Consider the following 55,761-nt stretch of genomic DNA (forward strand, 5'->3'; position numbering starts at 1 on the left):
CGCGATCAGGTTCAGTCGGCCTGGGTCGTTGTCGGGGTTGAGAATGTCGATCAGGCGGATCAGGTCGTCGGTGTTCATGCTCGGGCCGACTTTCACCCCGATCGGGTTCTTCACGCCGCGCAGGAATTCGACGTGGGCGCCGTCCAGCTGGCGGGTGCGGTCGCCGATCCACAGCATGTGCGCCGAGCAATCGTAGAAATCGTTGGTCAGGCTGTCGCGCCGCACGAAGGCTTCTTCGTAGTTGAGCAGCAAGGCTTCGTGGGCGGTGAAGAAGCTGGTCTCGCGCAGTTGCGGCGAGGTGTCCATGCCGCAGGCGCGCATGAATGCCAGGGTTTCATCGATGCGATCGGCCAGCTGGCTGTATTTGTCGGACAGCGCAGAGCCCGCAATGAAATCCAGGTTCCACTGATGCACCTGATGCAGGTCGGCAAAACCGCCTTGGGCGAAGGCGCGCAGCAGGTTCAGGGTCGCGGTGGACTGGTGATAGGCCTGCAGCAGGCGCTCGGGGTCCGGCACGCGGCTCTTCTCATCGAAGCCGATGCCGTTGACGATGTCGCCGCGGTAGGCGGGCAGGGTCACGCCATCGACGGTTTCGTCGTTGGCCGAGCGCGGCTTGGCGAACTGGCCGGCCATGCGCCCGACCTTCACCACCGGGCAGCCGGCAGCGAAGGTCATGACGATCGCCATCTGCAGCAGCACCTTGAAGGTGTCGCGGATTTTCGCGGCGGAGAATTCGAAGAAGCTCTCGGCGCAGTCGCCACCCTGCAGCAGGAACGCGCGGCCCTCGGTGACTTCGGCGAACTGGCGGCGCAACTCCCGGGCCTCGCCAGCAAACACCAGCGGCGGGAAGCTGGCCAGGGACTGCTCGACACGTTTGACGTGCTCGGCATCAGGGTATTGAGGTTGCTGCTGGATAGGCAGCGCCCGCCAGCTGTCGGGGCTCCAGGGTTGGCTCATCATGAACTCGAAGTCAGTGCGATCGGATGCCCATGGTAGCAGCAAGTCCCGAGAATTTGCGTGACCTGCCGGGGCCCGATCGCCGACAATCCGCGCGTCGAACGGGACTGATCAAGAGAGCTGTAATGACTGAGGAGCGTGAAGAGCGCGTACTGGCCGAAGTGCACGATGACTTCGGCATGATCCGCGTGCTGGAAGTCGAGGATTACCGCTTCCTGGAGTTCGGCGACGCCATCGAGCAGAGCTGCACCTTCACCGCTGATCCCGCGTGGCTGGAGTACGACTACACCCGCGCCATGCTGATCGGCGCGTTGTGCCACGAGGCGCCGGAAAGCGCGCTGTTCATGGGGCTGGGCGCGGGTACGCTGACTCAGGCCTGCCTGAAATTCCTGCCGCTGGACGACGTCGAGGCCATCGAACTGCGCCCGGACGTGCCACGCCTGGCGATGGAGTACATGGGCCTGGCGGACGATCCGCGCCTGTACATCCGCATCGGCGATGCGCTGGAGCTGCTACCAAGTGCCGAAAGCGCCGACCTGATTTTCGTCGACCTTTATACCGATACCGGCCCGGCAGCTGGCCATCTGGCGTGGCGCTTTCTCGAGCAATGCCAGCAGCGGCTCAATCCTGGCGGCTGGCTGATCATCAATCAGTGGGCCTCCGACGACGGCAAACCGCTGGGCGCGGCGCTGCTGCGCGGACTCTATCACCGGCATTATTGGGAGCTGCCGGTGAAGGAGGGCAACGTGATTCTCATGGTCCCGGCGGATCTGGAGCAAACCCTGGACCTCGACGCCGTGACTGCGCGCGCCGAGGCCCTGGCCCCGCAACTGGGCTACTCGCTGCTGTCGTTGATCCAGACCGTTCGCCCGGCGACCTGAGCCGATGCCTCAATGCCCGGTGAAGTGACCGGGCCTGCGCTCGATCAGGGCACGGAGGCCTTCTTTTGCATCGTCACTGGACATCACTTGCCTGATCTGGCCGAGCAATTGACCGGCGGCCGCTTCTTCGCCCTCACGAACCGCCTGCCGCGCCGAAGCCAGGGTGGCCCGCACGCCCAGCGGCGCGCGGTCGGCGATGCGCCCGGCCAGTTGCAGCGCGCAGGGCAGCAGGTCTTCCTGGACCATGATTTCCTGCACCAACCCCAGACGCAGCGCTTCATGGGCGTCGAACTCATCGCCCGTCAGCAGCCAGCGCATGGCGTTGCCCCAACCGGCCAGCCGATGCATGCGCAAGGTGGCGCCGCCAAAGGCGAACAGCCCGCGCTGCACTTCGATCTGGGAAAAGCGCGCATTGCTGGCGCACAGGTTGATGTCGGCGGCGAGCATCAGTTCGATGCCCAGCGTCAGGCAGTAGCCCTGAGCGGCAACGATCACCGGTTTTGTCACCCTGGGCCCGGCGAAAACGCCCCACGGGTCGTAGCCGCCTTCGGGCAGTTGCCAGCCGCCGGCCAACGTGGCGCCGGTCTCGGCCAGGTCCAGGCCGCCGGTGAAGTGGTCGCCATGAGCAAAGACCACCGCGACCCTTGCCAGCGGATTGCGCTCGAACTCGCCGTAGGCGAGGCTGAGCTGGTTGAGCATTTCCATGTCGAATGCATTGCGCTTGGCCACGCGATCCAGCCCGATGAGCATGATGGCGCCGCGCTGTTCCCGGGTGACCTGGCCTTTGATCGAAGCGGTCATGTGGCAAATTCCTGCTGAGTCGGAAAGGAGGGTGGGCTGCCTGACTGATGAAGGTGAATCGTTTAAGCCCCCGCCGCCAGTAATACCGGGCAATTGAAAAATAGACAGTGGCACAGGTTTGCGCAAAGCCTGTGACACTTGGACGCAAGGTCATATAGGGCCGAAAAAAATCCTCACATTTTTCGGCATTTCCGGTATGATGCGCGCCGGCCTTTCATAGGGCCCTCGTCATGGCACGCTTCGTGAACATCATTTGCGAGGCGGTTCGTATTTTGAGCCACCCCTGACGATCCATTCATCAATACGTTTTCGCAAATCCCCGCCGACAAAGCAGCCAGGGTGACCTTCGGGTCTTACACGGCACGCGCAGCTTTGAAGCATGGGTCTTTGCGGATGCACTCAGAGGCAGACCCATGACCCAGGAAACCGGCGGCTTCGCCGCTCTTGACCTTCATCCGAATATTGTTGCAGCCGTCATCGCGACCGGCTACGAAGAGCCTTCGGCGATTCAGCAACAATCGATCCCGATCATTCTCGCCGGTCACGACATGATCGGTCAGGCGCAGACAGGTACCGGTAAGACCGCGGCCTTCGCACTGCCTATCCTGAACCGCATCGACCCGAGCAAACGTGAGCCGCAAGCGCTGATCCTCGCGCCGACTCGCGAACTGGCCCTGCAAGTGGCCACCGCTTTCGAAACCTACGCCAAGCAGATGCCAAGCGTGAACGTCGTGGCTGTCTACGGCGGTGCGCCGATGGGCCCACAACTGAAAGCCATCCGCAACGGCGCGCAAATCGTCGTCGCCACTCCAGGCCGTCTGTGCGACCACCTGCGTCGCGACGAAAAAGTCTTGGCGACCGTGAACCACCTGGTTCTGGACGAAGCCGACGAAATGCTCAAGCTGGGCTTCATGGATGACCTGGAAGTCATCTTCAACGCCATGCCGGAAAGCCGCCAGACCGTACTGTTCTCGGCGACCCTGCCGCAGTCGATCCGTGCGATCGCCGAGCGTCACCTGAAAGACCCGAAACACGTCAAGATCCAGAGCAAGACCCAGACCGTCACCGCGATCGAGCAGGCTCACCTGCTGGTTCACGCTGACCAGAAGACCTCTGCCGTCCTGAGCCTGCTGGAAGTCGAAGACTTCGACGCCCTGATCATGTTCGTGCGCACCAAGCAGGCCACCCTGGACCTGGCCAGCGCCCTGGAAGCCAAAGGCTACAAGGCCGCTGCGCTGAACGGCGACATCGCCCAGAACCAGCGTGAGCGCGTCATCGACTCGCTGAAAGACGGCCGTCTGGACATCGTCGTCGCCACCGACGTCGCTGCCCGTGGTCTGGACGTTCCGCGCATCACCCACGTGTTCAACGTGGACATGCCGTACGATCCTGAGTCCTACGTTCACCGTATCGGCCGTACCGGCCGTGCCGGTCGCGAAGGCCGTGCACTGCTGCTGGTCACCCCGCGTGAGCGCCGCATGCTGCAAGTGATCGAGCGTGTGACCGGTCAGCGCGTTGCTGAGGTTCGCCTGCCTGACTCGCAAGCCGTTCTCGACGCCCGCATCAAGAAGCTGACCAACAGCCTGGCGCCGCTGGTTGCCGACGCTGAAGCAAGCCACGGCGAACTGCTGGATCGCCTGACTGCCGACATCGGCTGCTCGCCTCGTGCCCTGGCTGCCGCGCTGCTGCGCAAGGCCACCAACGGTCAGGCGCTGAACCTGGCGGCCATCGAGAAAGAACGTCCGCTGGTGCCGAACAGTGCGCCACGCGAGCGTTCCGGCGATCGTCCTGATCGTGGCGAGCGCGAGCGTCGCGCGCCAATGCCGCTGGCCGAAGGCCGTGCCCGTTGCCGTACCGCGCTGGGTGCCCGTGACGGTATCGCTGCCAAGAACCTGTTGGGCGCGATCCTCAACGAAGGTGGCCTGGCCCGCGAAGCCATCGGCCGCATCCAGGTGCGTGACAGCTTCAGCCTCGTCGAGCTGCCGGAAGAAGGCCTGGAGCGTCTGCTGGCCAAGCTCAAAGACACCCGTGTCGCTGGCAAGCAGCTGAAACTGCGTCGCTATCGCGAGGACTGATCGGCCAGGCGCTGATTCGTCCGAACAAAAAAATTCCCGGCATGTCCGGGGATTTTTTTGCCTGCATTTTGGCCGGGCGCCTATTTACCCAAACCTGTAAATATCCATCCCCAACGCGCCCATGGTGAACCCGGTGTGCGCCACGCTGAACTCACCGCCTGCACCTCGGGCGAAATACAGCGGCAGCAGGTGTTCGTCCGACGGATGGTTGCGCACGGCGTTGGGCGCCTGGCGGCGGTAGTCATGCAGCGCTTCTTCATCGTTGGCCGCCAGTTTTTCCACGATCCAGTCACGGAAATCCCTGGCCCAGGGCTCTACACTCTCCGGGCCTGCATGCCAGTCCAGTTCACGCAGGTTGTGGGTGATGCTGCCTGAGCCGATCACCAGCACTTCTTCTTCGCGCAGGCTGCTGAGCGCCTGGCCGACGCGGGTCTGCAGGGCTGGGCCCATGCGCGATGGCAGCGAAACCTGAACGATGGGAATGTCGGCCTGTGGATACATCAGCGACAGCGGCACCCAGACGCCATGGTCGAACGGGCGGCGGGTGTCCATCCGGGCAGGCAAATCGGCTTTGGCGAGCAAGCCCATGACGTGGTGAGTCATGTCCAGCTGGCCGCGCGCCGGGTATTGCACGGCGAACAGAGCGGCCGGAAAGCCGCCGAAGTCGTGCCAGGTTTCAGGCTGTGGATTACCGTTGACCACCAGTTCGTTGCTCTCCCAGTGGGCGGAGACGATCACGATGGCTTTGGGTTTCGGAAGCTCGGCCGCCAGACGCGCCAGCGCCGGGCCGCTTTCGCCGGGTTCCAGTGCAAGCATGGGGGAGCCGTGAGAAATGAACAGGCTGGGGAACATGTCATGGGTCCTGAGCGTATAAGATGGGCCCATGATCAGGCAGATCATTGATCTAAATCTAATATAAGTTTTAGGGCTTTTTGATCGAAGTATCGGGAGTATCTATGGAGCCGCAGTTTTGGCATGAACGCTGGGCGATCAATCAGATTGGCTTCAATCAGTCAGACGTGAATCCGTATCTGGTGAAATTGTGGCCCGAACTGAACGTGAACGAGGGTGAACGGGTTTTCGTGCCACTGTGCGGCAAAAGCATCGACATGACCTGGCTGGTGAACCAGAGCCTGTATGTCGTGGGCGCGGAGCTCTCGCAGACGGCCGTCGCTGCCTGGTTCAGTGAAAACGGCCTGGTGCCGGAAATTCGCGAGCAGGGCGCATTCCAGGTGTATCGCCATGAGCGGGGCGAGATCTGGTGCGGTGACTTCTTCTCCCTCAAGGCCAAGGATATCGGCAACTGCACGGCGTTCTACGATCGCGCGGCGTTGATTGCCCTGCCTTCGGAGATGCGCTGGCGCTACGTCGAGCAGCTCAACCGGCTGCTGTCCGAGGATGCCCGTGGCTTGCTCATCACCCTGGACTACGAACAGTCGCAGATCCCGGGGCCGCCTTTCTCGGTGGATGACGATGAAGTGCAGCAACTGATGACGCCGCAGTGGCGGGTCAAGCGAGTCGGCGAATGGGACGTGCTCGAGCAGAGTGCCAAGTTCAAGCAAGCCGGCGCGACCCGATTGATGGAGTATGCCTACCGGATGTTTCGGCGCTAGGAAGATCCACACAAAAAAAGGCGACCCGAAGGTCGCCTTTTTTGCATTGCCGTGTGAATCAACCGCGGCGGCGCAGGGCCTCAATGCGGTCTTCCAGCGGCGGGTGGCTCATGAACAGGCCGGCCAGGCCGTGCTTCAGGCCGCCGTTGATGCCGAAAGCCGTCAGGCTGTCAGGCATCTGCACCGGCACGCCCTGTTCCGAACGCAGGCGCTGCAGGGCGCTGATCATCGCGCCGGTACCAGCCAGGCGGGCACCGGCGTCGTCGGCACGGTATTCGCGTTTGCGCGAGAACCACATGACGATGGCGCTGGCCAGGAAGCCCAGCACGATTTCAGCGAAGATGGTCGCGATGTAGAACGCCATGCCACGGCCTTCTTCGTTCTTGAAGATCACCTTGTCGACGAAGTTGCCGATGATCCGCGCGAAGAACATGACGAAGGTGTTCACCACGCCCTGGACCAGCGCCAGGGTCACCATGTCGCCGTTGGCGACGTGGCCGATTTCGTGGGCCAGCACTGCCTTGACTTCTTCTGGCGAGAAGCGCTCAAGCAGGCCCTGGCTGACCGCAACCAGCGCGTCGTTCTTGTTCCAGCCGGTGGCGAAGGCGTTGGCCTCGTAGGCCGGGAAGATCCCGACTTCCGGCATCTTGATGCCAGCGTCGCGGGACAGTTGTTCAACGGTCTGCATCAGCCATTGTTCGTGGCGGGTGCGGGGTTGGGTGATGATCTGGGTGCCGGTGCTCATCTTCGCCATCCATTTGGAGATGAACAGCGAAAACAGCGAACCCGCGAAACCAAACACGGCGCAGAAAATCAGCAGCTGATTGAGGTTCAGGTCAACCCCGTTGGCCGCCATGAACCCGTTGAAGCCAAAAAGGCTCAGGGTGATGCTGGCAATCAGCACGACCGCAAGGTTAGTGGCCAAAAACAGCAAGATGCGCATCATGGTGTGGAGTGTCTCCTCGTGAAGAATGTGTAACGTGTTGCGGGGTATATAAGGTGATGTCGGTGGCTATTCAACCGGGCGACTATTTCAAACTGTGTCGTTTTGCGCCGCCATGGTCATTATGGACCACTGGCGAAAGGGCGGGGGTAGAGCGATTGTGCTATCAGGTCGCAGATCTGTGGGAGCCGGCTTGCTGGTGAACGCGATGGGTCAGACACTGCAACTGTGCATGACACACCGTATTCGCCAGCAAGCCGGCTCCCACAAGGTTGTGCTATTGGCGGTAAGACTTCAGGAAATTACCGATCCGCCCGATGGCCGCTTCCAGGTCATCGACGCGCGGCAGTGTCACCACGCGGAAGTGGTCCGGCCACGGCCAGTTGAACGCGGTGCCCTGAACGATCAGCAGTTTTTCCGAGAGCAGCAGATCCAGCGCGAACTTCTCGTCGTTGTGGATCGGGCAGACCTTCGGATCGATGCGCGGGAAGGCGTACAGCGCGCCCATGGGCTTCACGCAGCTCACGCCGGGAATGTCGTTGAGCAATTCCCAGGTGCGGTTGCGCTGTTCCAGCAGGCGGCCCGGCGGCAGGATCAGGTCGTTGATGCTCTGATACCCGCCCAGCGCGGTCTGGATCGCGTGCTGGCTCGGCACGTTGGCGCACAGGCGCATGTTGGCCAGGATGTCGATGCCCTCGATGTAGCTCTGGGCGTTGTGCTTGGGACCGGAAATGGCGATCCAGCCGGAGCGGAAACCGGCCACGCGGTAGGACTTGGACAGGCCGTTGAAGGTCAGGCACAGCAGGTCCGGCGCCAGGGAGGCGGTGCAGATGTGCACGGCATCGTCGTAGAGGATCTTGTCGTAGATCTCGTCGGAGAACACCACCAGATTGTGCTGGCGGGCGATTTCCAGCATGCCCAGCAGCACTTCCTTCGAGTAGACGGCGCCGGTGGGGTTGTTCGGGTTGATGATGACCATGGCCTTGGTGTTCGGCGTGATCTTGGCCTTGATGTCGTCCAGATCCGGCCACCAGTTGGCCTGCTCGTCGCACAGGTAATGCACCGGGTTGCCGCCGGACAGCGCGACTGCGGCGGTCCACAGCGGGTAGTCAGGCGCCGGGACCAGCACTTCGTCGCCATTGTTGAGCAGGGCCTGCATCGACATCACGATCAGCTCGGACACGCCGTTGCCCAGGTAGATGTCTTCGATGCCGACACCTTCGACCTGCTTCTGCTGGTAGTACTGCATCACCGCCTTGCGCGCGCTGAACAGGCCCTTGGAGTCGCTGTAGCCCTGGGCGGTCGGCAGGTTGCGGATCACGTCCTGGAGGATTTCGTCCGGCGCCTCGAAACCGAACGGCGCCGGGTTGCCGATGTTCAGCTTGAGGATGCGATGGCCTTCCTCTTCCAGGCGTTTGGCGTGCTTGAGCACGGGCCCGCGAATGTCGTAGCAGACGTTGGCGAGCTTGTTCGATTTGCTGAACTGCATGGTGATTGATCCCGAAGATGAAAGATCCGCTGGGCCAGGAAAACGGCGGACCATTGAGCACAACGCCATCAAAATGGATTTGTACGCGACTGGCGCGGGTGACAGACTGGCGTCAAACGAAGGCGCAATCATACGTGCCACCCGACCCGTGGAAAAGACACAGATCGGGCTTTTTCAGATGTGGAGGTGTACCCGTGGAGAAGCTGGTTAAAACCATCGAAGAATGGAAACAAATGCTCGACCCAGAGCAGTATCAGGTCTGCCGCCTGAAGGCCACCGAGCGGCCTTTTAGCGGCAAGTACAACATGACCAAGACCCCTGGTGTCTATCACTGCGTGTGCTGCAACGACCCGCTGTTCGACTCCTCCACCAAGTTCGATTCGGGCTGCGGCTGGCCGAGCTTCTACGCGCCGATCGAAGGCAGCGCGGTGGTGGAAGTGCGTGACGTCAGCCACGGCATGATTCGCACCGAAGTGGTCTGCGCCAAATGCGACGCGCACCTGGGCCACGTGTTCCCGGATGGCCCGCCGCCGACCGGCCTGCGTTACTGCATCAACTCGGTGTGCCTGGATCTCGTGGCTCGCTAGAGTACGGGGCGTCGGCCTGATGCGCTGATATCACCGTGGATAATTCAATAGCGCGCCAATCGGTGGCGCGCTAAGTTGGCGGTTTAACTTTCGAGGCATCGTCATGAGCGACAACTTGCTGAATATCCCGGTGCAGACGATCAAGGGCGAGCAGAAGACCCTCGCCGATTTCGCCGGCAAGGCGGTGCTGGTGGTCAATACAGCGAGCAAATGCGGCTTCACCCCGCAGTACAAGGGGCTTGAAGAGCTGTGGCAGCAGTACCGCGACCAGGGCCTGGTGGTGCTGGGCTTTCCGTGCAACCAGTTCGGCAAGCAGGAGCCGGGCAATGAAGGCGCGATTTCCGAGTTCTGCGAATTGAACTACGGCGTCAGCTTCCCGCTGTTCAAGAAGATCGATGTCAACGGCAGCGGCGCCCATCCTTTGTTCGTGCAATTGAAGAAACAGGCGCCGGGGCTGTTGGGGTCCGAGCGCATCAAGTGGAATTTCACCAAGTTTCTGATCGGCCGCAACGGCCAGTTGGTCAAACGCTACGCGCCGCTGACCAAACCCGAAGAGCTCAAGAGCGATATTGAAGCGTTGCTGAAGTAATTCCTTAGCGGCTCGGCTCGCCGATGGCGGCGGTCTTGAATCCGCCCCGCCGGCAAGCCGTGCTGCTACGTCGAGAATCGGTGCTCACAGGATGTCTGTTCGAACGCAAAACCGTAGCAGCCGGGCTTGCCCGCGGGTCGATCTTGAGCACGCTATCGCCAGCAAGCCAGACTGCTACGGAGGCGTTTATTGCTCCTGGCCCACCGGAATCCACTGGTCGAGGATCGCGATCAGCTCTTCCCGGTGAAACGGCTTGGCCAGGTAGTCGTTCATGCCCGCGCTCTTGCAGTGCTCGCGCTCTTCGGGCATGGCGTTGGCGGTCAGGGCGATGATCGGCAGGTCCCGCCATTTTTCGCTCTGGCGGATCTGTTTCGTGGCCTCGTAGCCATCCATCACCGGCATGTTGCAGTCCATCAGCACCAGATCGAACGTGCCGCGCTCCAGTTGCTGCAGCGCCTCGCCGCCGTGGCTGCTGACCACCACTTCGCAGCCCAGCTTGCTGAGCATGCCTCTGGCGACGAGCTGGTTCACCGGGTTGTCTTCGACCAGCAGGATCCGTGCGCGCCAGCAGGCGGGCTGGCTGGCGGACGACAACGTGCAGGTGCGCTGCCCCTGATCGACGAGCACCCGCCCCAGGGCGCGGTGCAGGACATTGCGCGACAGCGGTCGCGCCTGCTGTTCCAGAGGCGCCATGGCTGCCACTTGCTCGGCCGGCATGAAGTTGCCGTAGGCGGTCACCAGCAGAATCGGGATGCGGGTGGCGGGGCGGATGCCGATCAGGCATTCGGGGCAGTCGGTGATCAGCAGATCGGGCTGCACGTCCGGCTGCGGCGCGTTGGCCGAGAAGTGCCGGTATTCGATGCCCCATTCCGGCAACAGGCCGCTGAGCAGTTCCACCAGCCCGCTGCCTGGCTGGCTGACCACCACCACGTGGCCCTTCATCGCTGGCCAGTCGGGCGCTGCGGTGTGGGCGGGCAGCGGCAGGTCGACGGAGAAACGGCTGCCCACCCCGGGAGTGGAGTCGATGCGCAGCTGCCCGTTCATGGCTTCGCACAAGTTGTGGGTCAGGCTCAGGCCTAATCCGGTACCGCCGTACTGGCGGGTGATGGCCGCTTCGGCCTGGGTGAACGGCTGGAAAATCTTCGCCTGTGCGTCCTGGGCGATGCCGATGCCGGTGTCGCGCACCTCGATGCGCACCTTGTCCGCCTGCCGGCTCAGGCGCACGTCCACCCGGCCGACCTGGGTGAACTTGAGCGCGTTGGACAACAGGTTGCTGACGATCTGCCGCACGCGGGTCGGGTCGCCCAGCACCAGCGCCGGAAAGTGCGGGTCGATCAGGCAGGTCAGTTCGACCTTCGGCGCGGCGTTCTGCGACAGCAGGTTGGCGGTGTCCTCGATCAGCGTGCCGAGGTCGAAGGGAATCCGCTCCAGCTCCAGTTGGCCTGCGTCGAATTTCGACAGGTCGAGGATGTCGTTGAGCAACTCCACCAGCACCTTGCCCGAGTCATGGGCGATCGACAGCTGCTGGCGCTGCTCGGCGCTCAGCGGGCCGTCCAGCGACAGGGCGAGCATGCCCAGCAGGCCGTTGAGCGGGGTGCGGATCTCGTGGCTCATGTGGGCGAGAAATGCCGAACGGGCGTGGGCCATGTCCAAGGCGGTGCTGCGGGCGACCTCCAGCTCTTCGTTGGACTGGCTCAGGCGCGTGTTGCTGTTCTTCAGCTCCTGGGTGCGCGCGGCGACGATGTCTTCCAGCTCGTTTAGGTGATCGGTCAGGCGGTTCTCGGCCTCCAGGCGCCGGCCGAACTCGCTGGCGACGTTGTCGAACTGCTGGTTGGCGACGTGCACCAGCACGCCGATCTCGTCGTTCTCGTGGCCCTGAGGGCAGGGCAGGGGCGTCTGTTTGGGGCTGCGCGAGTCGCGGTTGGCCAGTGAGCGAATGACGCCGGTCAGCGGTTTGGTCAGCGTCAGGTAAAACAGGCCCATGAGAATGCAGGTCAGCACTAGGCTGCGCACGAAGCCGTTGAGCAGGGTGATTTCCGCACGTTGCAGGAAATGACTGCCGAAGGCGAAGGTGTCCACTTCCAGAAACAGCGTGCCGATGGCTTCTTTGGGCATGTGGTCCAGATGCAGCGTGTCTTCGAACTGCCGGCTCTTGCCGAACAGGGTGTCGCTGAGCATCCGGTAAGGGCTTTCGACCATGGGCCGCGACACCGCCGCCAGCAGCACATTGTTGTTGTCGGTCAGGCGCGCGCTGACCACGGCAGGCGAGTGCAGCAGGCCCAAGGTCAGTTCCTGGGCGAGTTCGGCGTCGATGTTGTAGGCGATGCGCGAGGCGGGGTTGTGACTGATTTGCAGCAGGGAGCGAATTTCACGATCGATCGAGGCGTCTTCGCTGGCATAATCGATGGCAATTTGCGCAAGGCTGAGCAATGTGCCCAGCAGAAAGCCGATCAGGACGGTCAGGCGGGCCTGCTTGAACGATAGCCGTTGGGTGATCGGAATTTCCATAAGGGTGCCGTGACTTCCTGGGTCCGTCGCGGGCCAAGCATAGCCGATCGCAGACCGGCTTTAACCAGTTAAATCAAGGAGACATCGTGGATTCTCGGTTGAACGCATTTCTGGAACGTGCCGAATCGGTTCTGGCGCGCCTCGAACCGCTGCTGCCTGCCGTGCGCGAGCCGGTGGACTGGAACAACGCACTGGCCGCGCGCTGGGTACGCGAGGGCCGGGCGGGCTACCTGATGCCGCTGGACGTGACGCTGGACATGCGCCTGTCGGACCTGATCGGCGTCGATCAACAGCGCGCGCAACTGGGCCGCAACACCCAGCAGTTCATCGACGGCCTGCCTGCCAACCACGCGCTGCTCTGGGGTTCGCGCGGCACCGGCAAATCGTCGCTGGTGCGGGCATTGCTGGCCGAGCACGCCAAGGCCGGGCTGCGCCTGATCGAAATCGAGCGCGATCATCTGGGCGATCTGCCGCGAGTGGTCGAGCAACTGCAAAAGCTGCCACAGCGCTTCGTGCTGTTCTGCGATGACCTGTCGTTCGAATCCGGAGAAGGTGATTATCGCGTGCTCAAGAGCGTGCTCGACGGCTCGCTGGAGCAGGCGCCGGACAACGTTCTTCTTTATGCCACCTCCAACCGCCGCCATCTGGTGCCGGAAAAGGAGAGCGACAACGCGCACTGGCAGCGTGGCGACGATGGCGAGATTCATCCAAGCGAGGCGGTCGAGGACAAGATCGCACTGTCCGACCGTTTCGGCTTGTGGCTGTCTTTTTATCCCTTCACCCAGGAGCATTACCTGGACGTGGTGGAACACTGGATTGGCGAACTGGCGGCCAAGGCCGGGCTTTCCTGGCAGCGCGACCATGAACTGGAAATCCTGGCCGTGCGCTGGGCCACCGGTCGCGGCAACCGCAACGGCCGCTGCGCCTATCAGTTCGCCCGTTATTGGGTTGGTTTGAAAATGCTGGAGCAACATCCATGATCGATTTGAGTGCCGCAGGGCAGGGGCTGGACGGCTACAAGCTGCTGGCCGCGCAACTGGAATCACTGTTGGCGGACGAGCGCGATTTCATCGCCAACGCCGCGCAGTTTTCCGCGTTTCTCTACACTCAGCTGGATGACCTGAACTGGGCCGGCTTCTACCTCAACCGCAACGAAGAGTTGGTGCTGGGGCCGTTTCAGGGGCAGATCGCCTGTGTGCGGATTCCGTTCGGCAAGGGCGTGTGCGGCGCGGCCGCGCAAAGCCGTGAAACCCAGCGCGTGCTGGACGTTCACGAGTTCCCCGGGCACATCGCCTGCGACAGCGCCTCCAACAGTGAGCTGGTGGTGCCGTTGATCAAGGAAGGGCGTCTGATTGGCGTGCTGGACCTGGACAGTCCGAGCCTGGCGCGTTTCAGTGAGGCGGATCAGGTGGGGATCGAGGCGTTGGCGCAGATTTTCCTGGCGGCCACTGATTGCTGATGTGACTGCGTTTCACTGTAAGAGCGAATTCATTCGCGAATGGATCAGGCGATGGAAGTGTATCGCCTGACCCATTTTCGCGAATAAATTCGCTCCTACAGGTCTTGCATCAATCGTAGAGCGCCTTCTTCTTCCACTCGGCTTCGGCGTCATCCGCCTTCAGGCCTTCGGTCAGCTCGTTGTGGTCGTCATCGGTCGGCGCGATGGTGTCCAGCACCATGGCATTGGCGCGCGCCAACTGACGCTCCATCGTCTGCAGATGGGTCTTCCATGGCGCAGGCTCGGCCTGGTTTTTCAAGTATTGAACGCCGCGTTCAAACGCCAGACGCGCCTGCCCGGGTTGGTCCTGATTCAGCGCCTGGTTCCCCAGGTTGTTGAAGAACTCGATATGCAGCAGCACCAGCATGTTGCGGATCTCGCGGATCCAGTGCTTGGCCTCGGCGGTCTGCAGAAAGCCGTCGTGGGCGGCGCGGGTCACCTGGCCATGCATGGCTTCCAGCAGAAAGCGCACGTCCTTGGCCTTGGCTTCGGTCTGGATCGGGCTGACCGGATTGTTCACCTTGATATTGTCGCCCTGGGCCACCAGTGCTTCGAGTTCGGTTTCCCGTTCCTGGATGCCGGGGTTGTTGCGTCGTTCCAGTGCGATCAGGCGTTTGACGACGTTCAGCTCAAGGCGCACCAGCAGCAACTTGAGCGCGGGGTTCATCAACTGGCCGGGGAAAGTCTCGGAAAGCTCGCAGCAGCGACGCAGGCGGTCGTTGAGTTCGACCAGTGTCCGTGTGCGTTCGACCTTCCTGGCTTCGTTCACATGGTTCAGATAGCCAACAGCGATCAGCAGTACGATGCCTGTTACAACCATCAGGGTGATAATGAGTGGAGTCACCGTACAAGCCTCGATCTAATTAATATGGGTAGCCGCGCGCCGAGTGTAGTGGCTACGCACTGGCACTGGAAGGGTGGTGGTCGGGATGTCTCTATAGAGGGACATCCTGCTGATCTCTGTATCGGCCACCCATTACCTAATTAGAGGGCGAAGTCATTGATTTGAATAAATTTTCATTGGGGGGTTGACGACCTCTCCAACCATCCATAGAATGCGCGCCACTTGCAGCGTAAAGCACACAGCGAAACGCGGCAGGGAGTGAATGTTGTAGCGTGTCCCCTTCGTCTAGTGGCCTAGGACACCGCCCTTTCACGGCGGTAACAGGGGTTCGAGTCCCCTAGGGGACGCCAATGCGGGAATAGCTCAGTTGGTAGAGCACGACCTTGCCAAGGTCGGGGTCGCGAGTTCGAGTCTCGTTTCCCGCTCCAATTTTAAGCAGCTTGGCTTTAGGGCATGCCCTGAAGTTGAGTTGAGTGAAACCAGGAAGCATCCAAGGATGTATTTCTGGAGCTGAAACACTACACCATGGTGTTTCAGGCAGTGTCCCCTTCGTCTAGTGGCCTAGGACACCGCCCTTTCACGGCGGTAACAGGGGTTCGAGTCCCCTAGGGGACGCCATATTGCGGGAATAGCTCAGTTGGTAGAGCACGACCTTGCCAAGGTCGGGGTCGCGAGTTCGAGTCTCGTTTCCCGCTCCAAATTCACAAAAACGCCGCTCATCAGAGCGGCGTTTTTGTTTGTGCGTGTTTTTTATTGCCTTCCTTTATATAGCTGCGGGTTTCCCGGTTCAGCGAGCTGCTTGCGCATCCTTCTTCAACGCCGCTTGTTCGGCCGCCAGCCGGATCGCATTGAAATCCGGATCGAATCCCTGCGACACGTCGACGTGTTTGTTGAGAATGCCCTCGCGCAGATAAATGTCGGCGGTGTTCTGCAAACCCTTGATCACGCCATCGTCGATGCTCACCCGTTCCATCACGGTCTCCTTCGCGGTGGCCAGGTGCACGTCTACCGGCAGCCCGGTGACCTTGGCCTGGGCGGCGGCGTACTCGGCCGGATGGCTGTTGGTCCAGCGATAGGCGCGGTCCAGTCGTACGACGAAGTCATCCAGCTGCGCGCGCTTCTCGGCGATGGCCTTGCTGGTGGCGGCGAGGTAGGAGTGGTTGGTCAACAGGTTCGGGCCGTTGGGCAGAATGCGCGCGCCATTTTGTGTGGCGACGGTGGTGTAGGGCGCCCAGGTGGCCCAGGCATCCGCTTCACCGTTGTCGAGGATCAGCCGCGATTCGCTGGGCAGCAGGTAGACGAACTTGACGTCGCTCGATTGCAGGCCGGCTTCGTTCAGGGCGCGGATCGCCAGATAGTGGCCGATCGATCCACGTCCGGTGACGATGCGTTTGCCCTTGAGGTCGGCCACCTGCTTGACGGGCGAGTCGTTGCGCACGATCAGCGCGGTGGTGTAGCGGCCGCTGACGTGGGTGATGCTGATCACTTTCAAGGAAGCGCCGGCGCCCAAGGCAAACACATAAGGCGCATCGCCCAGGGCGCCCACATCCACGGCGCCGGCGTTCAGGGCTTCACCCAGGGGTGAGGCGGACGGAAATTCGGAAAATTTGATCTCGTACGGCACATCTTTCAGCTCGCCCGAGGCTTCAAGCAGCACCTTGAGGGCCGATTTCTGGTTGGCGACGAGCAGGGGCTGCAAGGCTTCGGCGGCGTGGGCGGATGAAGCGAAGGCCAGCGTCAGCAGCGCGCCGGACAGCAGGCGTGTGATGCGTGGGGCGGGCGTGAGAGGGGATGGCATGCAAATGTCTCCAGGCTTGAAATGCGATAGCGGCCTCCGCCTGGAGAAGGGGTCGGCCGCACAGGTTGGACAGGTTTGAAATCAGATCACGTAAAAGCCATGGGTGCCGTCGCGAGCCAGTTGCTCGACCAGGCCGAATTCCCAGTCCAGGTAGGCCTGCATGGCTTCGCGAGGGGCCTCGGTGCCTTCATAAGGACGGCGATAACGGTCGATGCGCGGCGAGGCCAGGTGGCTTTCGCCGGCTTCCAGGGCAAAACCCGCCTCGATCCAGCTGGCGGTGCCGCCACCGAGCAGGAACACCGGCTTGCCGGTCAGGGCTTCCACCTCAGGCACCACCAGGCGCGCCAGTTTGCTGCTGCCGCAGGTCAGCACATAACGCTCGGCGGCGGGGATTTTCTGCAGCGCGCTCGACAGATTGGCGCGTAGCGTCCACCAGGCGCCGGGAATGTGCTGTTTGACGTAATTGGCGCTGGCGGTGAAGTCCAGCACCGCGACGCCGCCGTGCTGCTGCCACTGGCGCAGAGTCTCGGCGCTGATTTCCTCGACTTGCCATGGCGTCGGGATCGGCGCGTTCCAGGCGCCTTTCTCGGCGAAATCACGCGGCTTGAGGCCGTCGAGGACGAACACCTCCCAGCCCATCTGTGCCAGCCACGAGGCCGACATGTTGGCTCGCACGCCATCGTCGTCCACCAGCACGATCCGTGCGCCGCGCACGCTGGCGAAGTGGTCGGTTTCCTGCACCAGCTGGCCGCCCGGTGTCGAGCGCGCGCCCGGCAGATGCCCGGCCTCGAATTCTTCCGGGGTGCGCACATCGAACAGATAGGTGGTGCGCTTCAGGTCAGCTTGCCATGACTCCAGATCCGCCCGGGTGCCGCGTTTGACCTTCGCCGCATCTGCGACTTTTCGTGCATCGGCCTGGGCGGTTTTCTGCGTCTGCTCGCTGACGTTTCCGGCCCGTCGCGTCTGCCCGTGATCCAAGGTCTGCCCGGCCAGCAGCCAGCCGATGGTGCCGTTGCGCAGGGCGGAAATCGGATTCGGCAGGCCGGCATTCACCAGCGACTGAGTGCCGATGATGCTGCGGGTGCGCCCGGCGCAGTTGACGATGATCCGGGTCTTGGGATCGGGCGCCAGTTCCCGGGCGCGCAACACAAGCTCAGCTCCGGGCACGCTGACGCCGGTGGGGATGCTCATGGTCTGGTATTCATCGAAGCGGCGGGCATCGAGCACGACTACATCGGCCTTGCTGTCGAGCAGCGCCTTGACCTCTTCGGCCGCTAGCGATGGGGTGTGACGGTGATGCTCGACCAGTTCGCCGAATGATTTGCTCGGCACGTTGACGTCGATGAACAGCTCGCCGCCCGCGTCGCGCCAGCCCTGCAGGCCGCCTTCCAGGGCTTTGACGTCGGTGTAACCCAGCGCCGCGAGGCGGGCGAGGGCCGGCTGGACCAGACCTTCGCCGTTGTCATACAGGGTGATTTCGGTGTCGCGGCGCGGAATGCGCGAGAACACTTCCAGCTCCAGTTTCGACAGCGGGATGTTGGCCGCGAACAGCGGGTGCGCTTCGGCAAACGGAGCTTCTTCGCGTACGTCCACCAACGCCACTTCCTGATGGTTCAGCAGGGCATTTCGGATATCGCTGTAGGATCGAGTGCTTTGAGTCATCAGTTCGGGTTCTCTTTGGACAGGTCCCAAATGTTGGGCAGATAGGCATTGGAATAGCCGGAAATGAACAGTTTTTCGCTGCCGTCAGCGTGATAGACGGCCCGCTTGACCGCGCCGATGTTGGCGCCGTACACGTGAATGCTGATCGACACCTGATCGGCGAAGGCATTGCTGACCTGATGGATGTCGTTGCTGCGTGGCGACAGGGCCTCGACATGGCCGGGTTCCAGCCGAATCGCCGGCCCTTCCTTTTCAAGCCTGCCATCGACGCTGCGGGCGAAGCCCTGGGAGTATTCGGCGCCGCGCAGCATGCCGATCAATCCCCAGACCCGATGGTCGTGAATGGGCGTCGTCTGACCCGGCCCCCAGACAAAACTGACGATCGAGAAGCGCTGGCGGGAGTCGGCGTGCAGCAGAAATTGTTGGTAGCGATCGGGGTCGGGAATGGCGAACTCTTCGGGCAGCCAGTCATCGTGCCTGACCAGTTGCCCGAGCAGCTTGCCGCCGCGATGCAGCAGGTCGGTTTCGTGGGGCTGGCTGTCGACCAGCTCAGCCAGCGCGCCGATGAAGGCCCGGAGTCGTTCGGGGTGTCGAGAGGTAGGCATGGCGGCTCCGTATCAGGTGTATAGGCACAATATAAGCATAATGCTGACGTTTAATATGCTATTTATTAATGATTAGGTTATAACGAAAAAGCATTTGATAACCGCATCGAAGGTGGCCGGGCTATCCATCGGTCGCGATTGGAATTATGCTTTTTGCCTATCTCTTGCCTTTTTTATATGTGCCTTTCGAATGAAAATTGATGATATCGATGCCTTCGTGGCCGTCATTCGCTGCCAGTCCATCAGTCATGCCGCCGAATCCCTGGCCCTGACTCAGCCTGCGATCACCCGCCGGGTACAGAACTTCGAGCAGGCGCTGGGCGTCGAGCTGTTTGATCGCAACACCAAGCCGCTCAAGCCTACGCCCATCGGCCTGCAGGTGTATCAGAAGTGTCTGGCAATCCTGCGGGAAATGGACTCGTTGCGTGAACTGGTCGCCAACGACGCACCGCCCAGTGGCCTGTTGCGCCTGGGCGTGCCGCAGACCATCGGTGATGTGGTGCTGCTCGATGCGCTCAAGCAGTTGCGCGGCCAGTTCCCGGAGTTGCGGGCCCAGGTGGCCACCGGCTGGGGCAGCCATCTGGTGAGCAAGATCGAAAACGGCGAGCTCGATGCGGCGGCGGCGCTGTTTCCCGCCGGCAAGATTTTCCCCGAAGGCATCATCGGCGAGTCCATTGGCAAGATGGAACTGGTGGTGGTCTGCGCCACGGACCTGCTGCCGAAAAAGCCGGTCAAGCTGGCCGACTGTTATGAACAGGGTTTTGTGCTCAATCCCGATGGCTGCGGTTTTCGCGCAGGCTTGCAGCGCACCCTGGCCGATCAGGGCCTCGGCCTGAAGGTCAATCTGGAGACTTTCGGCACCGAGCTGCAACTGGGGCTGGTGGCCGACGGCATGGGGCTGGGGCTGGTCCCGCGTCCGTTGTTCGAACGCAGCGCGCACCGGGCATCGTTGGCGGTGATGCCGCTCAAGGATTTCAAGCCGGTGATGGACTTGTGGCTGATCTACCCGCGGTTTCTGGGGAATCTGCAGGCGCCGGTGGCGTCGTTCGGGCGTTTGGTGGCGGGGGCGTTGAAGCAAGGACAGGAAGCTGCATAAATCAGGCGTGCGCGGTCAAGCTGTAGGAGCGAATTCATTCGCGAAGGGCGTCTCAGGCGATACAACTACATCGCCTGTACGACCGCTTCGCGAATGAATTCGCCCCTACAGAGGAAAATGCATCCAGTCCCGTGAATCAGGCGACCTTCTCGCGCTTCTCCTGCTCGCGCCTGGCCACCAGTTCACGGGTCAGCGGGATGAGTTTTTTGCCGTAGTCGATGGCATCGTCCAGCGGGTCGAAGCCGCGAATCAGGAAGGTGGTAATCCCCAGATCGTAGTAATCAAGCAGCGCTTCGGCGACCTGTTCGGCGGTGCCCACCAGCGCGGTCGAGTTGCCCTTGGCCCCCAGCAGCCCCGCGATGCCGGTCCACAGGCGCTTGTCCAGACGCGCGCCCTGGGCTGCGGCTTGCAACAGGCGTTTGGAGCCCTCGTTGGCTGGCTCGCGGCGTTCGAAACCGCTGGCCTGGGCCAGCGCCTTGGCCCGCTCCAGGATACTGTCGGCGCGGGCCCAGGCCTTTTCCTCGGTCTCTGCCAGAATCGGCCTCAGCGACAGGCTGAAACGAATCGTGCGGCCGTGCTTCGCCGCTTCAGCGTGCACCTGTTTGACGATGTCCCTGACCTGCTCGTAAGTCTCGCCCCACAATGCGTAGACATCCGCATGCTTGCCCGCCACTTCGATGGCCGCCTGGGACGCGCCGCCGAAATATAACGGGATATGTGGCTGTTGGGGTGATTTGACCAGCGAATGAGCGCCCTCGAACTGGTAATAAGTGCCGTGATGGTCGAAGGGTTTTTCCTCGGTCCACTCCTGGCGCACCACGCTCAGGTATTCGTCGGTGCGGGCATAGCGCTCGTCCTTGCCGATAAAGCTGCCGTCGGCACGCAGTTCCTGATCGTCGCCCCCGGTAATGATGTGCACGGCCGTGCGCCCGCCATTGAACACGTCCAGCGTGGTGAATTGCCGGGCGGCGACGGTGGGGGAGATGAAGCCCGGGCGGTGGGCGACGAGGAATTTCAGTTTTGTCGTGACGCTGGCCGCATAAGAGGCGACGAAGGCGCTGTCCGGGCTGTTGGAGTGGTAGGCCACCAGGGCGCGATCGAAGCCTGCTTCTTCATGGGCGCGGGCGACTTTTTCCACGTAGTCGGGCTGAATCGTCTGACCGCTGCGAGGGTGGATTTCCGAGCCGGGTTGCGTGGCGATGTAGCCGATGAATTCGACGCTCATGACAATTCCTTGTGTGGATGAATGACCGGGCGCAGAGGTCCGCGCCAGCGCATGTCAGCAACATAAGGGCTTGTGGAAGGGCTGTGAAATTCGATTTGGCGCTAAGCTAATTATAAAAGTAATGCATTTAGCAGATGTTTTTATATTAAGCGTGCGCAGAATGCGGGTGCTGCCAACGGTATGCCTGCCCCTACGCACCGTAGCAGTCCGGCTTGCCGGCGACAGCGATTTCGAAACCGCTGTCGCCGGCAAGCCGGACTGCTACGGGAGTCAGCGCGGAGCCATCAGTGCTTCGGCGCATCCTGGGACAGGGCCAGCAGCTGCTTTTCCTGATTCCAGTCGAACGGCTCGTCGTTCTCTTCGGCTTCGAAGCGACGCTCTTCGAGCGCGGTGTACATGTCGATTTCTTCGTCGGGCATGAAGTGCAGGCAGTCGCCGCCGAAGAACCACAACAGGTCGCGTGGCACCAGATGGGCGATCTGTGGATAACGCTGGATCACCTGGCACAGCAGGTCCTGGCCCAGGTACTGGCTTTCGATCGGCTCCACCGGCAGCAGGGCGATCAGTTCGTCATAACGCTCTACGAACAGGTCATGACTTTCTTCGGGAACCTGTTCCGCTTCACCCAGCGCGACCAGGATGCCGCGCAGGTGCGTCAGCAGGTTCAGGGTGTGGTCGAGATTGGTGTTGGCCATGATGAGGTCCTCAGAGACAAAAACAGGCGCGGGAGTATAGATCCCCCCACAGCCCGCCGATAGCCCGCCAAGGACCTGCGGTCGTGTCCAATGCCCGGGCCTAGTGCCAGAGCCCGGCCAGGTAGCGATGCCCCGCTTCGGTCAGGGCCAGGTCTAAGAAGGTGTTGTCGTGGCTGGGTTGGCGGGTCACGAAGCCGATGAGTAACAGCGTTTGCAGGGTCTGGGTGGGTTTGCCGTGTTGCAGGTCCTCCCCCGAGGCGATTTCGGCAAGCAGGCAGCGATGAGTCATGCGTTGATCGATCATGATGCGTCCCCCTGGTGTTTTCTTGTTGTTACCGGGGAGTGTAGGACAAGGTTCGGGGATATGCAGGCTAGAGCGGTGGATTCTGTTTATAGACATTGGTCGAACGATGCAAATCCTCGTAGCAGCACGGCTTGCCGGCGGTTGCGATCTGTCTGTGACGAATGTACCGCCTGACACAACGCCCCGCCGGCAAGCCGTGCTGCTACGGGGCGTGGTGGCAGGGATGTCAGCGGATCTTGCCTTCGCTTGGCTTGAGCTGCTCCTTGTCGAAATCATCCACATCGATGACCTTGCGTCGCGCTGCTTCGGCAGCGCGCAGCTTCTCGGCCTCGGCCGCCTGCAACACGCCAGCGTTCAACGCCGCATCGATCAGATGCTCGCCGGCCGTGGGTCTGACCTGACCACTCTTGACCCCTTGATGCAGCTTGGCGTGCACGGCTTTGCCGTCGTTCAAACGGTCCGCCGCGTGCTGCAGCGCACCCACCGCGTCGTCTTCGGATGTGGGGCGGTAGCAACCGGCAAGCACCGACTCCAGCGCCGGGTCGCCTTTGCTGCGGCCGAGAATCTGCGCCACCTCGGCATCCAGCGCATCCGACGGCCCTTTGTGGCGGCGACCGAAGGGGAACACGATCACTCGCAGCAACCCACCCAGAATCCGGTTCGGGAAGTTGTCGAGCAAGGCATCCAGCGCGCGCTCCGACTGGCCCAGCGCTTCCTCCATCGACCAGCGAAACAGCGGCGCCAGCGTTTCGGGGTAGTCCAGGTCGTGATAACGCTTGAGCGCCGCCGAGGCCAAGTACATATGGCTCAGCACATCCCCCAGCCGTGCCGACAGACGTTCGCGACGTTTCAGCTCGCCGCCGAGCAGCATCATCGACAGGTCGGCGAGCATGGCGAAGGCCGCGGCCTGACGATCCAGGGCACGGAAATAGCCCTGGCTCAAACGGTCGCCCGGCTGCTGCTCGAAGTGGCCCAGGCCCAGATTCAACACCAGCGTGCTGGCGGCGTTGCGCACGGCAAAGCCGATGTGCTGTAGCAGCAGATCGTCGAACTCAATCACCGCCTGGTCGTGATCTTCACGCCCGGCCAGGGCCATTTCCTTGAGCACGAAGGGATGGCAGCGAATCGCGCCCTGGCCGAAGATCATCAGGTTGCGCGAGAGGATGTTTGCGCCTTCCACGGTGATGAAAATCGGCGCGCCTTGCCAGGCGCGGCCCAGGTAGTTGTTTGGACCCATGATGATGGCCTTGCCGCCGTGCACGTCCATGGCGTGGGTGATGCACTCGCGGCCCCGCTCGGTGAGGTGGTATTTGAGGATCGCCGACAGCACCGACGGTTTTTCCCCCAGGTCCACCGCATTGGCGGTCAGCATCCGCGCGCTGTCCATCAGCCAGGCGTTGCCGCCGATACGCGCCAGAGCTTCCTGAATGCCTTCGAAGGCGGCCAATGGTACGTTGAATTGTTCGCGAATCTGCGTGTACTGGCCGGTGACCAGGCTGGCGTGCTTGGCCGCACCAGTGCCGACTGCAGGCAGGGAAATCGAACGGCCCACCGACAGGCAATTCATCAGCATCATCCAGCCCTTGCCGAGCATGGCCTGGCCGCCGATCAGGTACTCCAGCGGAATGAACACGTCCTTGCCCGAGTTCGGTCCGTTCATGAAGGCGGCGCCCAGCGGCAGATGGCGACGGCCGATTTCCACGCCCGGGGTGTCGGTGGGAATCAGCGCCAAGCTGATGCCCAGATCCACTTCGTCGCCCAGCAGGTGCTCGGGGTCGTAGGCCTTGAAGGCCAGGCCCAGCAGGGTCGCGACCGGGCCCAGGGTGATGTAGCGTTTTTCCCAGTTCAGGCGCAGGCCGATCACTTCCTCACCTTGCCACTGGCCTTTGCAGATGATCCCGGTGTCGGGCATGGCGCCGGCGTCGGAGCCTGCCAGCGGGCCGGTCAGGGCAAAGCAGGGAATGTCGTCGCCGCGGGCCAGGCGCGGCAGGTAGTGATTGCGCTGCTCGTCGGTGCCGTAGTGCAACAGCAGTTCGGCCGGGCCCAGCGAGTTGGGCACCATGACGGTCGAGGCCAGATCGCCGCTGCGGGTCGCCAGCTTCATCGCCACCTGCGAGTGAGCGTAGGCCGAGAAGCCCTTGCCGCCGTACTCCTTGGGAATGATCAGGGCGAAAAAACCGTGTTCTTTTATATGGGTCCAGGCTTCGGCGGGCAGGTCCATCGCCTGGCCGATTTTCCAGTCGCTGACCATGGCGCACAGCGCTTCAGTCGGGCCGTCGATGAAGGCCTGTTCTTCCTCGGTCAGTTGGCTTTTGGGATAACCCAGCAGCGTGTTCCAGTCCGGGCGGCCGCTGAACAGTTCGCCGTCCCACCAGACCGTGCCGGCATCGATGGCATCGCGTTCGGTCTCGGACATCGGCGGCAACACTTTCTGGAACCAGGCGAACATCGGCGCGCTGAAATAGCGGCGGCGCAGGTCCGGCAGCGCCAGGGGCAGGGCCACCGCCAGCCACAGCAACCAGGGAATCACCATCCAGCCGTGGGCATGGCTGAACGCCCCCATCGCCAGCAGATAAACCGCGACAATCCCAAGGGCAGGGAAGGGCGCAACACGCCGATGAGCCAGCCAGGCCACACCGACCACCAGAACCACGATCCACAACAGCAGCATAGAAATCCCTCCGTAGAGACGGCGAAACAGACGCCGTCGAGCGCGCGGGCAAGCCTCTGGCCCGTGCATCGATAGTGACCCCGCCCTGTTATGGGAGTTCGAACGCTGGCCGATGCGCTTGACCCTGTGGCTCTAATACCCGCTTGATGGCGCTGTCAGGTAGACTGCGCTGCACAGGCATATGCCACTAATTCACCGTCACCACGGGCAGGAGAATAAAAAGATGCTGAAAATCTGGGGCCGCAAGAACTCCTCCAACGTTCGCAAGGCGTTGTGGATCGCCGAAGAACTGGGGCTTGAGTACCAATCGATCAATGCCGGCGGCGCTTTCGGCCTCAACGATCAGCCCGAGTATCTGGCCAAGAACCCCAACGGCGTGGTGCCGATGATCGAAGACGGTGACTTCGTGCTGTGGGAATCCAACACCATCGTGCGTTACCTGGCCGCGCAATATGGCGCAGGCACCGGGCTCTATCCTGCCGAGCCCAAGGCCCGCGCCCAGGCGGACAAATGGATGGACTGGACCACCTCGACCTTTGCCGGTCCCTTCCGCACGGTGTTCTGGGGCGTGTTGCGCACGCCTGCCGAGCAGCAGGACTGGACTCAGATCAACGCCGCCAAGGCGACGGTCGAGAAGCTGCTGGGCATCGTCGACAAGGCGCTGGCCAGCCAGCCGTATCTGTCCGGCAGCGCGTTCGGCATGGGCGACATTCCCTTGGGCAGCTTCATTTATGCCTGGCTGGAGATGCCGATCGAGCGCAGCGAGCTGCCGCACCTCAACGCCTGGTACGAACGCCTCAAGCAGCGTGACGCCTACCGCAAGGCGGTGATGACGCCGCTGACCTGAACGCCCGCCGCGTTAAATTAATATCTACTATCAATAGAACTCGCTGTACTTGCGCGGCCTCGGCAAGCAACATGAACGTCCGAGCCGCGTATGCAACGGGGTATTTCAGAAGGCAGGCTTTCTGACCTTCCGATCCGTGCAGCGGTCGCTTTTGTATTCGTCTTCGTTTTCCCTTTTCCTTTTACTGGTGTGTTTTCAGTCATGAGTTCAGCTCTGTCCATCCGGCAGCTAACCAAGACCTACGGCAATGGATTCCAGGCCCTCAAGGGCATTGATCTGGATGTTGCCGAGGGTGATTTCTTCGCATTGCTCGGCCCCAACGGCGCCGGCAAATCCACCACCATCGGCATCATCTCCACCCTGGTGAACAAGACCAGCGGCACGGTGAACATCTTCGGCCACGACCTGGACCGCAACCCGGCGCAGCTCAAGCGCTCGATCGGCGTGGTGCCGCAGGAATTCAACTTCAACCAGTTCGAGAAGACCTTCGACATCGTGGTGACCCAGGCCGGTTACTACGGCATCCCGCCGAAGGTCGCCAAGGAGCGCGCCGAGCAGTACCTGACCCAGCTCGGCCTGTGGGACAAGCGCGGCGTGCCGTCGCGTTCGCTGTCCGGCGGCATGAAGCGCCGCCTGATGATCGCCCGCGCGCTGATTCACGAGCCGCGTCTGCTGATCCTCGACGAGCCCACCGCGGGCGTCGATATCGAGCTGCGCCGTTCGATGTGGACCTTCCTCACCGAGCTGAACCAGAAAGGCATCACCATCATCCTCACCACCCACTACCTGGAAGAGGCTGAGCAGCTGTGCCGCAACATCGGCATCATCGACAAGGGCACCATCGTCGAGAACACCGGCATGAAACAGTTGCTCAACAAGCTGCACGTGGAGACCTTCCTGCTCGACCTCAAGGACCCGATGCAGGTCGCGCCGCAACTGGCCGGCTACCCGTCGCGTCTGGTGGATAACCACACCCTGGAAGTGCAGGTCGACAAGACCGTCGGCATCACCGCGCTGTTCGCCCAACTGGCCCTGCAGAACGTTCAGGTGCTGAGCCTGCGCAACAAGACCAATCGCCTCGAGGAGCTGTTCGTGTCCCTGGTGGAAAAGAATCTGTCGAAGGTGGCGGTATGAGTTCGGAGCTGCGCCCCAACCTGATCGCCATGAACACCATCGTCTACCGCGAAGTGCGCCGTTTCATGCGCATCTGGCCGCAGACCCTGCTGCCGCCGGCGATCACCATGGTTCTGTACTTCGTGATCTTCGGCAACCTGATCGGCCGGCAGATCGGCGACATGGGTGGCTTCACCTACATGCAGTACATCGTGCCGGGCCTGATCATGATGTCGGTGATCACCAACTCCTACGGCAACGTGGTCTCGAGCTTTTTCGGCGCCAAGTTTCAGCGCTCGGTGGAAGAGCTGATGGTGTCGCCGGTCTCGCCGCACACCATCCTGATCGGCTACACCATCGGCGGCGTGCTGCGCGGCCTGGCGGTGGGCGTTATCGTCACCATCCTGTCGATGTTCTTCACCGATTTGCAGGTGCATCACCTGGGCGTGACCATAGTCGTGGTGCTGCTGACGGCGACGATTTTCTCGCTGCTGGGCTTCATCAACGCGGTCTTCGCACGTAACTTCGACGACATCTCGATCATCCCGACCTTCGTCCTGACGCCGCTGACCTACCTGGGCGGGGTGTTCTACTCGATCAACCTGCTGCCGCCGTTCTGGCAGACGGTGTCGCTGGCCAACCCTGTGCTGCACATGGTCAACGCGTTCCGCTTCGGGATTCTGGGGGTTTCGGACATCAAGATCAGCATCGCCCTGGCGTTCATGGTCGTTGCGACCGTCGTGCTGTACTTGGGCTGTGCTCGCCTGTTGGTGAGCGGACGCGGGATGCGCCAATAAACAACGGCGCTATGCCGCGCTCCTTGTGGGAGCCGGCTTGCTGGCGAATGCTGTGTGTCATTCAACATCTGAGTGACTGACCCGACGTATTCGCCAGCAAGCCGGCTCCCACGGCCTTCGGCCAGAATCAAAAGCGATGGTCGCCGCAACGGTTATCCGCGTTTCGCCTTGCGCTGGCGCCACTGCCGCCCCACCCACCAGCGCCAGTACGCCATTGTCCCGAAGTACCCCGCCAGCCCCAGTACTACACCCGCCACCAGCGAGCCCAGCAGAAACGGCTGCCACAGCGTCGAGAGCTGGCCGCTGATCCATTCCCAGCTCATCTCGTCCGGAAAACTGCGCGGCGGCAGGCCCATCAACAGGGCGCCGATCTTGTAGGTGCAATAGAACACCGGCGGCATGGTCAGCGGGTTGGTCAGCCAGCACAGGCTGACGGCGATCGGCATGTTGGCGCGCACCCAGACCGCCAGGAAGGCCGCCAGCAGCATCTGCAAGGGCATGGGCATCAAGGCGGCGAACAGGCCGACGCCCATCGCGCGGGCCACCGAGTGGCGGTTCAGGTGCCAGAGGTTCGGGTCGTGCAGTAGGCGACCCAAAAAGCGTAAGGACTTGTGTTCCCGGATGCTGTTCGGATCGGGCATGTAGCGTTTGATCAGGTGACGTGGCATTCGGTGATCCGGCGGCTGCAGCAGAAAATTCGGGCAAGTATGCATGGATGGTGACGGATACAAATTCAGACTTTGTGACAATTAATAAAAAGCGGGTTTCGTCCCGTGGGCTAAGTCAGGTGGGTGCCTTTCATCCATCGACAAGGAAAGCCGTATGCGTACAGGGATGCTGGCGTTTGCGCTGGGCTTACTGGCCCTGCGTTTTCTGCCCGTGTTACCGCCGGTCTGGTGGCTGCTGCTGATGCCTGTGCTGGCGTTGATGCTGCTGCCGTTTCGCACCTATCCGCTGGCGCTGTTCCTGTTCGGGTTGACCTGGGCCTGCTTCTCAGCCAAGTCCGCGCTGGATGATCGGCTGCCCCATCGGCTCGACGGCCAGACCCTGTGGCTCGAAGGCAAGGTGGTCGGGCTGCCCGTCGCGATGGACGGCGTGGTGCGCTTTCAGGTCGAGAGCCCGCAGTCGCGGCGCACGTCGCTGCCCGAGCGGATTCGCGTCGCCTGGTATGGCGGCCCGCCGGTGCAGAGCGGCGAACGCTGGCGGCTGGCGGTCAAGCTGCAGCGTCCGGCAGGCCTGGTCAATCCTGGAGCCTTCGATTACGAAGCCTGGTTGCTGGCTCAGCGCATTGGCGCCACGGGCACCGTGCTGGACGGCCAGTTGCTCGAGGCGGGCAAGGGGTCATGGCGCGATGGCATCCGTCAGCGTTTAGGGGCGGTCGATGCCCAAGGGCGTGAGGGCGCACTGGCCGCGCTCGTGATGGGTGACGGTTCAGGGTTGAGCCCTGTCGACTGGCAGGTGTTGCAAGACACCGGGACGATCCATCTGCTGGTAATTTCCGGGACGCACATCGGGCTGCTTGCCGGGCTCTTGTACGGACTGGTGGCGGGGCTGGCGCGTTGGGGATTGTGGCCGCAGGCCATTCCCTGGCTGCCCACGGCCTGCGGGCTGGCCTTCAGCGGCGCGCTGACTTATGGCGTGCTGGCAGGGTTCGAAGTACCCGTGCAACGCGCCTGCCTGATGCTCGGGCTGGTGCTGTTGTGGCGCCTGCGCTTTCGCCATCTGGGCGTGTTGTTGCCGTTTCTGATCGCGCTGAATCTGGTGCTGGTCGCCGAGCCCTTGAGCAGCCTGAGGCCGGGGTTCTGGCTGTCATTTGCCGCGGTGGCGATCCTCATGCTGATCTTTGGCGGCAGGCTCGGCGCCTGGAGCTGGCTGCGCAGTTGGTCCCGCGCCCAGTGGCTGATCGCCCTGGGTTTGCTGCCTGCGTTGCTGGCGCTGAACTTGCCGGTGAGCCTGAGTGGCCCGCTGGTCAATCTGCTGGCCGTGCCCTGGGTCAGTGTTTTCATCCTGCCATTGGCCTTGATGGGGACGTTTCTTCTGCCGATAGCGCCCCTTGGCGAGGGATTGCTCTGGCTGGCGGGCGGTTCGATGGGCGCCTTGTTCGAGGTGCTGGGCTGGGTGGCCGACAAGGCGCCCGCATGGACCGGGCTGGCGGTGCCTGTGTGGGTCTGGCCTCTGAGCCTGTGCGGCACGCTGTTGTTATTGCTGCCGGCAGGGCTGCCGCTGCGACCGTTGGGCTGGCCGATGTTGCTGTTGTGCGTGTTCGCACCCCGCACAGAGATACCTACCGGCCAGGTTCAGGTGACACAACTGGACGTGGGGCAGGGGCTGGCAATCCTGCTGCGCACCCGCGACCACACACTGTTGTTCGATGCGGGGCCGCGGGTGGCCGATGTCGACATGGGTGAGCGCGTGGTACTGCCGGCCATTCGGCGGGCCGGGGTGAAGCATCTGGACACGATGCTGCTCAGTCACGCCCATCTCGATCATACCGGCGGAGCCCAAGCGATTCAGCGGGCGCTGCCGGTGCGGCGGATTCTCGCGGGCGATCACGAGCGCATGCCTGAGGATCTGGCGGCGGACGCCTGTCGCGACGGAGAAACCTGGACCTGGGACGACGTCACCTTCACCACCTGGATCTGGGCCCAGGCCGTCGAGAGCAATCCGGCGTCCTGCGTGCTGCGGGTGGAGGCACAAGGCGAACGCCTGTTGCTCACCGGCGACATCGACATCCACGCCGAACGCGCGATGCTGGAACAGGGCTTCGATGTCAGGGCCGACTGGCTGCAAGCACCCCATCACGGCAGCCGCACGTCATCGTCGAACAGGTTCCTGCGCGCCGTGGCGGCGCGCGGGGTGCTGATTTCCCGGGGCCGCAATAACTCGTTCGGCCATCCTCACCCATGGGTGATGGCGCGTTACCAGCGGTTGGGCATGCAGGTCCTCGACAGTGCCGAGCAGGGCGCGGTGACCCTGCAACTGGGTACGTTCGGCGATGTGCAGGCCGAGCGTAGGACGCGTCGCTTCTGGCGTGAATGAAAAGACTGGTTTTTCGTCGCCGTGTTCGGTGAGGCCGCGACGCTATGTTAGAGTACCGCCACTTTTTTTCAGGGGGTGGTCGCTGTGTGGGAGCTGGTCAAATCTGGTGGCTGGATGATGCTACCGATCATTTTGAGTTCCATCGCCGCCGTCGGGATCATCATCGAGCGTCTGTGGACCCTGCGCGCCAGCCGCATTACGCCACCGCACCTGCTCGGTCAGGTGTGGCGCTGGATCCAGGACAAACAGCTTAGTAGCGACAAGCTCAAGGAGCTGCGCGCCGACTCGCCGCTGGGTGAAATCCTCGCAGCAGGCCTGGCCAACTCCCGCCATGGTCGCGAGATCATGAAGGAGTGCATCGAGGAAGCTGCCGCCCGCGTGATTCATGAGCTGGAGCGCTACCTGGCGACCCTGGGCACCATCGCTGCGATGGCGCCACTGCTGGGTCTGCTGGGCACGGTACTCGGCATGATCGACATTTTCAGCTCGTTCACCGCCACCGGCATGACCGGCAATGCGGGCATGCTCGCCGGCGGCATCGCCAAGGCACTGATCTGTACCGCGTCCGGCCTGACCGTGGCGATCCCGACCATCTTCTTCCATCGCTACCTGCAGAACCGCGTCGACGAACTGGTGGTCGGCATGGAGCAGGAAGCCATCAAGCTGGTGGAAGTGGTGCAGGGCGACCGTGACGTCGACCTGACCGACGCTCAGCCGGACCTCAAGGCCGCTGCACGCGGCGAGGGTCGCAAGAAGTGAAATTCCGCCGTCGCAAACCCCGGGAGACCATCGACATCAACCTGGTGTCGCTGATCGACGTGGTGTTCATCCTGCTGCTGTTTTTCGTGGTCACCACCACCTTCACCCGTGAAACCCAGTTGCGCGTGGACCTGCCACAGGCGGTCACCGGTGCCTCGGCCGATGATGTCGACAAGAAACACGTCGACATCACCATCAATGCCGATGGCGTGTATTCGGTGAACAACACGCTGCTGGCCGACAGCAAGCTGGACACCCTGATCGACGCCTTGCAGAAGGAGTCGGGCGGCGATACCAGCCTGCCACTGTCGATCAGCGCCGACGGCAAGACCCCGCATCAGGCGGTCATCACCGCGATGGACGCCGCCGGCAAGCTGGGTTTCGCCCACCTGCGCATGACCACTGTCGAGGCCGCATCGGGTAACTGATGGCACTCACCGACCGCTTGCTCGATGCCTGGTACAACGGCCATCCGGCCCTGACCCTGCTGCGTCCGCTCGAATGCCTGTATCGCCGGGTGGTGGGCAAGAAGCGCGCGCGCTTCGAGGCCGGGCAGGGGGATATCTACAAGGCACCGGTGCCGGTGGTGGTAGTCGGGAATATCACCGTGGGCGGCACGGGCAAGACGCCACTGATCCTGTGGATGATCGATTATTGCCGTCGTCGCGGCCTGCGCGTAGGCGTGGTCAGTCGCGGTTACGGCGCCAAGCCGCCGAGCCTGCCATGGCGGGTGCTGGCGCAGCACAGTGCCGAGCAGGTGGGCGATGAGCCGCTTTTGATCGTCAAGCGCAGCGGTGTGCCGCTGATGATCGACCCGGATCGTGCGCGGGCGGTGCGGGGCCTGCTGGCGCAGGAGCCGCTGGACCTGATCCTCACCGACGACGGCCTGCAGCATTACCGCCTGGCCCGTGACCTGGAACTGGTATTGATCGATGCCGCGCGCGGCCTCGGTAACCGCCGCTGCCTGCCCGCAGGCCCGCTGCGCGAGCCGGTCGAGCGCCTGCAGAGCGTCGACGCGCTGCTCTACAACGGCGCCTTCGAGGACCGCGACGACGGTTATGCCTTCACCTTGCAGCCCTCGGCGCTGGTCAACCTGCTGACCGGCGAGCGCCAGGGCGTGGACTATTTCCCGGCCGGTCAGGCGCTGCATGCCGTGGCCGGGATCGGCAATCCTCAACGTTTCTTCAAGACCCTCGAAGGACTACACTGGCGGCCTGTTCCTCACGCATTCGCCGATCATGCCGTCTTCAGTGCAGAGGCGCTGGCGTTCACGCCCGCCCTGCCGCTGGTCATGACCGAGAAAGATGCCGTGAAGTGTGCCTCCTTCGCGGCGGCCGACTGGTGGTACCTGGCGGTGGAGGCCGTGCCTTCCCCGGCGTTCGTCAGTTGGTTCGATTCACAGTTAACCCGTCTTCTTCCATGACCCGTTCAGGATCCCCTATGGACACCAAATTGCTCGACATCCTCGCCTGCCCGGTCTGCAAAGGTCCGCTCAAGCTCAGCGCCGACAAGACCGAGCTGATCAGCAAGGGCGCCGGCCTGGCTTTCCCGATTCGTGATGGCATTCCGGTCATGCTGGAAAGCGAAGCGCGCACCCTGACCACCGACGAGCGCCTGGACAAATGACTGCAGCGTTTACCGTTGTGATTCCGGCGCGCTTCGGCTCCAGCCGGTTTCCGGGCAAGCCGCTGAAGACCATCGCGGGCAAGCCGATGATCCAGCACGTCTGGGAACAGGCGCGCAAGAGCAGCGCCCAGCGTGTGGTGGTGGCCACCGACGATCAGCGCATCATCGAGGCGTGCCAGGCGTTCGGCGCCGAAGTGCTGATGACCCGCGACGACCACAACTCCGGCACTGACCGTCTGGCTGAAGTGGCGTCCCTGCTGGGGCTGGCCAACGATGCCATCGTGGTCAACGTACAGGGCGACGAGCCGATGATCCCGCCGGCGGTGATCGATCAGGTGGCCGACAATCTGGCCGCCCACACCGAAGCGCGCATGTCGACCCTGGCCGAGCCCATCGATGATGTGGCGGCGCTGTTCAACCCCAACGTGGTCAAGGTCTGTTCGGACATCAACGGCCTGGCGCTGACGTTCAGCCGCGCGCCGCTGCCCTGGGCGCGGGATGCGCTGGCCAAGACTCGTGACGAATTGCCCGAGGGCGTGCCGTATCGCCGACACATCGGCATTTACGCCTACCGCGCCGGTTTCCTGCATGACTTCGTCAGTTGGGGCCCGTGCTGGCTGGAAAACACCGAAAACCTCGAACAGCTGCGTGCCCTGTGGCATGGCGTGCGGATTCACGTCGCCGACGCGCTGGAGGCGCCGCCTGCCGGTGTCGACACCGCCGAGGATCTGGAACGCGTGCGACGCCTGCTGGAGGTTTGATGCTGCAGGTGCAATCGGATGTTTCGCTCAAGCCGTTCAACACCTTTGGTGTAGACGTGAAAGCCCGCTGGTTCGTCGATGCCCATGACGACAGCGACGTACGTGAAGCGCTGGCGTGGGCGGCAGAGCGGGGCGTCGAGGTGCTGGTGGTCGGTGGCGGCAGCAACTTGCTGCTGACCGGCGACGTCGACGCGCTGGTGCTGCGCATGGCCAGTCGCGGGATTCGCATCACCCACGAGGATTGCGGCGGTGCGATCGTCGAAGCCGAGGCCGGCGAACCCTGGCATCCGTTCGTGCAGGACATGCTGGCACGCGGCCTGTCAGGGCTGGAAAACCTCAGCCTGATCCCCGGCACGGTCGGCGCTGCACCGATGCAGAACATCGGCGCCTACGGTGTCGAGATCAAGGATGTTTTCCACAGTCTCGTGGCGCTGGATCGCCAGAGCGGCGAGTTGCGCGAGTTTTCGGTGCAGGACTGCGCCTTCGGTTACCGCGACAGCGTGTTCAAGCACGAGGTTGGCCGCTGGCTGATCCTGCGCGTGAGGTTCAAGCTGAGTTTTGCCGCCAGCCTGCATCTGGACTACGGTCCGGTGCGGCAAAAGTTGCAGGAACAAGGCATCCAGTCACCGACGCCGATCCATGTCAGTCGTGCGATCTGTGCGATTCGCAGCGAGAAATTGCCCGACCCTGCCGTGCTGGGCAACGCGGGCAGCTTCTTCAAGAATCCGGTGGTGTCCGCCGAGCTGGCCGAGCGAATCAAGCAGGCGCATCCCGGGCTTGTGGGTTATCCACAGCCTGACGGCCAGGTGAAGCTTGCAGCCGGCTGGCTGATCGAACAGGCGGGCTGGAAAGGCTTTCGCGAGGGCGATGCCGGCGTTCATGCGCTGCAATCGCTGGTGCTGGTCAATTACGGCTCGGCCACCGGTCGGCAGTTGCTGAACCTGGCGCAGCGCATTCAGGCCGATATTCTCCAGCGCTTTGGTGTTTCGCTGGAAATGGAGCCTAATCTCTATTGAGGCCGGGTGGTGTTTTCGGCCCGGCTTTTGCTTTTTCCGGTCCCATCTGCCACCCATGAGTACACGCCATGAGCCAAACCCTGTGCGCCATCGTTCTCGCTGCCGGGCAGGGAAGCCGCTACCGGCAGGTGGCGGGCGCGCATCGTAACAAGCTCCTGGCGCAATGCACGGGGCGTGATGGTGTCGAGCGCTGCGTTCTGGAGCATGTACTGTTCAATCTGCGTGCAGTGGTCGACAGGGTCGTGCTGCTGACCCGTCCCGATTATTCCTGTGTCGCCGAGATCGGCCTGCGTCATGGCTGCGAGGTCGTGGTGCTGGACTCCCCGGGGATGGGCGACAGCATCGCCGCAGCCGTGGCGGCGGAACCGGATCACCGCGGCTGGATCATCGCCTTGGGCGACATGCCGTTCATTCATGTGGATACCCTCGAACGAGTGGTTTCTTCGGTGGAGCCGGATGCGATCAGTGTGCCGGTGCATGACGGTCGGTATGGGCATCCCGTGGCGTTTGGTCGTGAGTTCGGTGCCGCTTTAATGGCGTTGACGGGCGAGAAGGGCGCAAAGAAGCTGTTTGACGGGGCCCGGGTGCTGGAGCTTCAAGTAGACGATCCTGGCGTGCTGTGGGATGTGGACGTGCCTTCGGCGCTGGAGTTCAAGGGTGCATCACCCCTCTTGTAGGAGCGAATTTATTCGCGAATGGCCGGTGCAGTCGATGCATTTCTATCGCCTGCAAGATTTTCGCGAATGAATTCGCTCCTACAGTTTTAGAGACGACAGGTACAAAAAAGCCCCACCTGCTCACACAGGTGGGGCTTTTTATCGGCCGAAGATTACACGAGCGGCTTGTGCTCTTTGCTCTCTTCCAGCTCTTCACCGTTTTCAGTCACGACTTCCCGTGCTGGCTCGAAAGCCGGGGCAGGGGCGGCAACTGGCGCCGGCGCAGCCACTTCAACCTGAGGTGCGGCAGCCGCAGCGGCCTCGGCTTCTTTCTGCAGGCGCTCTGCTTCCAGACGACGACGGCGAACTTCACGAGGATCGTTCGGCGCGCGGCCGGAGCTGGCCATCGGCAGTGCAGGCTTTTCGGCAGCCACAGGGGCTGGAGCTGGCGCTGGTTCGACAGCAGCCGGGGCTGCGACGATTTCCGGGGCGGCCAGTTCAACCGCTGCTGGTGCAGGTGCGACAGGCTCGGCGACGGCTTGCTCAACAACCGGCTTTTCGACAACGGCGGATTGCTCGATCACAGGCTCGGCGGCTTTCGGCGCTTCGACAGGTGCTTCGACGATCGGTGCAGGGGCCGGAGCCGCTTCGGCGACAGGGGCTTCTACAGCAGGAGTCTCTGCAACAGGCGCTTGTGCAACCGGAGCCTCTACAGCAGGCGCTTCGACAGCTGGTGCCTGAACTTTCTCGGCGGCCGCTTTGACCTGACGCTCGAAGGGGCTGAGGCTGGCGTCGAACTGTGCCACTTCGACCTGCGGCATGATCGAACGCTTGACCGGCGCGGCAGGTGCCTCGACGGCAGGCGCTTCAACGGTTTCAGCCTTCTCGACGGGCGCCGCTTCGACAGCCGCGGTTGCGCGCTCTGCCTGACGGTTCGCTTCGGCTTCGGCCGGGGCGCTGATCACGGTTTCGGCAACGGCAGCAGTGACAGCCAGGCCTGCGGCGATTTCCGCACCGGCGCCTTCGCTGCGAACCTGTGGCGCGGCGTCTTCGGACTGCTCGCCTTCGCCGCCTTCGATCACGTCACCGTTGGCGTCACGCTGACGCTCACGACGGTTGCTGCGACGACGCTGGCCACGGGAGCGACGACGAGGACGATCGCCTTCGGCGGCTTCCTGGTTGTCATCCTGCAGCTCTTCGTTGTTCAGCTGTGCGTCGTCTTCGGCAGCCGCTGCGGCCTGCTCGGTACGGGCCTGGCGCTCTTCACGCGGTGGGCGTGGCTGACGCTCTTCACGTGGGGCACGCTCAGGGCGCTCTTCGCGAGGTACGTTGACCGCCGGGGCGGCGTCCAGAGGCTCGCGCAGTTCACGCACGCGCTCTTCACGCGGCTTGCGTTCACGTGGCGCACGCTCTTCGCGAGGGGCACGCGGCGCGCGCTCTTCACGCGGTGCGCTGTCTTCGCGGGCTTCACGTGGCTCGCGCGGGGTGCGTTCTTCACGCGGTGCACGCTCTTCACGCGGGGCACGTTCCTCACGTGGCGCGCGTTCTTCGCGCTCGGCACGCGGAGCACGTTCTTCACGCGGCTTGCGGTCTTCGTCGCGACGGCCATTGCGGTTGCGGCTCTGCTGGCGACCGTTGCGACGCTCTTCGTTGCGTGCAGGGCGTTCGGCAGCTGGCTTCTCGACCACGGCGGCAGGTGCGGCTGGCTCTTCCTTGGTGGCGAACAGGCTGACCAGCGACTTCACCAGGCCCTTGAACAGGCTTGGCTCGTGAGCGACTGGCGCCGGAGCGGCAGGTGCTGGCGCTTCGGTCGGAACCGGTGCGTTGGCTCGGGCCGGAGCGGTCTTGACCGCGGCTTCCTGGCGAACCAGGGTGCGGGTCGCGGCAGTCGGCTGAACTTCTTCGGCTTCGGCGGCGGCCGCAGCGATTTCGTAGCTGGACTGCAGGCTGTGGGCTTCAGGGCTGTCGTCACGCAGGCGCTGCACTTCGAAGTGCGGCGTTTCCAGGTGATCGTTCGGCAGGATGACGATGCGCGCACGGGTACGCAGTTCGATCTTGGTGATCGAGTTGCGTTTTTCGTTGAGCAGGAACGCGGCGACCGGGATCGGCACCTGGGCGCGCACTTCGGCCGTGCGGTCTTTCAGGGCTTCTTCTTCGATCAGGCGCAGGATCGCCAGCGACAGCGATTCGACGTCACGGATGATGCCGGTGCCGTTGCAGCGCGGGCAGACGATGCCGCTGCTTTCGCCCAGGGATGGACGCAGGCGCTGACGGGACATTTCCAGCAGACCGAAACGCGAGATGCGACCCACCTGCACGCGGGCGCGGTCGGCTTCCAGGCATTCGCGGACTTTTTCTTCCACGGCGCGCTGGTTCTTGGCCGGGGTCATGTCGATGAAGTCGATGACGATCAGGCCGCCGATGTCGCGCAGACGCAGTTGACGGGCGATTTCCTCGGCCGCTTCAAGGTTGGTCTGCAGGGCGGTTTCTTCGATGTCGCTGCCTTTGGTGGCGCGCGCCGAGTTGATGTCGATGGACACCAGGGCTTCGGTCGGGTCGATGACGATGGAGCCGCCGGAAGGCAGTTCGACCACGCGCTGGAAGGCGGTTTCGATCTGGCTTTCGATCTGGAAGCGGTTGAACAGCGGAACGCTGTCTTCGTACAGCTTGATCTTGCTGGCGTACTGCGGCATCACCTGGCGGATGAAGGTCAGGGCTTCTTCCTGGGCCTCGACGCTGTCGATCAGGACTTCACCGATGTCCTGACGTAGGTAATCGCGGATGGCACGGATGATGACGTTGCTTTCCTGGTAGATCAGGAACGGCGCGGCGCGATCCTGGGACGCTTCCTTGATGGCGGTCCACAGTTGCAGCAGGTAGTCGAGGTCCCACTGCATTTCTTCGCTGCTGCGGCCAAGGCCGGCAGTGCGCACGATCAGGCCCATGTCGGCAGGGGCGACCAGGCCGTTCAGCGCTTCGCGCAGTTCGTTGCGCTCTTCGCCTTCGATGCGGCGGGAGATGCCGCCGGCACGCGGGTTGTTCGGCATCAGGACCAGGTAACGACCGGCCAGGCTGATGAAGGTGGTCAGGGCGGCGCCCTTGTTGCCACGCTCTTCTTTCTCGACCTGAACGATGACTTCCTGGCCTTCGCTCAGGACTTCCTTGATGTTGACCCGGCCTTCAGGGGACTTCTTGAAGTATTCGCGGGAGATTTCCTTCAGCGGCAGGAAGCCGTGACGCTCGGAGCCGAAGTCGACGAAAGCCGCTTCCAGGCTGGGTTCGATGCGCGTGATCCGGCCTTTGTAGATGTTGGCCTTCTTCTGTTCGCGGGCCCCGGATTCGATGTCCAGGTCGTATAGGCGCTGGCCGTCTACCAGCGCGACACGCAACTCTTCGGGTTGAGTTGCGTTAATCAGCATTCTTTTCATGTAGTACCGTCGGTTTCCGGGCTGCCGGAAACGGCGTTCGGCACACACGACTTCTCACGGTCGGTGTCAGGGCACGTCAGGAGTGCTTGAACACTCCAGTGTCTAACGAGGTCCGGCCAGATGGGCCGGCGTCGCGACGACGTTCCTGCTTGCTGTGGTGACAAATGACACCCTGTCAGCAAAAGCTTTGTCAGGAGGAGGAATCAACCATCGGTAGCGGACGGGGTTAATCGTCTGGTAAAGCCTTGTGCTACACAGTCCGACGGTTGTGCGTCTCCACCCCACACGTATCCCTGATAATTCGGGTGCTGCCGCGCGCTGAATCCGCAGCGGGTTGCATTTACGCGATCTTCGTAGGGAAGTTCGCCGCTCATGGCTCAAATCAAGGCATGGTTTGCGAAACTTTCGCCCGGATCGATCACCAGCGACTGCACTTTGTGAACTGCCCTTGAACGTGGGCCTCGATGGCGAGTGTGTCACTCTGCGATCGGGCTTGTTTCAGGCCTCATGTCACCTGCGCTCGTTACGCTTGCTGACCTTCCGTTGTCACCGAAAGCCCCGTGGGACGGCCTCGCGCCCCGGTGAATTGCGTTGGTCAGGGCCGGCTGTGTTGCCGCTTGTCCGCTGTCCAGGCCGCTTTTGGCGGCGTTCGCGACTATAGCAGCAATCATTAAGTGCTTCAAATCCATAAAAAATTGTTATGATTTGCGGCATGACGAATTCTACCCCTCCAACCCCCGGCGTCCAGCTGGTAGAGGTTGCCCCGGAACTTGCCGGCCAACGCATCGATAATTTTCTGATCACGTACCTCAAGGGCGTTCCCAAGACCTTGATTTACCGCATATTGCGCAAGGGCGAAGTGCGAGTGAACAAGGGTCGGATCAAGCCGGAGTACAAGCTTCAGGCAGGCGATATCGTGCGCGTTCCACCCGTTCGGGTGCCCGAGCGCGACGAGCCCGTGCCAGTGGCACAAGGCCTGCTGCAGCGGCTGGAAGCGGCCATCGTCTACGAAGACAAGGGCCTGATCGTGCTGAACAAGCCCGCTGGCATCGCGGTTCACGGCGGCAGCGGCCTGAGTTTCGGGGTGATCGAAGCCTTTCGTCAGTTGCGTCCCGACGCCAAGGAGCTGGAACTGGTGCATCGCCTGGACCGGGATACGTCCGGCCTGTTGATGATCGCCAAGAAGCGCAGCATGTTGCGCCACCTGCACGAGCAGTTGCGCGGTGATGGCGTCGACAAGCGTTACATGGCGCTGGTGCGTGGGCACTGGGCCACCTCGCAGAAGCAGGTCCGCGCGCCGCTGCTCAAGAGCAACCTGCGCTCCGGCGAGCGTATGGTCGAGGTGAGCGATGAAGGCAAGGAAGCGCTGACGCTGTTCAAGGTGCTGCGCCGCTTCGGCGATTTCGCCACGATGGTCGAGGCGCGCCCGATCACTGGCCGCACCCATCAGATTCGTGTGCACGCCCTGCACGCCGGGCACAGCATTGCCGGTGACAGCAAATACGGCGACGAGGATTTCACCCGCGAGATTCGTGATCTGGGCGGCAAACGCCTGTTCCTGCACGCCTATGCCCTGGTCGTGCCGCTGCCCGATGGCGGCAAGATTGAGCTGACCGCGCCCGTCGATGAAATGTGGGCCAGTACCGTGGAGCGATTGCTCAGTGCGCCCTGATTACGAACTGCTGATTTTCGACTGGGACGGCACGCTGTCCGACTCCATTGGCCGGATCGTCGTGGCGATGCGTGACGCGGCCGAGCTGGCCGGGCGCCCGGTGCGCGACGATGCGGCGATCAAGGGCATCATCGGTCTGGGCCTGCCGGAAGCAATTCGCACGCTGTATCCGGACATCACCGCCAATGACCTGATCGATTTCCGCCAGCATTACGCCGATCGCTACATGGCGATGGACGTCGAGCCTTCGAAGCTGTTCGACGGCGTTCGCGAGTCGCTCGAGGCATTTCGCGCCGAGGGGTATCGCATGGCGGTGGCCACCGGCAAGGCGCGGCGGGGGCTGGATCGGGTGCTCAAGGCTCACGGCTGGCAGGATTATTTCGACGCCACCCGGGCGGCGGATGAAACCGCCAGCAAGCCTGACCCTCTGATGCTCAACGAAATCATGGCCCATTGCGGCGTCAAGCCTGAGAAGTCGCTGATGGTGGGCGATGCGTCGTTCGACCTGATGATGGCGCGCAACGCTGGCATGGATTCGGTCGCAGTCGGTTACGGCGCCCAGGCGCTGGATTCGCTGCGCCAGTACGAGCCGCGGCTGGCCATCGAACACTTTTCCGAGTTGCGCACCTGGCTGGGTGTGCGCACGGCCTAATCTCTGTAGTCGGGGTAATTGACCTATGTCGGACGAATGGAAATCACCGTCTTCGCAAGCGCGCGACGATTCGGGTGACGCAAAAAACTGGAAGCTGCTGGAGAAAACCCTGCTGGCAGGCGTGCAGGAGCAGCGCCGCTCCCGTCGCTGGGGGATCTTTTTCAAATCCCTGACCTTCGTTTATCTGTTCGTGGCCCTGGCGATGTTTTCGCCGCTGATGGACCTGGGCAAAGGCGCCTCGCGCAAGAGCAGCCACACTGCGCTGATCGAAGTCAAAGGCATGATCGCCGACACCGAGGCGGCCAGCGCCGACAATATCGTCGGGAGCCTGCGCGCGGCTTTCGAGGACGAGAAGACCAAGGGCGTGATCCTGCGCATCAACAGCCCGGGTGGCAGCCCGGTGCAGTCGGGTTACATCTACGACGAAATCAAGCGACTGCGCGCCAAGAAGCCGAATATCAAGGTGTACGCGGTGATCTCCGATCTGGGGGCGTCCGGTGCGTACTACATCGCCAGCGCCGCCGACGAGATCTACGCCGACAAGGCCAGCCTGGTGGGCTCCATTGGTGTGACAGCGGCCAGTTTCGGCTTTGTCGGCACCATGGAAAAGCTGGGCGTGGATCGTCGCGTCTACACCTCCGGCGAGCACAAGGCGTTCCTTGACCCGTTCCAGCCGCAGAAACCTGATGAAACCGCGTTCTGGCAGGGCGTGCTGGACACCACCCACAAGCAGTTCATCGCCAGCGTGAAGGCCGGTCGTGGTGATCGTCTGAAGGACAAGGACCATCCTGAACTGTTCTCGGGCCTGGTCTGGACCGGCGAGCAGGCGGTGGGTCTTGGGCTGGTGGATGGCCTGGGTAGCGCCAGCTATGTGGCTCGCGAGGTGATTGGCGAGAAAGAAATGGTCGATTACACCGTGCAGGAGTCGCCGTTCGATCGCTTCTCCAAGAAGCTGGGCTCCAGCGTCGCGGAGAAAATCGCGATGTGGGCGGGATTCGGTGGGCCGTCGCTGCGCTGATCCATCCGTGTAAAAAGAAAACCCGGCCATTGGTCGGGTTTTTCTATGGGCGATTAACACGCCGCACCGTAGCAGCACGGCTTGCCGGCGGGGCGGTCTCAAGATCGCTCCCGCTGGCAAGCCATGCTGCTACGGGGGATGTGTATCCGGCCCGGTTGGGCGTGTTGATCAGGGTTCAGGGTACGGCCACGCCCTCGGCCGTCAGCATATCCACCAGCCTTATTAAAGGAAGGCCGATCAGGCTGGTGGCGTCCGCGCCTTCGGTGGCGCGGAACAGGCTCACGCCCAGCCCTTCGGCCTTGAAGCTGCCGGCACAGTCGTAAGGCTGCTCGGCATTGAGGTAGCGGGTGATGCGCGCCTGATCCAGTTCGCGCATGTGCACGGTGAACGGAACGCAATCGACCTGGCATTGCCCGGTCTGGCTGTTGTACAGCGCAAGGCCGGTCAGGAAAGTCACGCTGTTGCCGCTGCAGGCACTCAGTTGCTCCAGGGCGCGTTCGAAGCTGTGCGGCTTGCCGAGTATCCGCTCGCCGAGCACGGCCACCTGGTCGGAGCCGATGATCAGATGATCAGGAAAACGCTCTGACAGCGCCTTGGCCTTTTCTCGGGCGAGGCGCTTGACCAGTTCGACGGCGGCCTCGCCGGGGCGATGGCTTTCATCGATGTCGGGCGATGCACAGACGAACGGCAGGCGCAGGCGTTCGAGCAGTTCACGGCGGTAAGAGGAGCTGGAGGCAAGGAGCAGAGGCAGCATGGGGTTCTCCGAAACATGAAAGTCGAGTGTAATCAGCAGGTCAGGTTGCGAACAGCCCTGAATTTCCTTTGACAGTCAGAGGGCGCGTCCCTAGAATGCTGCGCCTATGTTGAATGACCCGATTCCACCTCACGTTGACCCGCGCAAATTGGCTGATCGCGGCGCTACCCTCAAAGGGGAGTTGCTGCTGGCCGATTTGGAGAGACTCTGCGACCCGCTTGCTGACAATCTCGGTACAGTGCAGGCGAAATTCGTTTTTGAACGCGACGAGCGACGCGCCGTGGTTATCCACAGCGACATCGACGTCGAGGTCAAAATGGTTTGCCAGCGTTGTCTTGAGCTGGTCACCCTGCCGATCCACAGCGAATGCAGTTACGCCGTGGTGAAAGAGGGTGCAAACACCCAGTCGTTGCCCAAAGGCTATGACGTACTGGAACTCGGCGAAGATCCATTGGATCTGCTGGCGTTGATCGAGGACGAGCTTCTGCTCGCCTTGCCCATTGTGCCTGCTCATGATCCTAAAGAATGCCAGCAGCCGGCGGGCCTCGATGAGCCCGAGCCGAGCGTGGACGAGGTAACGCGGTCCAACCCGTTCAGTGTATTGGCGCAGTTAAAGCGTGACCCAAACGTTTAGGAGTTAATCAATTATGGCTGTTCAGCAGAACAAAAAATCCCGCTCTGCCCGTGACATGCGCCGTTCCCACGACGCGCTCGAGGCTAGCACCCTGTCCGTAGAAAAGACCACCGGTGAAGTTCACCTGCGTCACCACGTATCGCCAGAAGGCGTATACCGTGGCCGTAAAGTGATCGACAAGGGCGCTGACGAGTAATTTCTTGTCCGCTCCGGTCATCGCGATCGACGCAATGGGCGGGGACTTCGGTCCCCGCAACATTGTTCAGGCCAGCATTGCCTGTTTGCTCGCGAACCCCTCGCTCCACCTGACCCTCGTCGGTCACGCCTCCCTTCTTGAAGAGCTCATTGCACACCATTCCGGTGTCGATCGATCGCGCCTGCACGTCGTTCATGCCAGCGAAGTCATCACCATGGATGACAAACCGGCCCTGGCGCTGCGTGGCAAGCCCGATTCGTCCATGCGCGTGGCGCTGCGGCTATTAGCCGAAGGCCATGTCAAAGCGTGCGTAAGCGCAGGCAACACCGGGGCGTTGATGGCGCTTTCCCGCTTCGTGCTCAAGACATTGCCCGGCATCGATCGCCCGGCGATGGTGGCGGCCATTCCCACCCAGCGTGGTTATTGTCAGCTGCTGGACCTGGGCGCGAACGTCGATTGCAGCGCGGAGAACCTCTATCAGTTCGCCGTGATGGGCTCGGTGGCCGCCGAAGCGTTGAGTGTGCCGCGACCCAGGGTCGCACTGCTCAATGTCGGCACCGAAGACATCAAGGGCAATCAGCAGGTCAAGCTGGCCGCCAGTCTGTTGCAGGCGGCGCCCAACCTCAATTACGTGGGGTTCGTCGAAGGCGACGGGCTGTATCGCGGCGAGGCCGATGTGGTGGTGTGCGACGGGTTCGTCGGCAATATCCTGCTCAAGTCCAGCGAAGGCCTGGCCACCATGATCGGTGAGCGAATCGAAACATTGTTCCGTCAGAATGTGCTGTCCAAGGCGGTCGGCGCATTGGCGATGCCGTTGCTCAAGCGCCTCAAGGCGGATCTGGCGCCCGCGCGGCACAATGGCGCGAGCCTGCTCGGCCTGCAGGGCATCGTGGTCAAGAGCCACGGCTCGGCCGGGGTGCAGGGCTTTCAGAGCGCTATCGAGCGTGCGCTGATCGAGATTCAGGAAAACCTTCCGCAGCGCCTTCATGGGCGTCTGGAAGACTTGCTGTAGGTGTCTTGAGCTAGAATGTGACCCTTGTGACTGCTCGGTCATCCAAAGATGCAGTTGCAACACTTTGAATTTACTCGCGTTCGACTCGTTCGCACGCGCTTTCGACGACAATAATCAGGGGCTTTTCATGTCTGCTTCCGTCGCTTTCGTTTTTCCGGGCCAGGGCTCGCAGTCCCTCGGCATGCTCGCCGAGCTGGGCGCGCAGTACCCGTTGGTGCTGGATACGTTCAAAGAAGCCTCCGACGCCTTGGGCTATGACCTCTGGGCGCTGACCCAGCAGGGTCCTGAAGAAAACCTCAATCAGACCGACAAGACCCAGCCGGCCATTCTGACCGCATCGATCGCCCTGTGGCGTCTGTGGCTGGCCGAAGGCGGCGCGCGTCCGGCATTCGTCGCCGGTCACAGCCTGGGCGAGTACAGCGCGCTGGTCGCCGCTGGCAGCCTGTCGCTGGGCGACGCAGTCAAGCTGGTGGAGCGTCGCGGCCAACTGATGCAGGAAGCCGTACCGGCCGGGCAGGGCGGCATGGCCGCCATCCTTGGCCTGGAAGATGCCGACGTGATCGCCGCCTGTGCAGAAGCTGCACAAGGTGAAGTGGTCAGCGCGGTGAACTTCAACTCGCCAGGCCAGGTGGTCATCGCCGGCACCAAGGCCGCGGTCGACCGCGCCATCGAGATCTGCAAGGCCAAGGGCGCCAAGCGCGCACTGCCGCTGCCGGTCAGCGTGCCGTCGCACTGCGAACTGATGCGCCCGGCGGCCGAGCGTTTTGCCGAGTCCGTGGCTGCCATCGCCTGGCAGGCGCCGCAGATCCCGCTGGTGCAAAACGTCACCGCCAGCGTGCCGGCCGACCTGGACACGCTGAAAACCGATTTGCTGCAACAACTCTACAAGCCGGTTCGCTGGGTCGAATCGGTTCAGGCACTGGCCGCCAAGGGCGCGCTGCAACTGGTCGAGTGCGGCCCGGGCAAGGTGCTGGCCGGCCTGAACAAGCGTTGCGCCGATGGCGTCAACACCTACAACCTCAATACCCCGGATGCCTTCGCCGCCACCCGCGCGGCGCTGGCCTGATTAAGGAGACGCTCACATGAGTCAGGGTAAAGTTGCACTGGTCACCGGCGCGAGCCGTGGCATTGGCCGGGCCATCGCTCTGGAACTGGGTCGTGCCGGTCTGACGGTCGTGGGTACCGCGACGTCCGACGCCGGTGCCGAGAAGATCACCGCCTACTTCAAGGAAAATGGCGTCGAGGGCTTCGGCCTGGCGCTGGACGTGGGCAGCGACGAGTCGGTCAATGCCGTACTGGCGCAGATCACCGAGCGCGTTGGCGCGCCGTTGATCCTGGTCAACAATGCCGGCATCACCCGTGACAACCTGATGATGCGCATGAAGGACGACGAGTGGCATGACGTCATCAACACCAACCTGACCAGCCTGTATCGCCTGTCCAAGGGCGTTCTGCGCGGCATGACCAAGGCCCGTTGGGGCCGAATCATCAGCATTGGCTCGGTGGTGGGTGCCATGGGCAACGCAGGTCAAGTAAACTACGCCGCCGCGAAAGCGGGCCTTGAAGGTTTCAGCCGCGCGCTGGCCCGTGAAGTCGGTTCGCGGTCGGTGACCGTGAACTCGGTGACCCCGGGCTTTATCGACACCGATATGACCCGCGAGCTGCCAGAGGCACAACGTGATTCCCTGACGGCCCAGATTCCGCTGGGTCGGCTGGGGCAGGCCGAAGAGATCGCGCACGTGGTCGCTTTTCTTGCCTCGGAAGGTGCAGGCTACGTTACCGGGGCTACAATCCCCGTGAACGGCGGCATGTACATGTGACTCCCCGTATCGAAAAAATGTCATACGGGCTGTCTAAAATCCGTTATAAAGCTGAAATCTATTAATGGGTCGAGGGTCGATGGGCATAGCGGGAATTGCGTTGAGCTTGAAAAGCGCAAAACCTCTTCTATACACTTACCCACCGGCCAGCTGCCCGAATTTGTCCACTAGGAGTTAAAACACGGTATGAGCACCATCGAAGAGCGCGTCAAGAAAATCGTTGCCGAACAACTTGGCGTCAAGGAAGAGGAAGTGGTAAACACTGCTTCTTTCGTTGAAGACCTGGGTGCCGACTCCCTTGACACCGTTGAGCTGGTAATGGCTCTGGAAGAGGAATTCGAGACCGAAATCCCAGACGAAGAAGCCGAGAAGATCACCACTGTTCAAGCTGCTATCGATTACGTCAACGCCCATCAGGGTTAAGATTCTGTAATCGTTGCTTGCTGTCATGGGAAAACCGCACTGCCTCAGGCGTGCGGTTTTTTCTTTAAACAGGGCAGCGTTTCGTCAATAGAAATAAGGAGAGTCCTGTGTCGCGTAGACGCGTCGTGGTCACCGGTATGGGTATGCTGACGCCATTGGGCAACGATGTGCCCAGCACCTGGCAAGGCATTCTGGCCGGCCAGAGTGGCATTGGCCCCATCGAACACACGGACCTTTCGGCTTACACGACCCGCTTCGGCGGCTCGGTCAAGGGATTCAAGGTCGAAGAGTATCTGTCGCCCAAAGAGGCGCGCCGTCTCGATCTCTTCATTCAATACGGTCTGGCGGCCAGCTTCCAGGCGGTGCGCAATGCCGGTATTGAAATCACTGACGCCAACCGTGAGCGCGTCGGCGTTGCCATGGGCTCGGGTATCGGCGGTCTGACCAATATCGAGAACACGGCCCGCATGATGCAGGATCAGGGCCCTGGCAAGATCTCCCCGTTCTTCGTACCGGGTTCGATCATCAACATGATTTCCGGCTTCCTGTCGATCCATCTGGGCGCACAGGGACCCAACTACGCCATCGCCACCGCGTGCACCACCAGTACGCATTGCATCGGCATGGCGGCACGCAATATCGCCTACGACGAAGCCGACGTGATGATCGCCGGTGGCGCCGAAATGGCGGCCTGCGGTCTGGGCATGGGCGGCTTCGGCGCTTCGCGCGCACTGTCGACCCGCAACGATGAGCCGGCCCGTGCCAGCCGTCCGTGGGACAAGGGCCGTGATGGCTTCGTGCTGTCCGATGGCGCCGGTGCCCTGGTGCTCGAAGAGCTGGAACACGCCAAGGCGCGTGGCGCCACCATCTACGCCGAGATCATCGGCTTCGGCATGAGCGGCGATGCGTTCCACATGACCTCGCCACCCGAAGACGGTGCCGGTGCGGCGCGTTGCATCGCCAACGCCCTGCGTGATGCGAAGATCACCCCGGAGCAGGTGCAGTACATCAACGCTCACGGTACCTCTACCCCGGCGGGCGACCTGGCGGAAGTCAACGCGATCAAGTCGGTGTTCGGCGAGCATGCCTACAAGCTGGCGGTCAGTTCGACCAAGTCCATGACCGGTCACCTGTTGGGTGCGGCGGGAGCGATCGAAGCGATCATCAGCGTGCTGGCGATCAACGGCCAGGTGGCGCCACCGACCATCAACCTGGATGAACCGGGTGAAGGTTGCGATCTGGACTTCGTGCCCCACGAGCCACGCCGCATGCCGATCGATGTCGTGGTCTCCAACTCCTTCGGCTTTGGTGGCACCAACGGCTCGCTGGTGTTCCGCCGGTACGCCGAATGACCCTGAGCTGGATCGATGGTGCGCCGGGCGACTCGCTGTCCGTCAAGGACCGCGGGCTGGCCTATGGCGACGGCCTGTTCGAGACCATCCTGGTCAAGGCAGGCCAGCCATTGCTGTTCGAGCGTCATCTGCAGCGTCTTGCGCTGGGTGTACGGCGCCTGGCGCTGAATCTGGACATGGCGCTGGCCGAGGCCGAGTGTCGGGCATTCGCCGCGCAACTGGGCGACGGGGTGATGAAACTGATCGTCACCCGTGGCGACGGCGTGCGCGGTTATGCACCGGGAGTCGATGCCCAGGCGCGGCGCATCCTGCAGGGCAGCCCGCTGCCTGCCTACCCGGCGGCGAATGCCGAGCAAGGCATCAAGCTGTTTGCCTGCCGTACGCGTCTGGCCGAACAACCGCTGCTGGCCGGGCTCAAGCATCTGAACCGGCTGGAGCAGGTCATGGCCCGCGGTGAGTGGCGCGATGCCGATCACGCCGAGGGGCTGATGCGTGACACCTCGGGACGGATCATCGAGGGCGTCTACAGCAATCTGTTTCTGGTCAAGGGTGGTGTGCTGCTCACCCCGGAGCTGAGCCGCTGTGGCGTGGCCGGGGTCATGCGTGGCGAATTGCTCGCACTGGCCGAGCAGATCAACCTGCCGGCCCGGGCGCTGGACCTGCAACTCGCGGATTTGCAAAAGGCCGACGAAGTGTTCGTCTGCAACAGCGTTTATGGCATCTGGCCGGTTCTTGGCTTCGAGCAACTGAACTGGCCCGCCGGGCCTGTCACCCGTAAACTGCAAAACCTTGTACGCGGGCTTCTGGATATCTGATTCGTGATCCGAAAATTATTCGTCTTGCTGGAAACAGGTGTGGTTCTGGCGGGGCTATTGCTGGGTCTGGCCTGGTGGCAGCAGAACAACGCGCTGCAGCAACCCTTGAAATTGACCCAGGAGCAACTCCTCGACGTGCAGTCTGGCGCGTCGCCTACCGGGGTGCTCAATCGTCTGCAGGCCGAAGGCGTGATCAAGGATGCGTTCTGGCTGCGCCTTTACTGGCGTTTCAACCTGTCCGGCCAGGCCCTGCACAGCGGTGAATACCGCATGACGCCGGGCATGGACGCGCGTTCGCTGTTGGGCCTGTGGGAACGCGGCGAAGTGGTGCAATACAGCCTGACCTTGGTCGAAGGCTGGACCTTCCGTCAGGTGCGCGCCGCCCTGGGCAAGCAGGCCAAGCTCGAGCAGACCCTGAGCAACCTGAGCGACAGCGAGCTGATGGCGAAGATCGGCCATCCAAATGTGTTCCCCGAAGGTCGCTTCTTCCCTGACACTTACCGTTACACCCGCGGCATGACCGACGCTGAGTTGCTCAAGCAGGCCTACAACCGCCTGGACGATGTCCTGCAGGATGAGTGGGAAAAACGCGCGGCCGAAGCGCCTTATACCGACCCGTATCAGGCTCTGATCATGGCCTCGCTGGTGGAAAAGGAAACCGGTGTGCCCCAAGAGCGCGGGCAGATCGCCGGTGTGTTCGTGCGCCGCCTGCAACAGGGCATGCTCCTGCAGACCGACCCGACCGTGATCTATGGCCTGGGGGAGCGTTACAACGGCAAGATCACCCGCGCCTTCCTCAAAGAAGCCACGCCCTACAACACCTACGTGATTTCCGGCCTGCCGCCGACGCCGATTTCCATGGTCGGGCGCGAGGCGATCCATGCGGCGATGAACCCGGTGCCGGGCAACAGCCTGTACTTTGTCGCCCGAGGCGATGGCAGCCATGTGTTCTCGGCCGATCTGGATGCGCACAATGCCGCGGTCAAGGAATTCCAGCTCAAGCGCCGCGCGGACTATCGTTCCAGCCCTGCGCCGATAACCGCGCCGGCGGTCGATCCGGCCACGCCCGTGGACAAGGCCGCGGACAAGCCGGCAGAGGAGCCCATTCCCGCGCCTGAAGCGTCGGTCCCGCGCATCCCTGAGTCCGAGCCGGTGCCAGAGCCGGACAAGAATGGCAAAACCCCGGAAGCCCCGGCTGTCGATCAGCCCGCACCTGCGGCCGACAGCGATGCAGCGGCGCCGAAAAAGGGCGAATGAGCCCGCCACCCCGCGGGCCCGGTGGCGCACGCGTTTGAACGACAGGATCGGTACATGTCCAAAGGTTGTCTGATTGTTTGTGATGGAAATAACGGCGCAGGCAAGTCGTCCGTCATTCGTGATATCCAGAGCCAGCTAACGGCCCTTGGCCATGAGGTGATCGTCACCCGCGAGCCGGGCGGCACGGTTATCGGCGAGAAAATCAGGGAAGTGGTGCTGGACCCGGCCACCCCCGAGCTGTGCGACACCACCGAGTTGCTGCTGTTTGCCGCTGCCCGCGCCCAGCACTTGAAGGAAAAGATCATCCCGGCCATCGCGGCGGGCAAGATCGTGGTCTGTGACCGCTTCACCCCCGCGACCATCGCCTTCCAGCACTTTGGCCGAGGCCTGCCGCTGGAACTGGTCAAGAACATCAATGACTTCGCCCTGCAGGGCTTCGCTCCGGACCTGAACATCATTCTCGATGTCGACCCGGTGGTCGGCATGCAGCGGGTGTCCTCGCGCGGCGAAGGGCTGGACCGCATGGAGATGCAAAAGCTCGAATTCCTCTCCCGGGCCCGCGATGGTTTCCTGGCTCAGGCCCGGGAGAAACCGGCAAGCTTCGTGGTGATCGACGCCTCGCAGCCGTTCGAGCAGGTGGCGCAAGCGGTGAGGGCGGTGGTCCTGGGGCTCGTTTCAAGCCTCTAGCCGCTCAGGCCTCTGGCCAGGCTGCGTGTGCTCAAGCGCCCAGGGCGTTGTCCAGGCATTCGATCAGTCGCTGCCCGTCGAACGGCTTGGTCAAGTAGCAGCAGGCCTGCAACGTTGTGGCAGCCTGGCGTGGCGCCCAATCGGCGGAAGCGGTGATGAAGATGACCGGCGTCTCGTGCCCCCGGGCGCGAAGCTGTTGGTACATCTGCAACCCGCTCATGCCCGGCATCTGGATATCGGACACCAGGCAATCGACGCCGGGGATCATTGCCGAGGCCAGGAAACTTTCGGCATCCCCATACAGGCAGACGCCATAGCCGTATGAACGCAGCAGGCTGTCCAGCGATGATCGGACGTGCTCGTCGTCATCGACGACGGCGATGAGTGGGCGGGTAACCAAGTGCGCTGCCTTCCATTGAGAATGGTCGAGTCTACAGACTGTCCCTGCCTGTACCTTACCCCCGGCGGGTCGATGCCGATTTAATACGTGGGTATAGAGATTTCAGCTTTCCTGTCTGGATTTCAGGGTTTCGGCCATGCGCACCAGTTCGGCGAAGGTTCGGGCGCACATTTTCTTCATCACGTTGGATCGATGAATCTTGACCGTGATTTCGCTGAGGCACACTTCACTGGCGATCTGTTTGTTCATCAGGCCCGACGCAGCCATGGCCATGATTTCCTGCTCCCGGGCGCTCAAGGTCTGATAGCGAGCGGTGAGCTGGTTCAGGGCCTTGCGGGTCTCACGCTGTTGCGCGTCCTTGCGCAGGGCGATGCCGACGGCGTCCAGCAGGTCCTGTTCGCGAAAGGGTTTGGCCAGAAAATCGACGGCACCGGCCTTCATCGCCTTGACCGACATCGCAATGTCGCCATAGCCGGTCATGAACACGATGGGCAGGGTTTCCCGGGCCTTGACCAGTTGATGCTGAAAGTCCAGACCGCTGATGCCTTGCAGCCGGACATCCAGCAACAGGCAACTATTGGAGTCGGGTCTTTTGAAACGCAGAAACTCTGCCACCGAGGCAAAGAGTTCGACACGCCAGCCAATCGAACGCAACAGACTGCTCAATGACTCGCGCAACAGTTGATCGTCATCGACGATATACACGCAGGCAGTATCGGTCAGCGCTTTTTTGCTCATCGGGCTGTTCATTTATTATTGCCTTGGTCCGGTGCCACAAGGGGAAGTTACTGATCGGTGCAATACAAATTGGCCAGCGTCGATTGTCCCGTACAGGTTGACCGGACAAATAAACGCCGATGGCCAGATATAAAGACCCGTTGTAATTCTATGAGTCAGCCCCAGGATGAGGTATGACGAAAACCCCGGAATTCCTGCCAAACAGTGATCTGGTCCGTCAGGCAGCGACCGTGGACAGCTGATGCGAGGTGCCATCGCTGAGGAATTCGCGCAGGCGCGAGCGCAACCAGCGTTCGGCCGGATCCTTGTCGGCCACGGCGCGCCAGGCCATGGACAGCTCGAAGCCGTTCATTTGCAGCGGCACCTGCTCGGCGCGCAATCCGCTGTACGCCGCCATCGAGGTGGCCACGTAGTCCGGCACCACGGCCAGCAGGTCGCTGTCTTTCAACAGGACCGCCAGGGCGCTGAACTGGGGGACGTCGAGCACGACGTGGCGGTTGCGCGAAACCTTGTCCAGCGCCCGGTCGACATCGGTGACCAGATGACTCATGGAGGAAATCGTCGCATGGGGCCGGCTGCAGAACTCCTCCAGGCTCAACGCGCCACCGCTGGTGTCCGCACGCAGGACCATCGGCTTGATCATGCGCAGGAACTTGCGCCGGGCTGCTGCAGGCAGGTCACAGGTGTGGCTGATGCCTACGGAAATCGAGCCATCCACCAGCAGGCTCGACATGCGCTGGCTGTCGGTGTGCTGGACCACCAGCCTGACGCCGGGTGCCTCGGCCCGCAGGCGACTGAGGAACGAAGGCAGCAGCCCGTATTCGACATCGTCCGACAGCCCGATGTGGAAGGTGCCGTTGCTGTCCGCCGGAACGAAATCCCAGGCCTGGCTCAAGGTGGTGGCGATCGTGTCGAGCATCGGCGCAAGGATTTCAAACAGGTCGTGGGCCCGCGCGGTCGGCTCCATGTAGCGGCCATTGCGCACGAACAGCGGGTCGGCAAACATTGCGCGCAGGCGCGACAGGGCATTGCTGACGGCGGGCTGGCCGAGAAAGAGTTTTTCGCCAACGCGGCTGACGTTGCGCTCGTGCATCAGGGCTTCGAAGATGACGAGCAGGCTCATGTCTGTGCGACGCAAATCATTTCGACTAAGCATTTCGACCTCTTGGCGAGTGGCCGCGGCGAAGTGAGGCAGATGATCGCCTGAAGAATGAATGAGGGATTTGCTGCAATACGGCTCAGGGCTAATGTATGCCTGGCCGGTGGTGTTGTCGTTCATGCACACGTCCATCGTTCTAGCGCAGGAGTGTGCTCGCGTCATACTTGTGTATATCGCCGTAGTTACCGCCTCTGGCACTTGATGGGCAGTGGTCAAATCGACTCTGCAGAGTCTTAATGACTCTTGAAGTTGCCGGGTCAATATGACTCTTGAGTCGTAATATCCCTGATTTCCCGCTCTTATAAAAATGGCACGGTTTCTGATGACGCTAATGAACGATGTATCAACTAGCGCCATAAGGGAGTGACCATGGAAAACAACTTCAACAACCGTCTTGCGGTGGTGACAGGGGCCAGTTCCGGAATTGGTCTGGCGTTGACTGAACGCCTGCTGCGGGCCGGTGCCACCGTGATTGCGATGAACCGTCATCAAGGCGGGCTGGACCGCCTGCGCGGCCTATATGCCGACACGCTGCATTGGCTGCCGGGCAATGTGACCGAACGCAGCGACCTCGATCGCCTGGCCCACTATGCGCGGGACATCGCGCCGGTGGATTTCGTGGTGCCCAATGCCGGCGTGGCGATGCTGGCCACCGGCACCCATGACATGGCCTTCGATCAGCAATGGGCGGTGAACGGGGCGGGTGCGCTGAATACGGTGGCGGCACTGGCCGGGCAACTGGCCAAGCCTGCATCAGTGGTGTTCACCGGCACGTTTCTGTCGCGCCTGGCGTTTCCGGGCCTGGCTGCCTACATCGCCTCCAAGACCGCGCTGATCAGCCATGCGCGCACCCTGGCCGTTGAAATGGCGGCTGCGGGCGTGCGGGTCAACGTGGTCTCGCCCGGGCCCACTGCCACGCCGATCTGGAACAGCTTGGGCATGCGCGATTCGGAACTGGCCGCTGTGGCGGATGCGGTGAATGCGCGGCTGCTCAATGGCAAGTTTCTCGAACCGGGCGCCGTGGCCGACACCATCATGTTCCTGCTGTCCGATGGCGCGCGGGCCATTCACGGGCAGGAAATCATCGTGGACGGTGGCTACACGCTGCGCTAGGTCCGCCCAGGCTCACTGGAACCATACCCGGGTGTGTCGGCGTCATACCTTGAGCAGTGTGCAGGCGGCGCGTGGAGTGGTCGGGCATCCCGATGGATGAACCGCATGTGCCAGTGGATAAGTGTTTCGCGCAGTGGCGCGACCTAAGGTGTCGGCTATCCAGCCACTGATGAGGTCGTGATGAAAATCAAACTGATGCCGCTTGCCCTGTGCATGAGCGTGTCGCTGGCCGGCCATGCCGCCGACTTTGCGCTTGAGAGTCCGGACATCGCCGATCAGCGCATGCTGACTGCGCGGGAGGTCTACCAGGGATTCGGATGCGAGGGCGGCAACACCTCCCCGCAGTTGTCCTGGCGCAATGCGCCGGCCGGCACCCAAAGCTACGCCGTCACCGTCTATGACCCGGATGCGCCGTCCGGTAGCGGCTGGTGGCACTGGACGGTGGTGAACATCCCGTCGTCCACCACGCGCCTGCCCAGCGGGGCAGGGGCCACGGTGCCGCTGCCCGCCGGGGCCATCCAGGGCCGCACCGACTACGGCCAGCCGGGCTTCGGCGGCGTCTGCCCGCCGGCCGGTGACAAACCGCACCGCTATCAATTCACGGTCTGGGCGCTGAAGGTGGCGAAGCTGCCGCTGGATGAGGAGGCCAGCGGCGCGCTGGTCGGTTTCATGGTCAGGGCCAACGCACTGGCCCACGCCACGATCACGCCCACCTACGGTCGCTGAGCGACCAGCGCCGCCCAAGGTTGGCTGTGTCTGGCGTAAAAGCAGGGGATTTCGTCATGGCTCGCGTGTCCGGCGCAGCGCTACTCTGCCCGGGCAGCCGGTGGATCGACGGGCCGGCCGCGTCGGCGCGAAGTCATCCTGCAGCATTTGAAAACACATGGTTCTGACGTCGATGGAAAAGACTCTGCAGTTACTCTGGGATGATGGCGAACGTGTGCTTTCCCGTGAGCGTCGGCCTGACGCCTCTGGCAGCGGCTGCGTGTTGATCGCCTGGCCCGCTGCCCGCCAACCCCTGCCCGATACCCTCGATCGCCTGGCCCGCGAATATGGCTTGCGCCAGCAATTGCAGGGCGACTGGGCGCTGCGCCCGCTGGAATTGTCGACAGGCGCCGGGCAGGTCCGGCTGGTGCTCGATGACTGCGGGGGAGAGCCGCTGGCCCGATTGCTCGA

At 62.4% G+C, this 55,761-nt stretch carries 55 protein-coding genes and 4 tRNA genes (2 of these 59 running past the window's edge); 39 read left to right on the forward strand and 20 right to left on the reverse strand.

Annotated features, from left to right (window positions below; translation table 11 throughout):
- Positions 1-957, reverse strand: the 5' portion of a protein-coding gene (locus tag AC1MEK_RS23860; protein ID WP_480398742.1) for a class II 3-deoxy-7-phosphoheptulonate synthase. 390 nt of this gene lie to the left of the window's left edge; 957 of the gene's 1,347 nt are visible here — the first part of the coding sequence; its start codon is at positions 955-957; its stop codon lies off the left edge, out of view.
- 125 nt (positions 958-1,082) lie between these two features.
- Between AC1MEK_RS23860 and AC1MEK_RS23865 the strand changes: the two genes are divergently transcribed.
- On the forward strand, positions 1,083-1,838 hold the full coding sequence (locus AC1MEK_RS23865) for a spermidine synthase (RefSeq protein ID WP_480398743.1): 756 nt from the start codon (positions 1,083-1,085) through the stop codon (positions 1,836-1,838).
- Positions 1,839-1,847: 9 nt separating this feature from the next.
- On the opposite strand, the gene AC1MEK_RS23870 is transcribed toward AC1MEK_RS23865, so the two are convergent.
- Positions 1,848-2,639 (reverse strand): crotonase/enoyl-CoA hydratase family protein, encoded by a 792-nt coding sequence (locus AC1MEK_RS23870; protein ID WP_480398744.1) that lies wholly within the window; start codon positions 2,637-2,639, stop codon positions 1,848-1,850.
- Between the two features lie 413 nt (positions 2,640-3,052).
- Between AC1MEK_RS23870 and AC1MEK_RS23875 the strand changes: the two genes are divergently transcribed.
- Positions 3,053-4,714 (forward strand): DEAD/DEAH box helicase, encoded by a 1,662-nt coding sequence (locus AC1MEK_RS23875; RefSeq protein WP_480398745.1) that lies wholly within the window; start codon positions 3,053-3,055, stop codon positions 4,712-4,714.
- Between the two features lie 84 nt (positions 4,715-4,798).
- Here AC1MEK_RS23875 and AC1MEK_RS23880 read toward each other — a convergent pair whose 3' ends face one another.
- Positions 4,799-5,566: a DODA-type extradiol aromatic ring-opening family dioxygenase gene (locus AC1MEK_RS23880; protein ID WP_480398746.1), complete on the reverse strand. Its 768-nt coding sequence runs from the start codon at positions 5,564-5,566 to the stop codon at positions 4,799-4,801.
- A gap of 104 nt (positions 5,567-5,670) precedes the next feature.
- Here AC1MEK_RS23880 and AC1MEK_RS23885 point away from each other — a divergent pair, with 104 nt between their 5' ends.
- Complete coding sequence (locus tag AC1MEK_RS23885) at positions 5,671-6,327, forward strand: thiopurine S-methyltransferase (RefSeq protein WP_480398747.1); 657 nt, start codon at positions 5,671-5,673, stop codon at positions 6,325-6,327.
- Positions 6,328-6,385: 58 nt separating this feature from the next.
- Here AC1MEK_RS23885 and htpX read toward each other — a convergent pair whose 3' ends face one another.
- Positions 6,386-7,273, reverse strand: coding sequence for a protease HtpX (htpX, locus tag AC1MEK_RS23890; RefSeq protein WP_480398748.1), 888 nt, complete (start codon positions 7,271-7,273; stop codon positions 6,386-6,388).
- 274 nt (positions 7,274-7,547) lie between these two features.
- Positions 7,548-8,759, reverse strand: a complete 1,212-nt coding sequence (locus AC1MEK_RS23895; protein WP_081567489.1) for a pyridoxal phosphate-dependent aminotransferase — start codon at positions 8,757-8,759, stop codon at positions 7,548-7,550.
- 194 nt (positions 8,760-8,953) lie between these two features.
- On the opposite strand from AC1MEK_RS23895, the gene msrB reads away from it, so the two are divergent.
- Together msrB and AC1MEK_RS23905 are read left to right on the forward strand one after the other, a co-directional pair.
- On the forward strand, positions 8,954-9,346 hold the full coding sequence (gene msrB, locus AC1MEK_RS23900; RefSeq protein WP_480398749.1) for a peptide-methionine (R)-S-oxide reductase MsrB: 393 nt from the start codon (positions 8,954-8,956) through the stop codon (positions 9,344-9,346).
- Positions 9,347-9,449: 103 nt separating this feature from the next.
- Positions 9,450-9,935, forward strand: a complete 486-nt coding sequence (locus AC1MEK_RS23905; protein ID WP_480398750.1) for a glutathione peroxidase — start codon at positions 9,450-9,452, stop codon at positions 9,933-9,935.
- Positions 9,936-10,121: 186 nt separating this feature from the next.
- Here the strand turns inward: AC1MEK_RS23905 and AC1MEK_RS23910 are convergent, their stop codons facing one another.
- Positions 10,122-12,443: a hybrid sensor histidine kinase/response regulator gene (locus tag AC1MEK_RS23910; RefSeq protein WP_480398751.1), complete on the reverse strand. Its 2,322-nt coding sequence runs from the start codon at positions 12,441-12,443 to the stop codon at positions 10,122-10,124.
- 86 nt (positions 12,444-12,529) lie between these two features.
- Between AC1MEK_RS23910 and AC1MEK_RS23915 the strand changes: the two genes are divergently transcribed.
- The gene (locus AC1MEK_RS23915; protein ID WP_480398752.1) at positions 12,530-13,423 is read left to right on the forward strand and encodes an ATP-binding protein; all 894 of its coding nucleotides are present in this window, start codon (positions 12,530-12,532) and stop codon (positions 13,421-13,423) included.
- Positions 13,420-13,902 (forward strand): GAF domain-containing protein, encoded by a 483-nt coding sequence (locus AC1MEK_RS23920; RefSeq protein ID WP_480398753.1) that lies wholly within the window; start codon positions 13,420-13,422, stop codon positions 13,900-13,902. Before AC1MEK_RS23915 ends, AC1MEK_RS23920 begins: the two co-directional genes overlap by 4 nt.
- A 109-nt stretch (positions 13,903-14,011) precedes the next feature.
- Here the strand turns inward: AC1MEK_RS23920 and AC1MEK_RS23925 are convergent, their stop codons facing one another.
- Positions 14,012-14,785, reverse strand: coding sequence for a hypothetical protein (locus AC1MEK_RS23925; protein WP_480398754.1), 774 nt, complete (start codon positions 14,783-14,785; stop codon positions 14,012-14,014).
- 274 nt (positions 14,786-15,059) lie between these two features.
- On the opposite strand from AC1MEK_RS23925, the gene AC1MEK_RS23930 reads away from it, so the two are divergent.
- From AC1MEK_RS23930 to AC1MEK_RS23945, 4 genes are all read left to right on the forward strand, one after another.
- Positions 15,060-15,135, forward strand: a tRNA-Glu gene (locus tag AC1MEK_RS23930).
- A gap of 2 nt (positions 15,136-15,137) precedes the next feature.
- Positions 15,138-15,213: transfer RNA gene (locus AC1MEK_RS23935), tRNA-Gly, on the forward strand.
- A gap of 114 nt (positions 15,214-15,327) precedes the next feature.
- Positions 15,328-15,403: transfer RNA gene (locus tag AC1MEK_RS23940), tRNA-Glu, on the forward strand.
- Between the two features lie 4 nt (positions 15,404-15,407).
- Positions 15,408-15,483 (forward strand) — tRNA-Gly (locus tag AC1MEK_RS23945).
- Positions 15,484-15,572: 89 nt separating this feature from the next.
- On the opposite strand, the gene AC1MEK_RS23950 is transcribed toward AC1MEK_RS23945, so the two are convergent.
- From AC1MEK_RS23950 to AC1MEK_RS23960, 3 genes are all read right to left on the reverse strand, one after another.
- Positions 15,573-16,583 carry an ABC transporter substrate-binding protein gene (locus AC1MEK_RS23950; protein WP_480398755.1) on the reverse strand — a complete coding sequence of 337 codons (1,011 nt, stop codon included), beginning with the start codon at positions 16,581-16,583 and terminating at the stop codon, positions 15,573-15,575.
- Positions 16,584-16,664: 81 nt separating this feature from the next.
- Positions 16,665-18,248 (reverse strand): rhodanese-related sulfurtransferase, encoded by a 1,584-nt coding sequence (locus tag AC1MEK_RS23955; RefSeq protein ID WP_480398813.1) that lies wholly within the window; start codon positions 18,246-18,248, stop codon positions 16,665-16,667.
- Positions 18,245-18,850: a cysteine dioxygenase family protein gene (locus tag AC1MEK_RS23960; protein ID WP_480398756.1), complete on the reverse strand. Its 606-nt coding sequence runs from the start codon at positions 18,848-18,850 to the stop codon at positions 18,245-18,247. Before AC1MEK_RS23960 ends, AC1MEK_RS23955 begins: the two co-directional genes overlap by 4 nt.
- A 190-nt stretch (positions 18,851-19,040) precedes the next feature.
- Between AC1MEK_RS23960 and AC1MEK_RS23965 the strand changes: the two genes are divergently transcribed.
- A complete protein-coding gene (locus AC1MEK_RS23965) occupies positions 19,041-19,946 on the forward strand; it encodes a LysR family transcriptional regulator (protein WP_480398757.1) in 906 nt (301 codons plus the stop codon).
- Between the two features lie 136 nt (positions 19,947-20,082).
- Here the strand turns inward: AC1MEK_RS23965 and AC1MEK_RS23970 are convergent, their stop codons facing one another.
- The 4 genes from AC1MEK_RS23970 to AC1MEK_RS23985 form a co-directional block, all read right to left on the reverse strand.
- Positions 20,083-21,171 (reverse strand): LLM class flavin-dependent oxidoreductase, encoded by a 1,089-nt coding sequence (locus AC1MEK_RS23970; protein WP_480398758.1) that lies wholly within the window; start codon positions 21,169-21,171, stop codon positions 20,083-20,085.
- Between the two features lie 284 nt (positions 21,172-21,455).
- A complete protein-coding gene (locus AC1MEK_RS23975; RefSeq protein WP_480398759.1) occupies positions 21,456-21,866 on the reverse strand; it encodes a PA2817 family protein in 411 nt (136 codons plus the stop codon).
- A gap of 100 nt (positions 21,867-21,966) precedes the next feature.
- A complete protein-coding gene (locus tag AC1MEK_RS23980; RefSeq protein ID WP_480398760.1) occupies positions 21,967-22,170 on the reverse strand; it encodes a hypothetical protein in 204 nt (67 codons plus the stop codon).
- A 226-nt stretch (positions 22,171-22,396) separates the two neighbouring features.
- Positions 22,397-24,841, reverse strand: coding sequence for an acyl-CoA dehydrogenase (locus AC1MEK_RS23985; RefSeq protein ID WP_480398761.1), 2,445 nt, complete (start codon positions 24,839-24,841; stop codon positions 22,397-22,399).
- Between the two features lie 223 nt (positions 24,842-25,064).
- On the opposite strand from AC1MEK_RS23985, the gene AC1MEK_RS23990 reads away from it, so the two are divergent.
- The 3 genes from AC1MEK_RS23990 to AC1MEK_RS24000 all read left to right on the forward strand — a co-directional run bounded on the left by AC1MEK_RS23990 (position 25,065) and on the right by AC1MEK_RS24000 (position 27,598).
- Entirely contained in the window at positions 25,065-25,688 is a 624-nt protein-coding gene (locus AC1MEK_RS23990; protein ID WP_480398762.1) for a glutathione S-transferase family protein, read from the forward strand.
- A gap of 201 nt (positions 25,689-25,889) precedes the next feature.
- A complete protein-coding gene (locus AC1MEK_RS23995) occupies positions 25,890-26,822 on the forward strand; it encodes an ABC transporter ATP-binding protein (protein WP_480398763.1) in 933 nt (310 codons plus the stop codon).
- The gene (locus tag AC1MEK_RS24000; RefSeq protein ID WP_480398764.1) at positions 26,819-27,598 is read left to right on the forward strand and encodes an ABC transporter permease; all 780 of its coding nucleotides are present in this window, start codon (positions 26,819-26,821) and stop codon (positions 27,596-27,598) included. The genes AC1MEK_RS23995 and AC1MEK_RS24000 overlap by 4 nt, the downstream gene beginning before the upstream one ends.
- Positions 27,599-27,750: 152 nt before the next feature.
- Here AC1MEK_RS24000 and AC1MEK_RS24005 read toward each other — a convergent pair whose 3' ends face one another.
- Positions 27,751-28,266 carry a DUF2062 domain-containing protein gene (locus tag AC1MEK_RS24005; protein WP_480398765.1) on the reverse strand — a complete coding sequence of 172 codons (516 nt, stop codon included), beginning with the start codon at positions 28,264-28,266 and terminating at the stop codon, positions 27,751-27,753.
- A gap of 154 nt (positions 28,267-28,420) precedes the next feature.
- Between AC1MEK_RS24005 and AC1MEK_RS24010 the strand changes: the two genes are divergently transcribed.
- From AC1MEK_RS24010 to AC1MEK_RS24045, 8 genes are all read left to right on the forward strand, one after another.
- A complete protein-coding gene (locus tag AC1MEK_RS24010) occupies positions 28,421-30,637 on the forward strand; it encodes a DNA internalization-related competence protein ComEC/Rec2 (RefSeq protein WP_480398766.1) in 2,217 nt (738 codons plus the stop codon).
- Positions 30,638-30,721: 84 nt separating this feature from the next.
- On the forward strand, positions 30,722-31,396 hold the full coding sequence (locus AC1MEK_RS24015) for a MotA/TolQ/ExbB proton channel family protein (RefSeq protein WP_480398767.1): 675 nt from the start codon (positions 30,722-30,724) through the stop codon (positions 31,394-31,396).
- A complete protein-coding gene (locus tag AC1MEK_RS24020; protein WP_480398768.1) occupies positions 31,393-31,824 on the forward strand; it encodes an ExbD/TolR family protein in 432 nt (143 codons plus the stop codon). Before AC1MEK_RS24015 ends, AC1MEK_RS24020 begins: the two co-directional genes overlap by 4 nt.
- Positions 31,824-32,819, forward strand: coding sequence for a tetraacyldisaccharide 4'-kinase (lpxK, locus tag AC1MEK_RS24025; protein WP_480398769.1), 996 nt, complete (start codon positions 31,824-31,826; stop codon positions 32,817-32,819). Before AC1MEK_RS24020 ends, lpxK begins: the two co-directional genes overlap by 1 nt.
- 17 nt (positions 32,820-32,836) lie before the next feature.
- Positions 32,837-33,022: a Trm112 family protein gene (locus tag AC1MEK_RS24030; RefSeq protein WP_274132214.1), complete on the forward strand. Its 186-nt coding sequence runs from the start codon at positions 32,837-32,839 to the stop codon at positions 33,020-33,022.
- Positions 33,019-33,783, forward strand: a complete 765-nt coding sequence (kdsB, locus tag AC1MEK_RS24035) for a 3-deoxy-manno-octulosonate cytidylyltransferase (protein WP_480398770.1) — start codon at positions 33,019-33,021, stop codon at positions 33,781-33,783. Before AC1MEK_RS24030 ends, kdsB begins: the two co-directional genes overlap by 4 nt.
- On the forward strand, positions 33,780-34,799 hold the full coding sequence (murB, locus tag AC1MEK_RS24040; protein ID WP_480398771.1) for a UDP-N-acetylmuramate dehydrogenase: 1,020 nt from the start codon (positions 33,780-33,782) through the stop codon (positions 34,797-34,799). Before kdsB ends, murB begins: the two co-directional genes overlap by 4 nt.
- Before the next feature lie 68 nt (positions 34,800-34,867).
- On the forward strand, positions 34,868-35,476 hold the full coding sequence (locus AC1MEK_RS24045) for a nucleotidyltransferase family protein (protein WP_480398772.1): 609 nt from the start codon (positions 34,868-34,870) through the stop codon (positions 35,474-35,476).
- Positions 35,477-35,628: 152 nt separating this feature from the next.
- Here the strand turns inward: AC1MEK_RS24045 and rne are convergent, their stop codons facing one another.
- Positions 35,629-38,883, reverse strand: coding sequence for a ribonuclease E (gene rne / locus AC1MEK_RS24050; protein ID WP_480398773.1), 3,255 nt, complete (start codon positions 38,881-38,883; stop codon positions 35,629-35,631).
- Between the two features lie 712 nt (positions 38,884-39,595).
- Here rne and rluC point away from each other — a divergent pair.
- Genes rluC through sppA form a run of 3 tightly spaced genes read left to right on the forward strand, consistent with a single transcriptional unit; the run spans position 39,596 to position 42,225 of the window.
- Positions 39,596-40,555: a 23S rRNA pseudouridine(955/2504/2580) synthase RluC gene (gene rluC, locus AC1MEK_RS24055; RefSeq protein WP_480398774.1), complete on the forward strand. Its 960-nt coding sequence runs from the start codon at positions 39,596-39,598 to the stop codon at positions 40,553-40,555.
- Positions 40,545-41,207, forward strand: a complete 663-nt coding sequence (locus tag AC1MEK_RS24060; protein ID WP_480398775.1) for an HAD-IA family hydrolase — start codon at positions 40,545-40,547, stop codon at positions 41,205-41,207. The genes rluC and AC1MEK_RS24060 overlap by 11 nt, the downstream gene beginning before the upstream one ends.
- 25 nt (positions 41,208-41,232) lie before the next feature.
- Positions 41,233-42,225 (forward strand): signal peptide peptidase SppA, encoded by a 993-nt coding sequence (sppA, locus tag AC1MEK_RS24065; RefSeq protein WP_480398776.1) that lies wholly within the window; start codon positions 41,233-41,235, stop codon positions 42,223-42,225.
- A gap of 175 nt (positions 42,226-42,400) precedes the next feature.
- Here sppA and AC1MEK_RS24070 read toward each other — a convergent pair whose 3' ends face one another.
- Entirely contained in the window at positions 42,401-42,979 is a 579-nt protein-coding gene (locus AC1MEK_RS24070; RefSeq protein WP_480398777.1) for a Maf family protein, read from the reverse strand.
- Between the two features lie 106 nt (positions 42,980-43,085).
- On the opposite strand from AC1MEK_RS24070, the gene AC1MEK_RS24075 reads away from it, so the two are divergent.
- The 10 genes from AC1MEK_RS24075 to tmk all read left to right on the forward strand — a co-directional run bounded on the left by AC1MEK_RS24075 (position 43,086) and on the right by tmk (position 51,175).
- On the forward strand, positions 43,086-43,613 hold the full coding sequence (locus tag AC1MEK_RS24075; RefSeq protein WP_480398778.1) for a YceD family protein: 528 nt from the start codon (positions 43,086-43,088) through the stop codon (positions 43,611-43,613).
- Positions 43,614-43,626: 13 nt separating this feature from the next.
- Complete coding sequence (rpmF, locus tag AC1MEK_RS24080; protein ID WP_003179396.1) at positions 43,627-43,809, forward strand: 50S ribosomal protein L32; 183 nt, start codon at positions 43,627-43,629, stop codon at positions 43,807-43,809.
- 4 nt (positions 43,810-43,813) lie between these two features.
- Positions 43,814-44,821 (forward strand): phosphate acyltransferase PlsX, encoded by a 1,008-nt coding sequence (gene plsX / locus AC1MEK_RS24085; protein ID WP_480398779.1) that lies wholly within the window; start codon positions 43,814-43,816, stop codon positions 44,819-44,821.
- A 127-nt stretch (positions 44,822-44,948) separates the two neighbouring features.
- Positions 44,949-45,887 (forward strand): ACP S-malonyltransferase, encoded by a 939-nt coding sequence (gene fabD / locus AC1MEK_RS24090; RefSeq protein ID WP_480398780.1) that lies wholly within the window; start codon positions 44,949-44,951, stop codon positions 45,885-45,887.
- A 16-nt stretch (positions 45,888-45,903) separates the two neighbouring features.
- Positions 45,904-46,641 (forward strand): 3-oxoacyl-ACP reductase FabG, encoded by a 738-nt coding sequence (gene fabG, locus AC1MEK_RS24095; RefSeq protein ID WP_480398781.1) that lies wholly within the window; start codon positions 45,904-45,906, stop codon positions 46,639-46,641.
- A gap of 186 nt (positions 46,642-46,827) precedes the next feature.
- Positions 46,828-47,064: an acyl carrier protein gene (gene acpP / locus AC1MEK_RS24100; RefSeq protein ID WP_457365190.1), complete on the forward strand. Its 237-nt coding sequence runs from the start codon at positions 46,828-46,830 to the stop codon at positions 47,062-47,064.
- A gap of 107 nt (positions 47,065-47,171) precedes the next feature.
- Positions 47,172-48,416 (forward strand): beta-ketoacyl-ACP synthase II, encoded by a 1,245-nt coding sequence (fabF, locus tag AC1MEK_RS24105; protein ID WP_480398782.1) that lies wholly within the window; start codon positions 47,172-47,174, stop codon positions 48,414-48,416.
- Positions 48,413-49,231, forward strand: coding sequence for an aminodeoxychorismate lyase (gene pabC, locus AC1MEK_RS24110; protein ID WP_480398783.1), 819 nt, complete (start codon positions 48,413-48,415; stop codon positions 49,229-49,231). The genes fabF and pabC overlap by 4 nt, the downstream gene beginning before the upstream one ends.
- Positions 49,232-49,234: 3 nt before the next feature.
- A complete protein-coding gene (mltG, locus tag AC1MEK_RS24115) occupies positions 49,235-50,488 on the forward strand; it encodes an endolytic transglycosylase MltG (RefSeq protein ID WP_480398784.1) in 1,254 nt (417 codons plus the stop codon).
- Positions 50,489-50,542: 54 nt separating this feature from the next.
- Positions 50,543-51,175: a dTMP kinase gene (gene tmk, locus AC1MEK_RS24120; RefSeq protein ID WP_480398785.1), complete on the forward strand. Its 633-nt coding sequence runs from the start codon at positions 50,543-50,545 to the stop codon at positions 51,173-51,175.
- A 31-nt stretch (positions 51,176-51,206) separates the two neighbouring features.
- On the opposite strand, the gene AC1MEK_RS24125 is transcribed toward tmk, so the two are convergent.
- From AC1MEK_RS24125 to AC1MEK_RS24135, 3 genes are all read right to left on the reverse strand, one after another.
- Positions 51,207-51,575: a response regulator transcription factor gene (locus AC1MEK_RS24125; protein WP_480398786.1), complete on the reverse strand. Its 369-nt coding sequence runs from the start codon at positions 51,573-51,575 to the stop codon at positions 51,207-51,209.
- 102 nt (positions 51,576-51,677) lie between these two features.
- A complete protein-coding gene (locus AC1MEK_RS24130; protein WP_480398787.1) occupies positions 51,678-52,313 on the reverse strand; it encodes a response regulator transcription factor in 636 nt (211 codons plus the stop codon).
- A gap of 217 nt (positions 52,314-52,530) precedes the next feature.
- Entirely contained in the window at positions 52,531-53,469 is a 939-nt protein-coding gene (locus AC1MEK_RS24135) for a LysR substrate-binding domain-containing protein (RefSeq protein WP_480398788.1), read from the reverse strand.
- A gap of 372 nt (positions 53,470-53,841) precedes the next feature.
- On the opposite strand from AC1MEK_RS24135, the gene AC1MEK_RS24140 reads away from it, so the two are divergent.
- The 3 genes from AC1MEK_RS24140 to AC1MEK_RS24150 form a co-directional block, all read left to right on the forward strand.
- Entirely contained in the window at positions 53,842-54,585 is a 744-nt protein-coding gene (locus tag AC1MEK_RS24140) for an SDR family NAD(P)-dependent oxidoreductase (RefSeq protein WP_480398789.1), read from the forward strand.
- A gap of 180 nt (positions 54,586-54,765) precedes the next feature.
- A complete protein-coding gene (locus AC1MEK_RS24145) occupies positions 54,766-55,311 on the forward strand; it encodes a YbhB/YbcL family Raf kinase inhibitor-like protein (protein ID WP_480398814.1) in 546 nt (181 codons plus the stop codon).
- A 184-nt stretch (positions 55,312-55,495) separates the two neighbouring features.
- Positions 55,496-55,761 carry the beginning of a trifunctional serine/threonine-protein kinase/ATP-binding protein/sensor histidine kinase gene (locus AC1MEK_RS24150; protein ID WP_480398815.1) on the forward strand. The gene runs 5,218 nt beyond the window's last position, so 266 of the gene's 5,484 nt are visible here — the first part of the coding sequence; it begins with the start codon at positions 55,496-55,498; its stop codon lies off the right edge, out of view.

The sequence above is a fragment of the Pseudomonas sp. 2 genome (assembly GCF_056627435.1).

Coding starts and splice junctions, on each gene's coding strand:
- AC1MEK_RS23920 (WP_480398753.1), top strand. CDS start 13,420: ATGATCGATTTGAGTGCCGCAGGGCAGGGGCTGGACGGCTACAAGCTG.
- AC1MEK_RS24135 (WP_480398788.1), bottom strand. CDS start 53,469: ATGCTTAGTCGAAATGATTTGCGTCGCACAGACATGAGCCTGCTCGTC.
- AC1MEK_RS24140 (WP_480398789.1), top strand. CDS start 53,842: ATGGAAAACAACTTCAACAACCGTCTTGCGGTGGTGACAGGGGCCAGT.
- fabG (WP_480398781.1), top strand. CDS start 45,904: ATGAGTCAGGGTAAAGTTGCACTGGTCACCGGCGCGAGCCGTGGCATT.
- acpP (WP_457365190.1), top strand. CDS start 46,828: ATGAGCACCATCGAAGAGCGCGTCAAGAAAATCGTTGCCGAACAACTT.
- AC1MEK_RS23910 (WP_480398751.1), bottom strand. CDS start 12,443: ATGGAAATTCCGATCACCCAACGGCTATCGTTCAAGCAGGCCCGCCTG.
- AC1MEK_RS23875 (WP_480398745.1), top strand. CDS start 3,053: ATGACCCAGGAAACCGGCGGCTTCGCCGCTCTTGACCTTCATCCGAAT.
- AC1MEK_RS24010 (WP_480398766.1), top strand. CDS start 28,421: ATGCGTACAGGGATGCTGGCGTTTGCGCTGGGCTTACTGGCCCTGCGT.
- AC1MEK_RS23895 (WP_081567489.1), bottom strand. CDS start 8,759: ATGCAGTTCAGCAAATCGAACAAGCTCGCCAACGTCTGCTACGACATT.
- rpmF (WP_003179396.1), top strand. CDS start 43,627: ATGGCTGTTCAGCAGAACAAAAAATCCCGCTCTGCCCGTGACATGCGC.
- AC1MEK_RS23880 (WP_480398746.1), bottom strand. CDS start 5,566: ATGTTCCCCAGCCTGTTCATTTCTCACGGCTCCCCCATGCTTGCACTG.
- htpX (WP_480398748.1), bottom strand. CDS start 7,273: ATGATGCGCATCTTGCTGTTTTTGGCCACTAACCTTGCGGTCGTGCTG.
- AC1MEK_RS23985 (WP_480398761.1), bottom strand. CDS start 24,841: ATGCTGCTGTTGTGGATCGTGGTTCTGGTGGTCGGTGTGGCCTGGCTG.
- AC1MEK_RS23980 (WP_480398760.1), bottom strand. CDS start 22,170: ATGATCGATCAACGCATGACTCATCGCTGCCTGCTTGCCGAAATCGCC.
- AC1MEK_RS23960 (WP_480398756.1), bottom strand. CDS start 18,850: ATGCCTACCTCTCGACACCCCGAACGACTCCGGGCCTTCATCGGCGCG.
- AC1MEK_RS23950 (WP_480398755.1), bottom strand. CDS start 16,583: ATGCCATCCCCTCTCACGCCCGCCCCACGCATCACACGCCTGCTGTCC.
- fabD (WP_480398780.1), top strand. CDS start 44,949: ATGTCTGCTTCCGTCGCTTTCGTTTTTCCGGGCCAGGGCTCGCAGTCC.
- kdsB (WP_480398770.1), top strand. CDS start 33,019: ATGACTGCAGCGTTTACCGTTGTGATTCCGGCGCGCTTCGGCTCCAGC.
- AC1MEK_RS24030 (WP_274132214.1), top strand. CDS start 32,837: ATGGACACCAAATTGCTCGACATCCTCGCCTGCCCGGTCTGCAAAGGT.
- AC1MEK_RS23885 (WP_480398747.1), top strand. CDS start 5,671: ATGGAGCCGCAGTTTTGGCATGAACGCTGGGCGATCAATCAGATTGGC.
- AC1MEK_RS23995 (WP_480398763.1), top strand. CDS start 25,890: ATGAGTTCAGCTCTGTCCATCCGGCAGCTAACCAAGACCTACGGCAAT.
- rluC (WP_480398774.1), top strand. CDS start 39,596: ATGACGAATTCTACCCCTCCAACCCCCGGCGTCCAGCTGGTAGAGGTT.
- pabC (WP_480398783.1), top strand. CDS start 48,413: ATGACCCTGAGCTGGATCGATGGTGCGCCGGGCGACTCGCTGTCCGTC.
- AC1MEK_RS24000 (WP_480398764.1), top strand. CDS start 26,819: ATGAGTTCGGAGCTGCGCCCCAACCTGATCGCCATGAACACCATCGTC.
- AC1MEK_RS23975 (WP_480398759.1), bottom strand. CDS start 21,866: ATGGCCAACACCAATCTCGACCACACCCTGAACCTGCTGACGCACCTG.
- AC1MEK_RS23865 (WP_480398743.1), top strand. CDS start 1,083: ATGACTGAGGAGCGTGAAGAGCGCGTACTGGCCGAAGTGCACGATGAC.
- AC1MEK_RS24145 (WP_480398814.1), top strand. CDS start 54,766: ATGAAAATCAAACTGATGCCGCTTGCCCTGTGCATGAGCGTGTCGCTG.
- AC1MEK_RS24130 (WP_480398787.1), bottom strand. CDS start 52,313: ATGAGCAAAAAAGCGCTGACCGATACTGCCTGCGTGTATATCGTCGAT.
- sppA (WP_480398776.1), top strand. CDS start 41,233: ATGTCGGACGAATGGAAATCACCGTCTTCGCAAGCGCGCGACGATTCG.
- AC1MEK_RS24005 (WP_480398765.1), bottom strand. CDS start 28,266: ATGCCACGTCACCTGATCAAACGCTACATGCCCGATCCGAACAGCATC.
- AC1MEK_RS24075 (WP_480398778.1), top strand. CDS start 43,086: ATGTTGAATGACCCGATTCCACCTCACGTTGACCCGCGCAAATTGGCT.
- tmk (WP_480398785.1), top strand. CDS start 50,543: ATGTCCAAAGGTTGTCTGATTGTTTGTGATGGAAATAACGGCGCAGGC.
- AC1MEK_RS24045 (WP_480398772.1), top strand. CDS start 34,868: ATGAGCCAAACCCTGTGCGCCATCGTTCTCGCTGCCGGGCAGGGAAGC.
- AC1MEK_RS24070 (WP_480398777.1), bottom strand. CDS start 42,979: ATGCTGCCTCTGCTCCTTGCCTCCAGCTCCTCTTACCGCCGTGAACTG.
- AC1MEK_RS23905 (WP_480398750.1), top strand. CDS start 9,450: ATGAGCGACAACTTGCTGAATATCCCGGTGCAGACGATCAAGGGCGAG.
- AC1MEK_RS23970 (WP_480398758.1), bottom strand. CDS start 21,171: ATGAGCGTCGAATTCATCGGCTACATCGCCACGCAACCCGGCTCGGAA.
- AC1MEK_RS23870 (WP_480398744.1), bottom strand. CDS start 2,639: ATGACCGCTTCGATCAAAGGCCAGGTCACCCGGGAACAGCGCGGCGCC.
- rne (WP_480398773.1), bottom strand. CDS start 38,883: ATGAAAAGAATGCTGATTAACGCAACTCAACCCGAAGAGTTGCGTGTC.
- AC1MEK_RS23990 (WP_480398762.1), top strand. CDS start 25,065: ATGCTGAAAATCTGGGGCCGCAAGAACTCCTCCAACGTTCGCAAGGCG.
- AC1MEK_RS23965 (WP_480398757.1), top strand. CDS start 19,041: ATGAAAATTGATGATATCGATGCCTTCGTGGCCGTCATTCGCTGCCAG.
- lpxK (WP_480398769.1), top strand. CDS start 31,824: ATGGCACTCACCGACCGCTTGCTCGATGCCTGGTACAACGGCCATCCG.